The sequence below is a fragment of the Micromonospora sp. NPDC049107 genome (assembly GCF_040648595.1).
In the GTDB taxonomy this organism is placed as follows: domain Bacteria; phylum Actinomycetota; class Actinomycetes; order Mycobacteriales; family Micromonosporaceae; genus Micromonospora.
This window is the reverse complement of the sequence record NZ_JBEZEC010000018.1, coordinates 1-57,671: the sequence shown is the minus strand read 5'-3', so window position 1 is coordinate 57,671 and position 57,671 is coordinate 1. Positions and strand designations below refer to the sequence as shown.

Sequence of the window (57,671 nt, the reverse complement as noted above, 5' to 3'; positions counted from 1 at the left end):
CGGCGCGCGGGGCCTGGCGTACGTGGTGCTGGACGCCGAGACCGGCGAGGCGCGCGGACCGGTGGCCAAGAACCTCTCCGCCGAGCACCTGGGCGGGCTCGCCGACGCGGTCGGCGCGAAGCCGGGCGACGCGGTCTTCTTCGCCGCGAGCACCACCACCCGTGAGGCGCAGGAGCTGCTCGGCGCTGCCCGGGTCGAGATCGCCAAGCGCTCCGGCCTGATCGACGAGAGCGCCTGGGCGTTCTGCTGGGTGGTCGACGCCCCGATGTTCGAGAAGACGGACGAGGGCGCGTGGACGGCCGTGCACCACCCGTTCACCTCGCCGAACGCGGAGTGGGTGGACCGGTTCGAGGAGGCGCCGGACCGGGCCCTGGCCTACGCGTACGACATCGTCTGCAACGGCAACGAGATCGGCGGCGGGTCGATCCGTATCCACCGGGGTGACGTGCAGAAGCGGGTCTTCGACCTGCTGGGCATCACCCCGGAGGAGGCGCAGGACAAGTTCGGCTTCCTGCTGGAGGCGTTCAAGTACGGCGCCCCGCCGCACGGCGGCATCGCGTTCGGCTGGGACCGGGTCTGCATGCTGCTGGCCGGCGCGGACTCCATCCGCGAGGTCATCGCGTTCCCGAAGACCCGGGGCGGCTTCGACCCGCTGACCGGCGCGCCCACCCCGATCACCGCCCAGCAGCGCGCCGAGGCCGGCATCGACGCCAAGCCCAAGCCCGCGCCTGCGGCCCACACCGGCACCGCCGGCCCGGCCGCCCCGGTGGCCGACCCGGTCTGACCCGTCCCTGTTTGGTTGATCAAGAGGTTTGCGTCATCATCGCGGCGCGAGATGACGCGAACCTCTTGATCAACGGGGGAGTGGGCCGGGATGCGGGTGCTTGTCGTCGGGGGTAGTGGGTTTCTCGGGCGGGAGGTTTGTCGGCGGGGCGTACGCGTGGGGCTTTCGGTCGTCGGGACGTTTCACTCCGGTGAGATCGGGGTGCCGGGGGTCGCGGCGCGGCGGTTGGACGTGACCGACCGCGCCGCCGTGCGCGCGCTGGTCGCCGAGGTGCGGCCGGACGCCGTGGTCGCGACCCCCTACCGGTACGACGACTGGACGGTCACCGCCGACGGTGCCGCCCACGTGGCCCTCGCCGCCGCCCAGGTGGGTGCCCGGCTGGTGCACCTGTCCAGCGACGCGCTGCACGGCGGCCGACCCCAGCCGTACGCCGACGACGTGCCGCCCAGCCCGGTCAACGCGTACGGGGCCGCGAAGGCGGCGGCCGAGACCGCAGTGCGCGCGATCGATCCCGGTGCGGCGCTGGTGCGTACCTCGCTGATCCTGGGGGAGGGCAGCAAACAGATCCAGCTCTGCCGCGACGCGCTCGCCGGGCGGGCCGTCCTGTTCACCGACGAGGTCCGGTGCCCGGTCGACGTCACCGACCTGGCCGACGCCGTGCTGGAGCTGGCCCGATCGTCGTACGCCGGTCTGCTCAACGTGGCCGGTGTCGACGCGGTCAGCCGGGCCGAGCTGGGCCTGCTGGTCGCCGAGCGGTTCGGGCTGGACGCGACAGGACTGAAGACCACCATGGCCGCCGCCGTCGGTGTCGTGCGCCCCAGCGGCGTACGCCTCGACTCCGCCCGCGCCGCCGGCCTGCTGCGGACCCGCCTGCGCGGGGTACGGGAACTCCTCGCTTGACATCGTGCACACTTTCTATGCACAACTCTTGTGCATAGAAAGTGTGCAGAGATAGTGTGCAGTCATGGCGAATGACGAAGCGACCCCGCAGCCGACCCCCCGGGAGGTGCGGATCGACAAGCGGCAGGTCCGGGTGCTCGCGCACCCGCTGCGGATGCGACTGGTCGGTGCCCTGCGGGTGAACGGGCCCGCCACCGCCACCACCCTCGCCGAACTTCTCGGCACCAACACCGGCGCGACCAGCTACCACCTGCGCCAACTCGCCGAGGTCGGGCTGGTCACCGAGGATCCCGACCGGGGCAGCGGACGGCAGCGCTGGTGGCAGGCCGCGCACGACGTCACGAGCTGGGAGCCGAGCGACTTCGACGACGACCCCGACGCCCGTGCCGCTATCGAGTGGATCCAGGGCGACCAGGTGCGCCTCCTCGTCGAACACGCCGACCGCTGGTTCGCCAATCAGCACGAGTGGTCCCCCGCCTGGCGGGACGCCTTTGGCATGGGCGACATCTTCCTGACCGTCCCGCCTGAGCGGCTGGAGGCGCTCAAGGCGGAGGTGTGGCAGGTGCTGGAGCGGTACCACCGCGAGGCCGAGTCGGTCGACGCGGCCGAGCCCGCCGACCCGCAGGCCCGCCCGGTGCAGGTCTTCCTGGCCGCCTATCCGCTGCTGGACGGTCCCAAATGAGCGTGAGGAGTGAGTCGGGTTTGCGAGCCCCGCAGTCGCGAATGGAGGTGACGTCGTGAGCGCGCTCACCGTACGCCAGGTCCGGCGTCGCTACCTCACGCTGTACGGCCTGCGCTGGCTGCCCACGGGCCTGCTGATCCCGGTGCTGATCCTGCTGATGCAGGAGCGCGGCCTGTCGCTGCCGCAGATCGGCCTGGTCAGCACCGCGCAGGGGCTGCTGGTGCTCGCGCTGGAGCTGCCCACCGGTGGATTCGCCGACGCCCTCGGGCGCAAGCCGGTCCTGCTCGCCGCCGGGGTTCTCAACCTCGCCTCCCTCGCGGTGTTCGCGGTGGCCGACTCGTTCGCGCTGTTCTTCCTGGTCTGGGCCCTGCAGGGTGTCTACCGGGCGCTCGACAGCGGCCCCCTGGAGTCCTGGTACGTCGACGCCACGCTGGCCGCCGACCCGCAGGCCGAGTACGAGAAGGGCCTCGGCTACGCCGGCACCGTCGTCGGGATCGCCATCGGCGGCGGGGCCCTGATCAGTGGCGGACTGGTCGCGCTCGGGCCGCTCGGCCCGGTCAGCGCCCTCACCGTGCCGGTGCTGGCCGCGCTCCTCGCGCAGGCGGTGGCGCTCGGCGCGTTGCTGGTCCTGCTGGTCGAGGAGCGCCCGACCACCGGTCTGGCGGCGGTGCGCGCGTCGGTGACGCAGGCCCCCCGCATGATCGGCCAGGCGGTCGGCCTGCTGCGCCGATCCCGGGTACTGCTCGCATTGGTGGCGGTGGAGCTGTTCTGGGGCTTCGGCATGATCACCTTCGAATCGCTGCTGCCGGTCCGGCTCGCCGAGGTGGTCGGCGACCCGGAACGCGCCGCCGCGCTGCTCGGCCCGGCCAGCTCCGCCGCCTGGATCGCCAACGCGGCCGGCGCGGCGCTCACCCCGCTACTGCTGCGCTGGCCCGGGGCGGCGCCGGGCGCGGCCCTGCTGCGCATCCTGCAGGGGGCGACGGTCGTCGGGATGGGACTGCTCGCCGGCCCGGTCGGGGTGCTCGTCGCCTACCTGGCCTGCTACGCCGTGCACGGCGCGTCGAACCCGCTGCACAGTGGCCTGCTGCACCGCCAGGTCGACGGCCCGTACCGCACCAGCGTGCTCTCGCTGAACTCGATGATGGCGCAGCCGGCCGCCGCGCTCGGCGGAGTCGTGCTGACCGCGCTCGCGGCCAGCACCAGCGTGGGTACGGCGATGGTGGTCGGCGCGGTCGTGCTGGCCGTCGCGGCCCCGCTCTACCTGCCCGCCTGGCGGGCCGACCGGCGGGCAACCCCCGTCGCCGAACCGGTCACGATTCCCGTAGCCGCCGATCGATGAGGGGGAGGGGCCGCCGGTCCTGGACGGGTGGCCCCTTCCGGTGCTTTCAGGTGAGGCGGATCGAGGCGAGCGGGAGGGTGTCGGTGAAGCCGAGCCGACGGTAGAGCCGTATCGCGCCGACATTGCTCGGATAGACGCCGAGCCCCACGGTGTCGTAGCGGGCCAGCAGAGCCCGAGTCATCCCGGCGGTAAGCGCCGCGCCAAGGCCGCGACCCCGCTGGTCCGGGGCTACGGTCAGACCGGCGAGGAAACCGATCTCGCCCTGACTGCGATCCGCCCCGCATGCCACCAGCCGGTCGCCGGCGCGGATGCCGTACCAGGCCACCACGCGTGGATCGGTCGGGCGGGAGGTGGTGCTCGGAAACGCCTCGTCGATCAGCGCCTCCATGGCGGGGCGGTCGCTGTCGGTGAGCCTTACGACCCGCTCCTCGTCCGGCTGGAGCGGCGGCGGCGTCGAGGTCCAGTGGAAGACCCAGTCCCGGTGTTCGGTCACCGACAGTCGGTCGGACATTTGTTCGCGGTCGTGCTGGGGCAGGTGCAGCCGCTGGCCCGGGAGCAACGTCCCTCCGGCGACCAGCGCGACACACATCTCGATCGCCGGCTCGGGCGGGCCGATCGCGCAGCCGGCTGACCCGTGCTCGGGCGGCAGCAGCCACAGCACGGCCCCCTCGCGCCGGTAGCCGCGCGCCGACGGGCGGCCGCCGAGCGCGTGTCGGGCGAACGGGTGGTGGCCGGCGGCGGCCAGGATGGCGGCCCGGTCGTGGAGCACCTGGTCGTCGACGATCATGCAGTTCAGCCTAGGTGTCGGCGTACCGGCAACCAAGCCGGGCTGGCGATGCGCCCCGCTCGACGGCCGGTGTGTCGTACCGCGCCGCCAAGATCGTCACAACGTCGGGGATGTTGCTGCTTCAGCGGCGCCGGAGGCAGCGACTTCACCGAAGTTGCGCGACGGGGCCGGAGCGAGGTGAGCGGCGACCGGCCGGTGGGGTACGCAGCAGATCCACGGTGGAGATTGGCGGGTCGACCGATTGGGTACATCACGCGCCGACCTACTGGGAACCCCCACCGGAGGACCGATATGCTCGCCATTCTCGCGGCCATCGTCTTTGGCTTCGCCCTGCTGATCGACCTGTTCGACACCAACTTCGGCGCGCCCGACCTGTTCAACTGGAACACCCTCGTACTCATCGGCCTCTTCCTGCTCGCGCTCTACCTGGGCGGCGTCGGCAGCGGGCCGCGCGGCGGTGGTGGCGGTCGCTGGTACCGGGGTCGTCGCCCCGGCCGTGGCTGACCGAGACCGATCAGCGGTGGCCCGGCCCGTAGCGCGATTCCGGCGTCTCGGGTCGGGCCCGGTACTGTCTTCGTGATGGAGTCCGACGCTCTCTTCTCCCTCGGTGCCCCCACCGGGTCGCGTGGCGCGCCCGAGGGTCCCGCCGGTGTAGACGGCTTCACTCCGGTAGCGGACGATTCGCCCCTGCCTGTCCGCATGCGACCCGCGAGCCTGGACGAGCTGATCGGGCAGGACCACCTGCTGGCCCCCGGCGCGCCGCTGCGGCAACTGGTCTCCGGCGGTGCGCCGATGTCGGTCATCCTCTGGGGTCCGCCCGGTAGTGGCAAGACGACCATCGCGCACCTGGTGGCCGGCGCGACCGACCGCCGTTTCGTCGCCATGTCGGCGCTGTCCGCCGGCGTCAAGGACGTCCGCGCGGTGATCGAGACGGCCCGTCGTCAGCGCCGTTCGGGCGGCCCGCAGACGGTGCTGTTCATCGACGAGGTGCACCGGTTCAGCAAGACCCAGCAGGATTCGCTGCTCGCCGCCGTCGAGGACCGGACGGTCACGCTCCTCGCGGCGACCACCGAGAACCCGTACTTCTCGGTCATCTCGCCATTGCTCTCGCGGTGCGTGCTGCTCACCCTGCAACCGCTCGACGACGACGCCGTACGCGGCCTGCTGCGCCGCGCGGTCGCCGACGGGCGCGGCCTGGGCGGCGCGCTCACCCTGGCCACCGATGCCGAGGACCATCTCGTCCGGCTCGCCGCCGGTGACGTCCGCAAGGCGTTGACCGCGCTGGAGGCGGCGGCGGCCTCCGCCACGGCCCTCGGCGCCGGGCGCATCGACCTGGCCACCGCCGAGCAGGCGGTCGACGTGGCGGCGGTGCGGTACGACCGCGACGGCGACGCCCACTACGACGTGATCAGCGCCTTCATCAAGAGCATGCGCGGCTCGGACGTCGACGCCGCGGTGCACTGGCTGGCCCGGATGCTGGTCGCCGGGGAGGACGCCCGGTTCATCGCCCGACGACTCGTCATCTTCGCGAGCGAGGACGTGGGCATGGCCGACCCCACCGCGCTGAGCGTGGCCACCGCCGCCGCGCACGCGGTGGAGTACGTCGGCCTGCCCGAGGTGCAGCTCAACCTGGCCCAGGCCGTGATCCACCTGGCCACCGCGCCGAAGTCGAACTCGGCCACCACCGCGATCGGCGCTGCCATCGCCGACGTACGGGCCGGGCGGGGCGGTCCGGTGCCCCGGGGTCTGCGTGACGCGCACTACGCCGGCGCCCGCGGGTTGGGCCACGGCACCGGATACCGCTACCCGCACGACGACCAGCGCGGCGTGGTCACCCAGCAGTACGTCCCCGACGACCTGGTGGGCGTCGACTACTACCAGCCCGGCCCACACGGGGCGGAACGGTCCGTGGCGACGCGGCTGCCGCTGCTGCGCCGGATCGTGCGCGGGCTGCCGGTCCCGCCGGCCCGCCCGGAAAGTCCGCCCGCGACGGCCGGACCGGCCGCCACGGCCGCGCCGGCCGCCGGGGATTCGGTAACGCCGCAGCCGGGGACGGCGCTTGCTGGTCGGAACGGCCGGGCGGTCACGGGTGTGGATGGTGCCGCTACGACGCAGGACGGCGGCACGAACGCCGCAGGAGAGGGTCAACAGTGAGATCGCGTGGTGCCGACCGCCCCGACGAGGGCCCGGACGAGCGGCGTGATCCCCGCGCCAAGGGCCGCCGCTGGGGTCGAGGCCGAGCCGAGGCCGAGCCGGAGGAGCCGGTAGCCGGCGAGGAGTTCGGCTGGATCGACGACCTGCGTTCGGCCAAGCAGCAACGGGGCGAGCTGGGCCCGGACGGGGTTCCGGTTGAGCCGGTGCCGCCGCGTGCCGGCGTGCCGACGCCCCCGGACGCGCCCCCCGGCCCGCGCCGGCCGGACACCGAGGCCGCCGGGGCGCGCCGAGGTGTCGACGGACCCTGGCCCGGCGAGACGCCCCCGCCCGGTCGCCGCCCGGACGCCCGCCCGCCCGCCGACCGGGCGCCGGTTGAGCGCCCGCGTGAGCTTGGGCCGGCCGGCGTCTCCGGTCCGCCGTCGCCGCGCGGCAACCAGCCAGTTCCCGGCGTCGACCCGCGCGCCGCCGCGGGCCCGCGTACGCCGCCGTCCGTCCGTCCGGGCGGCGGTGACCCGGCCGACCCCGCCGGCCCCCGACCGAGGGGCGGCGCTCCGGCCGGCCCCGCGCGAGCGCGTCCGACCGTCGGGCCGTCCGGCCCGCCGCTGGGGGCACCGGCCGTGGGCGCTGCGACCGGCCCCCGTCCCGAGGTCCCCGCGCCCGCCGGCCGGGCGGAAGCCGCGCCGCCACTGCGCCGGCCCGACGCCGTACCGCCGGGCCGTCGACCCGCGCCCGAGCCGGGCGCGGGCGGCCGGCCGCTCAGCGGTGACGGCCCGCAGCCCGGACGTCGTACGCCCGAACCGGCGCGGCCCGCCGGTGGCGCTGCCCGCTTCGACGGACCCGTGACCGGTGTCGCCCCGCAGGTCGCCGACGGACTGCGACCCGACCCCGCGATCGCCGACGACCCGCGTACGGCCCGGCGTCGTCCCGGGCCGGTCGACCCGGGCGCGCCGGAGCCACCCCGCCCCGCCGGGGGTGGTCACCGTCGTGCCGCCGAACCGGACGAGCCGGCGGTTCCCCGCACGGGCAACGCCCCGCCGCTGCCCGACGCGTCGCCCAGCGGCGCTGTCCCCACCGGCGGCCCGGCCACCGACGGCACCGGTCGCCGTCGGGCGGTCCCCGACGAGCAGGACCGACGCGCGGCGACCGGCGGTGAGCCGCAGCCGGAACGCCGGGACCGTCCGGAGCGGCCGGCGGACTGGCTGCGTCAGGCCGGCCGGCTGCCGCACACCGACCCGGGCCTGCCGGTGGTCAACCGTCGAGGGGCCGGCGGGCAGCCTGCGGAGCGGCCCGCCGGCCGCCGTACCGGCCCACCGCCCGCCGGTGACCTGAACGACCGCTCCGGTGCTCCACTCGCCGTACCCGATCCGGCCGCGGAGCGGGCCACCGGCCGCCGGGCCGCCGGGCCGCCCGCCGACCCGGGCGCGGACGCTCCCACCGGCCGCCGGGCCGCCCGCGCCCCGGAAACCACCGGCGAGCACCCGAGCGGTCCCGTGCCGCAGCCGCCGGCCCCGGGGGAGCGCCCGGTCGGCCGTCGGAGTGCTCCGAGCACCGCCCCGGACCCGATCAACCGTCGTCGCCGCCCGTCGGCCGAGCCGGCTGCCGAGGGGCGGCCCGGCCCGGCGGGCGAGCGCGGTGACGACTCGTACGCCGGTCCGCCCGGCGGCGGACGACCCGGGCCCGGCGCGCCCGTGCGCGGCGTCCGCTCCGGCCCACCCGGTGGCCGGGCCCGGCTTGCGCCCGACGACGCGCCGGTCTCCGGCGCCGGCCGCCGTGGGACCGATGGTCCACCCCGGCCCGGCGTGGCCCGCCCCGACGGACCGGCGCGCGCGGCGGTGCCGCCGGGCGCCGGTCCCGACAGCCCGCCCGGTCCACGCGGGGACGGCCCGCCCCGGTCCCGCCCCGAGGGTCCGGGCCGCGCCGCGGTGCCGCGGAACGCCGATGGTTCCGCTCGCGCGGCGACGCCGCCGGGCGTCGGTCCGGACGCCGCGGCCCGCGCCGCTGTCCCACCCGGCGTCGATCCGCAGGGTGCGGCTCGTGCCGGGGTACGACCTGGCGTCGGTCCGGACGCGCCACCCCGACCTGGTACGGCCCGGCCCCGCCCGGATGGTCCGGCTCGCGCGGCGGTCCCGCCGGGCGTCGGTTCGGACGCCGCGCCCCGACCGGATGGCCCGGCGCGTGCCGCCGTCCGCCCCCCGGGCGTCGCCCAGCCACCCGGTGGCGACGTTCGGACGGGCGTCGAGCAAGCCGGCCCCGGATCACCCGCGACCGCGCGTGCCGCCGCCCCACGTCCGGCGGACCGCGCCGCGGGCCGGGCGCTGCCGCCGCCCCGCGAGGGCGGCCGTCCCGAGCCCAGCGGTGTCGCCCCGGTGCCGCCGTCCGGTCGTACCGGCGAACCGGTCGCCCGTGCCGCGGTCGTGCCGCCGGGTGCGGCTGGCCCGGTGGACCGGCCACCGTCCGAACCGGTCGACGGGCCGGCGCTGCGCGCGGCCGGCGACGTCGCCGACGACGAGGACGCGGCCCCGGGCGCCCGCTCCGAGCAGCACCGGCAGTCGCGCGAACGACGCCGGCTGCGGGTCGCCGTCCTGGCGCTGGTCAGCATCGTGCTGCTCGGCGCGGTGCCCCTCTTCTTCGGCCTCCGCACCCTCAGCAGGGACCCGGTGTTCGACAACCTCGACCAGCTCAATGTGCCCTCATGGGCCGCGACGAAGACGGTCGACGACGTCAGCGGCAGCCGTTGGTGCCTGCTCGACTGTCGGCTGCGCGAGCGCACCGTCACCTCCGAGAAGTCGCCGGAGGAGACGGCGAAGGTCTACGAGGAGGCGCTGCGCGGCGATGGTTGGCGGCCGTGGAAGGTGGGCCGCTGCCCCGAGCAGGAGACCAAGGGCAGTTACACGTGCTGGCGTCAGGACGAGTTGACCCTCGACCTGTGGGTGCGCGCGCCGGCCTGCGTACCGCCGCCGGTCGACGGGGAGCCGGCGATCGTGCCGTCCCCCGAGCCGTCGGCCGCTGCGGGGGAGTGCGCCGGCTCGTTGGTGTCGGTGAAGGTGCGCAACGCGATCGACGACGAGCGGACCAGGCCGCAGCCCAGCACCGATCCGTCACTGACCGGGGAGGATCCGTTCCCGACGGTCAGCGGGGATCCGCTGGGCGATGTGACACCCTCACCGTCCTGAGCCGCTCTCCATCACGGACGGTAGGGTCTGGGGCTGGCGGACGCGCCGGCCGGCGACGGTTCGGTGGGTTCGGTGGGCACCACGGTTGTGCGTTCCGGGGACGTCGGGTCCGGCGGAAATCTGCTTGAGGAGGAGACGCGTGGGCGACATTCTGGCGGTCGCGGCGCTGATCGCGGCGAGCGCGTTCGCGGTGCTGGTGCTCATCCTGACGCTGCCGATCCTTCGGCTGCGGCACACGGTGGACGCCACCACCCGGATGATCAACGACCTCAACGACCGGACGGGACCGCTGCTCGGCGACGTCAACACCACGGTGAAGAACGTCAACGTGGCGCTGGAGCAGGTGCAGACCTCGCTCGACGGTGTGAACCTGCAGTTGGCGAAGGTCGACACGATGACCAGCCACGCCCAGAACGTCACCGCCAACGTCGCCAACCTGGCGACGGTGGTCTCCGCCGCGGCCGCGAACCCGCTGGTCAAGGTGGCCGCCTTCGGCTACAGCGTGCGCCGGGCCGCCGCCAGCCGCCGGCACGCCGAGACCGAGCGCGAGGTGCGCGACACCATCAAGCAGCAGCGGCGGGCCGCCCGGCGCGGCAACCGTTGACCGACCCGGCCACAGGAGGTAGCGCGACATGAAGCGGTTGTTCTGGCTCGGCATCGGCGTGGCCGTCGGCGTGGTGGTGGTCCGCAGGGCGACCCGGACCGCGCAGGCGTACACCCCGGCCGGCATCGCCAGCTCGTTGTCGGAATCCGCTGGCAGCCTGGTGGAGTCGGTGCGTAGCTTCGTGGAGGACGTGCGGGTCGGGATGGCCGAGCGCGAGCAGGAGATTCACCAGGCGTTCGTCCAGGGCGAGGCGTTCGACGACCAGTTCGCCGAGCTGCGGGAGTCCCCGCGGATCGGCGATAGAGAGATTTTTCCGGAGGAACACCAGCGATGAAGACGGCGGAGATCAAGCGGCGGTACCTCGCGCACTTCGAGGCGAACGGCCATGCCGTGGTGCCGTCCGCTCCGCTGCCCGCCATCAGCGATCCGAACCTGCTGTTTGTCAACGCCGGCATGGTGCAGTTCGTGCCCTACTTCCTGGGCCAGCAGACCCCGCCGTACCAGCGGGCGGTCAGCGTGCAGAAGTGCATCCGCACCCCGGACATCGACGAGGTCGGCAAGACCAGCCGGCACGGCACGTTCTTCCAGATGAACGGCAACTTCTCCTTCGGCGACTACTTCAAGGCCGGGGCGATTCCCCTGGCGTGGGAGTTGTCCACGAAGCCGATCGCCGAGGGTGGCTACGGGCTTGATCCGGAGCGGATCTGGCCGACCATCTACCTCGATGACGATGAGGCGTACGAGATCTGGCGGTCGGTGGGTGTGCCGGCGGAGCGGATCGTGCGGCGCGGCAAGGCGGACAACTTCTGGTCCATGGGCATCCCCGGACCGTGCGGTCCGTCGTCGGAGCTGTTCTACGACCGCGGCCCGGAGTACGGCGCCGAGGGTGGTCCGGCGGTCGACGAGGACCGGTACATGGAGTACTGGAACCTCGTGTTCATGCAGTTCGAGCGGGGACCGGGTACCAACAAGGAGGACTACCCGATCCTGGGTGACCTGCCGGCGCAGAACATCGACACCGGCATGGGCCTGGAGCGGATGGCCTCGATCCTGCAGGGCGTCGACAACCTGTACGAGATCGACGAGGTACGACCCATCCTCGCCCGGGCGGCCGAGCTGACCGGCAAGCGGTACGGCGCGCACTCCGGGCACGTGGCGAGCGAGTCGCACCCGGACGACGTCCGGCTGCGGGTGGTCGCGGATCACGTGCGCACCGCGCTGATGCTGATCGGCGACGGCGTGACGCCGAGCAACGAGGGCCGCGGGTACGTGCTGCGGCGGATCATGCGTCGGGCGATCCGGTCGATCCGGCTGCTGGGCTGGCAGGACCGGGCGCTGCCCGAGCTGCTGCCCGTCGCGCGGGACTGCATGGCCCCCTCGTACCCGGAGCTGGCGACCGACTTCGACCGCATCGCGCAGTACGCGTACGCGGAGGAGGAGGCGTTCCTGTCGACCCTGCGCGCCGGCACGACGATCCTGGACACGGCGATCGCCGAGACCCGTACGGCGGGTGGCACGGCGCTGTCCGGGGCGAAGGCGTTCCAGCTGCACGACACGTACGGCTTCCCGATCGACCTGACCCTGGAGATTGCGGCCGAGCAGGGCCTGAAGGTCGACGACGAGGGTTTCCGCCGGCTGATGGCCGACCAGCGGACCCGGGCCAAGGCGGACGCGCAGGCGCGCAAGACCGGGCACACCGACGTGTCGGCGTACCGGTCGGTGCTCGACGAGGGCGGCCCGGTGACGTTCACCGGCTACAGCGAGGTGGCCCGCGAGTCGCGGGTGCGGGCGCTGCTGGGCTCGGACGGCCCGCGCGCGGCGGCGACCGAGGGTGAGCTGGTCGAGTTGGTGCTCGACACGACCCCGTTCTACGCCGAGGGCGGCGGCCAGCAGCCCGACCACGGCCTCATCACGGTCGGCGACGGCCAGGTCGAGGTGCTCGACGTGCAGCAGCCGGTGCCGGGCCTGATCGTGCACCGGGCCCGCGTCCTCCGGGGTGAGGTGCACCCCGGCGACACCGGCTACGCCGAGATCGACACCACCCGGCGGCGGGCGATCTCCCGGTCGCACACGGCCACCCACCTGGTGCACCAGACCATGCGCAACTTCCTCGGCGAGTCGGCCACCCAGGCGGGTTCGTTGAACGCGCCGGGCCGGCTGCGGTTCGACTTCAACACCCCGACGGGTGTGTCGCCGACCGTCCTGCGCGACGTGGAGCAGCAGGTCAACGAGGTGTTGCTGGCCGACCTGGAGGTGCACGCCTTCATCACGTCGCTGGACGAGGCGCGGCGGATCGGCGCGATGGCGCTCTTCGGCGAGAAGTACGGCGAGGAGGTGCGGGTCGTCGAGGTGGGCGACTACGCCCGGGAGCTGTGCGGCGGCACGCACGTGGCCCGCTCGGCGCAGCTCGGGCTCGTGAAGATCCTCTCCGAGTCGTCGATCGGCTCCGGCGTACGCCGGGTCGAGGCGCTGGTCGGCATGGACGCGTTCGGCTTCCTGGCCAAGGAGCACCTGCTGGTGTCCCGGCTGGCCGAGCTGTACCGGGTGCCCAACGACCAGGTCGCCGACCGGGTGGAGCAGACGGTCACCCAGCTCCGGGACGCGGAGAAGGAGCTGGAGAAGCTGCGCGCCCAGTTGGTGCTGGGTGGGGCGGGCGCGCTCGCCGCGCAGGCGAAGGACGTGCGCGGGGTGGCGTACGTGGGAACCGAGGCGCCCGAGGGCGCGGCCGGCAACGACGTACGGACCCTCGCCCAGGAGATTCGCGGCAAGATCGACCCGGCGCGGCCGGCGGTGGTCGCCGTGGCGGCCCGGTCGAACGGCAAGGCGTCGTTGGTGGTGGCGGTCAACGCGGCGGCCCGCAGCCGGGGCCTCACCGCGTCGGACCTGGTGAAGGCGGCGTTCTCCGGGCGCGGCGGGGGGAGCCCCGACCTGGCCCAGGGTGGCGGTCTGCCCGCGACCGAGGCACCGAACCTGCTGCTCACCGTCGAGAAGGCGATCACCGAGGCGTGATGGACGGTCAGTTTCGACCAGGGCGGACCGAATGGTCCGCCCTGGTTCGTCGACAGCACAGGGGTGACCCACGGTGAGCGACTTCACACGGGGAGTTCGCCTCGGTGTGGACGTCGGTCAGGTGCGCGTGGGGGTGTCCCGCTCGGATCCGCACGGGGTGCTGGCCACGCCGCTGGTGACCCTCGCCCGCGATCTCACCGCCGCGCCGGAGGCGGTGCCGAGCGACATTGCCCAGCTCGCGGCGTTGGTAGCCGAGCACGAGGCGGTCGAGGTGGTCGTCGGGCTTCCGATCAATCTGGCCGGCAAACATGGCCCGGCCGCGCTCAGCGTCACGGCGTACGCTGACCGGCTGGTCAATGTGATAGCGCCGGTCCCGGTAACGCTCACCGACGAGAGGATGTCGACCGTGGTCGCTTCTCGTAGGCTTGCCGAGCGTGGCGTTCGTGGCAAGCGTCAACGTGCGGTTGTCGACCAGGCGGCCGCGGTGGAGATCCTGCAGAGCTGGCTGGACGCGCAGCGGAGGCGGACGTAATGATCGACGATCTGGACCTTGGGTTCGACGAGCCGGAGCGGGGTGAGAAGGGACGGCACCGACGCGGCTTCCGCAACAAGCGCAAGGGAGGCTCCGGCGGCGGCCGGGGCAAGACCTTCCTGGCGCTGTTGATGGCCCTGGTCCTGTTGGGCACCATCGGTGGTGGCGCGTACTACGGGTTCGACCGGATCCAGAACTACTTCGTCACGCCCGACTACGACGGTGCCGGCTCGGGCGAGGTGCTGGTCGACGTCAAGGCCGGTGACAGCGCGACCGATGTCGGCGCCACGTTGTACGAGGCCGGTGTGGTCAAGAGCGTCAAGGCCTTCATCGAGGCGGCGGACGGAAACTCGCGTAGCAAGAACCTCCAGGTGGGTCGCTACAAGGTCAAGAAGGAGATGAAGGCGTCCGAGGCCCTGCTCCTGCTGCTCGATCCGAAGAGCCGGGTGGTGAACGGGGTGACCATCCCGGAGGGGATGATCACCTTGGCGATCTATGACGAGCTGGCCAAGGCGACGAAGATTCCGGTCGCCGAGTTCAAGGCCGCCGCGAAGGACCCGGTCAAGCTGGGGGTGCCGGCCTTCTGGTTCAACCGGGGAGACGGCAAGAAGGGGCCGAAGAGCCTGGAGGGCTTCTTGTTCCCGGCGACGTACGAGCTTCCGCCGAAGGCGACGGCCGCGGAGATCCTGTCGCTGATGGTGGACAAGTTCCTCGAGGTGACCGAGCAGATCAAGTTCGTCGACACCGTCCAGGAGAAGCGGGGCATCTCCCCGTACGAAGCCTTGATCGCCGCCTCCATCGCGCAGGCCGAGTCGGTCAACCACGTCGACTTCCCGAAGGTATCCCGGGTGATCTACAACCGGGTGTACACGGACAAGTACCACTGCAAGTGCCTGGAGATCGACAGTGCGATCAACTACTGGTTGCGGTTGCAGGGCAAGGACCCGAAGGACTCCGACGTCCTGAAGGCCAGCGAACTCAACGATCCGAAGAACCCGTACCGCACCCATGGCGCCAACGGCCTGACCATCACGCCGATCAGCAACCCGGGCGAGGACGCGCTCAAGGGCGCGATGGACCCGCCGGTGGGCGACTGGATCTACTTCATGACCGTCGACAAGAAGGGCACGATGGGCTACGGCTCCAACGACGCCGACTTCCGGAACCTGCAGCGACAGATGTGCCGCAACGGCGTGCTCAGCGGCGAGAACTGTTAGTGAGGGCCGCCGTGGTCGGTGCGCCGATCGCGCACTCCCTCTCTCCGGTGATCCACAACGCCGGGTACGCCGCCGCCGGGCTGACCGGGTGGTCGTACACCCGGATCGAGTGCGGGGCGGCGGAGCTGCCGGATCTGGTCGCCGGCCTGGGCCCGGAGTGGGCCGGACTGTCGGTGACCATGCCGGGTAAGGAGGCGGCGCTCGCCGTGGCCGACGCCGCGTCGCCGGTAGCCGTCGCCGTCGGCGCGGCGAACACGTTGGTACGCCGTGCGGACGGCACGTGGTACGCGGACAACACGGACGTCGGTGGCATGGTGGACGTGCTCACCGAGGCCGGGGTGGTGGCCGGCGCGGCGGTGACCGTGCTCGGCGCGGGGGGTACGGCCCGCGCCGCCCTCGCCGCCGCCGCGCGGTTGGCCTGTTCGTCGGTCATCGTGGTGGCCCGTCGGGCCGAGGCGGTGGACGAGTTGCGACCGGTGGCGGCGGCGTTGGGTGTCGCCCTGACCGCCGGCCGTTGGGCCGATGCGCAACGGCACGTCTCGGCCGCCGACGTGGTCGTGTCCACCGTGCCGAAGGGGGTCGCCGATCCGCTGGCCGGCGGTGCGACCTGGCGGCCCGGCGCGGTGTTCTTCGACGCGCTCTACGACCCGTGGCCGACGCCGATGGCGGCGTCCGCCCGCGCGGCCGGCCTGCGGGTGGTGTCCGGACTGGACCTGCTGCTGGCGCAGGCGGTGGGTCAGTTCGAGCAGTTCACTGGCGTGACCGCGCCATTTACGGCGATGCGGGAAGCTCTGGTGGCGGCCCGCCGCTGACAATTGTGGCGGATCAGTGGCGCAATCGCTGGAATTCCGTCGGCCGTGCCGCGATTCGAATTCAGACAGACTTCGGGCGCTGTTCAGGTAGGCGAATGATTGATGCCGGTGGCCCTCGAAAATCGACCTGAGTCCATCCTAGCGGCCGGTGCTCTGGCGCGCTGCCCCGTTGCGGCATCGTGGCGGATTCTCTTCGTCGGTGGTCGGCATTGATGGCGCGTCATCCCTGGTAGAGGTGCGTGTGCAACTCAATGGAGAACCCGCTGGGGATCACCTGCAATCGCGGTGACGGTGACCGATCTGCCCTAGCTGCGACGTATGGGCGTCACTTTATAGACGATTAATCGGGTAGCCGAACTGCTTATCAGGCAACGCAAAGTAATGATTGACGTGCGGCAAGTATCTCTCCTACGGTTCGATCACTGTCGTTTTCGGACTTGGAGGTCCGTAGGTGAGTCATGCCTTTTTCCGAGGTGGAACACGTGCCACTCGACGATTGGCGGTCGCCGCTTCGCTGGCCCTGGTGGCCGGTACGCTGCCGACCCTGACCGGGCCGGCGGTCGCGGCCCCGGTCGCCGCACCAGCGCCGGCGTCAGGTCCCGACACCAGTTGCGCCGACCAGCAGCCCGACGAGGCCGCCGCGGTGGACGCCGCTCGCCGGTGTGCCAAGCGGGTGGAGAACCTCGCCGCCCGCAGCGAGACGCAGGATGTCTTCGTCAACCCCGACGGCACGTCGACCGCCCAGGTCTATGCCGGCCCGATCCGGATGCGGGACGCGGGGGGTCAGCTCGTCCCGATCGACCTCACCATGCGTGCGGAGGCGGATGGTTCGGTCGCACCGGTCGCCCACCCCAACGGTCTCAAGCTTTCCGGCGCGGTGGGCGCGGGCGAGCACGACCTGCTGAGCGTCGGAGTCGGCGCGCACCGGGCCGCGATCGGTTGGACCGGCGCGCTGCCGAAGCCGGTGCTGGCCGCCAACCGCGCGACGTACCCGGAGGTCCGGCCGGGTGTCGACCTCGTGGTCGAGGCCAGCCGTACCGGCGTGCGGCAGTACCTGCTGGTCAAGAACCGGGCCGCCGCCGCCCAGGTGGCGTCGGTGCGGCTGCCGGTACGGGCGAAGGGCCTGGTGACCACCGGCGACGGCGCCGGCGGTCTGCGCTTCGCCGATGACAAGGGCCGCATCGTGGCCACCTCGGCCACCCCGGAGATGTGGGACTCGTCCGTCGACCCGGCCAGCGGCGGCCCGAAGCGGCTGGTCAAGATCGCCGCCAAGCAGACCGCGCGGGCCGGCGCGATGGACCTGGCGCTCACCCCCGACCAGGCGTTCCTCGCGGACCCCGCGACGGTCTACCCGGTGATCGTGGATCCGTCGATCAATCCGGTATCGCCCACCTTCGCGACCTACGTGAAGTCCGACGACACCGTGACCCGCTCGGGTGCGAACGACATCCAGATCGGCAAGGCCTCCGGGGCCAACCCCGGAGTCGCCCGAGGGTTCGTCCACTGGGGCACGAGCGCGCTGCGCGGCAAGCAGATCACCTCGGCCACCGTCTACTTCTGGAACTGGTACTCCACGACCTGCTCCGCGAAGTCCTGGCAGATCTGGTCCACCGGCGCGGCCAGCTCCGGCACGCTCTGGACGAACCAGCCGGCGTGGAACTACCAGGAGGCCTCCTCCACCGCCACCAAGGGTCTGAACAGCACCTGTGACGACGGCTGGGTGAGCATCACCGGCACCAGCTTCTTCCAGCGGGCCGCCACGGCCAACCAGGCCACCGCCTACATGGGGATCCGGGCCACCAGCGAGACCGATCCGGACAGCTGGAAGCAGTTCCGCTCCGACGACGCGGACATCCAGAGCGAGGTTCCGTACGCGGTCGTGAACTACAACAGCTACCCCAACGCGTTGGACCCGACGAAGCTGCAGCCGGGCGACGCGAGCGAGACCGAGACGCGGACGCCGACCATGAAGGGTGTCTTCAGCGACCCGGACGGCGGCAGCGGCCGGGTCGACTTCGAGATCTACGACCGCAGCGGGTCGACGCTGGAGGTCTCCGGTTCCGGCGGCAGCGTCACGAACGGCAGCGAGTCGAGCTGGACGGTGCCGTCCGGTGAACTCGTCGCCAACACCACGTACAAGTGGCGGGCTCGCGGCCACGACGGCAGCGTCGCCGGGCCGTGGTCGAGCTGGCGGTTCATGACCACCTCGGACGGCTCGCCCACCGGTGAGCAGGGCCGGTTCTCCTTCCAGGACCAGGACCTGACCGACCGGTTGCAGCTCAAGGTGAACGTCGCCAACGGCAACCTGCTGCTCAAGGGTACCGACTTCAACATCCGTGGCACCGGCACCGACCTGGTGCTGGACCGCTACTACAACTCCCGGTCGACGGCCACGTCGACGCTTGGTAAGGGCTGGGTGCTCGGCACCGGGCAGGACGTGAAGGTGACGTTCTCCAAGACCGACCACGCCACCGCCGACATCACGTACCAGGCGCCCACGGGCTTCACCGCACGGTTCGTCAACGACGGCACCAACTCCTGGCGGACCCCGCCGAGCCTGGACGCCAAATTGACCCGTAACACCAGCACCGGGGAACTGCGGCTGAAGTTCGACAAGAGCGAGGGCAGCTTCTACTTCGCCGACGCGACCGGCCGGCTGCTGCGCACCCAGGACAAGAACAACAACAAGATCACCTTTGGGTACGACGGCTCGGGGAACGTCACCACCGTCACCGACACCCAGAGCCGGGTGGTGACCCTGTCGTACACCTCGGGTCGGTTGACCTCGATGACCGACTCGACCGGACGCCGGGTGAGCTACACCTACAACTCGGACCAGAACCTGAACACGGTGACCGACACCGCCAACGGCGTCACGGTCTACGAGTACACCGGCGATCGACTTACAAAGATCATCACGCCCGAGGGTCGGGTCACCAACCTCGGCTACGAGCCCGACACCTCCCGGATGCTCGACTACTTCGAGTTGACCAACCCGGGCGGCACGCCGGCCGAGGCGCGGTGGCTGCTCACCTACTCCACCGGCAAGACGGAGGTGACCGACCCCAACGGGTACGCCACCGCCTCGACCACCGATGGCATCACCACCCACACCTACGAGACCCGCGACCGGGTCACCGAGGTGAAGGACGCCCTCGGCCACAAGCGGGCCAAGAAGTACAACGCCAACGACAACGTCGAGACCACCACCGACTCGCTGACCAACACCACCACCTTCGGGTACGACGCCAACACCAACAACATGACGTCGGTCGGCATCGCCACCGGGGCGAAGTCCACGATGTCCTACAACGACACCTCGCACCCGAACTCGGTGAGCGGGTCGACGGATCCCCAGGGCAACACCAACGCCTACTCCTACGACGCCGCGGGCAACAAGACCGGCACCGAGAGCTCGCAGTATCCGGGGCAGAAGATCGACGAGGCGGAGCACAACTCGAACGGCACGGTCAAGTGGCGCGAGGACGGCAAGGACGTCCGCACCAACTACACCTACGACGCCAAGGGCAATCTGACCCTGGTGGACAACCCGGGCCCGCTGGGGGACATCACCATCCTGCCGGACGCGCTGTCGCGCATGCTCGAACACACCGACGGCAAGGGTCAGAAGACCCAGTACGTCTACGACCAGCTGGACCGGGTCGACAAGATCACCTTTAAGGGCGCCGTCGTCGTCGACTACACCTACGACAAGGACGGCAACCTCACCCAGGTGGCCGATCCGACCGGTGCCACGACGTTCGGCTACGACAGGTTCGGCCGACCCAGCAGCAAGTCCGTGCCCGGGGCGACGCCGATCGGGTACGAGTACGACCGTAACGGGAACATGACGAAGTACACCGACGGCGGCGGCTCGGTCACCTATGGCTACAACGCCGTGAACCTGGTGACGTCGCTGCTGGAGCCGGGTGCGTCCACCGCGGTGACCTTCACCTACGACGAGAACAACCGGCGGCGGTTCATGTACCTGCCGACGTCACCGCGGATCACCGTGGAGATGAAGTACGACAAGTCCGGCCGGCAAACCTCGATCACGGCGACCAACGACAGCACGTCGGCGAAGCTGTCCTCCTTCACCTACGACTACAGCAAGACGGTCAACGGGGTCACGACCGACACCGCCCAGCGGCAGAAGGTCACCGACCTGTCGGGAACGACGACGTACACCTACGACAAGCTGAACCGTCTGACGGGTGCGTCGGGTGCGCTGTCGCGCAGCTACGACTACGACGAGAACTTCAACCGCACCTCCAAGACGGAGAGCGGCACCACCACGTCGTACAGCTACAACGACGCCCACCAGTTGACGTCTGCGGCCTCGACGACGTACTCGTACGACGCCAACGGCAACACCACCGGCTCGTCGTCGGGCTGGGCGTTCTCCTACAACACGGTGAACAACCAGACCACCTCGATCACCAAGCCGGGCGGGACGGCGTTGACTCCGCTCACCTACGGCGGCGCGGACCAGACCGAGCGGCGGGGCGCGGGCTCGACCACGTACGTCAGCTCGGCCCTGGGCGTCGCCTCGGCGAAGGCCCCGGCGGGCTCCGGTGGCACGGTGACCGCGAACTCGACGGACCCCGCGCCGGGGACCACCGACTACTACACCCGGGACAACACCGGTTCGCTGATCGGTTTGCGGGCCAACGGGGTGCGGTACTACTACCTCGTCGACGGCCTCGGCTCGGTGGTGGGTCTGGTGAACGGAAGCGCTGCGAAGGTCAACTCCTACAGCTACGACCCGTACGGCATCCAGCTGTCGGCGTCGCAGCAGGTGTCGAACCCCTGGCGGTACGCGTCCGGTCACCTCGACGGCGCGACCGGTCTGACCAAGTTCGGTGCCCGCTACTACGACCCGGGTCTGGGTCGGTTCACCCAGCGGGACCCGTCCGGTAAGGACCTGGCGTACAGCTACGCGTCCTGCAACCCGGCCAACAACACCGACCCCACCGGACTTGCGACCGACGCGGAGGCCAACGACGCCTTCGCATTGATCGGCGGGGCCATCGCGGGTGTAGCGATCGGTGGGTTTGCGTCAACCCTCGGCGCGCCGGTGCTAGCCGCGTGGGCCATCGGAGGGTGTGCTGCTGGCGCAGTCGGTACGCTCATCTCCCAAAAGGGCGAGTCAACATGGAGTGGCGTCGCGCTGAACTGCTTCGCGGGTGCCGTAGGCGGGCTGATCGGCGGGGTTTTCTCCAAAGGCGCGAGAGCTCTCTTCTGATGATCCCTTCCGCCGGAGGTCTTGATGTCGGTCCTGGTGCTCCTCGCCATAGGTGCCCTCAGCGTCCTGGTGCTGATTGCCGCGCTCGGGTACGGCTCGCTCGGTTGGCCCATCGTGGCGGTCATGGCCCTGTTGGCTGTGGTCGTGGTCGTCCAGGTGTGGCGGAGAGTCCGCTCCGGTGTGTTGCGGCCGCAGGGAAGTGGCGGGCAGTATCTGCTGCTGGGCGGCTTGGTTACGGCCGTGTGGCTGGTGGGAGCGGTCTTGTACCTCACCTCCGACCTCTCGGTGCCGCTCTACGCACTGGCGTTGCTCCTCGTCCCGTGCGTGACCTTCCTGATCGCGGGGCTACGGCAACGCCGTAGTTGACGATCGGGACCTCCAGCCGCCGTTGCCCGGCTGACACGATTTGGTGACGCCCAGGAGCGGGGTGGGTGGGGCTCGAGATCGGAGTCCCACCCACCTGCCCGGCGGACCGCCCCGGTGTCTTTCTTAGCTCACGGTTAAGACGCGCTTACGGAAAACTGTCCTACCGACGGTGTGCCCTGGTCATCGATACGCTGCTCACGGTTATCGCACCAGACACAGGGAGTTCTCCTTGACCAGGCACGGACTACACCGCATCACCCGGTTCCGCAACGGCCCCCGGCGCAAGGCGATCGCCATCGGCGTCGTCGGCGGCTCGGTGGTGGCCGGCATCGTGGCGACCATGATGCCCCTGTTGGCCAGCGACGACCTGTCGATCCGCGCGGTGGCGGACACCACCGCGACGATCGTCTCGCAGGACGGTGACAACTCCACCAAGGGGACCCTGGCGACCTGCCCGGCGCGCTGCGACGGAAACCCGCGCGGTGGCCGGGAGGCGGTCGTCGAGTTCGCGGTGACCACGCTTCCCGCCGCCGCCGTCAACGTCCGGGCGACCCTGCGCATGAACACCTGGCAGCAGTTCGCCGCCACGGTGACCGCGCACGCCTCGTCGGTGAGCGCCCGCGAGGCGCGACCGGCCCCGGCGAAGGCGGGAACCGTGTTGGACTCGGTGACCGGTGTGGCCAAGGGCGTCAACGAGTGGGACGTCTCCAAGCTGGTCACCGGAAACGGCACCTGGACGGTGTCGCTGGCCCAGACCGGCCTGGAGACCCGCGTCTACTGGGCGTCGGTCGAGAACCGCAACGCCGACCTGCGGCCCAGCCTGGTGATCAGCTACGACCTGGGTAGCGGGCCGACGTCGGCGCCGACCACCCGACCCGCGCCGACGCCCACGGTCGCGCCGACCACCGCCGCGCCCCGGCCCACGCCGACGGTCGCGCCGACCCGTACGCCGACCCCGACCCAGAGCCCCACCCTCCCGTCCGGCAAGTGCGGCCAGGTGTCCGACACGCTGGTGCCCTCCTGCGGCGCCTGGTGGGGGATGTACTCACCCGCCAACGCCGGCAGCGGCTGGGACCACGGCAAGGCGATCACCGACGTGGAGGCCCAGGTCGGGCGCAAGTTCGACATCGTGCACCGCTACCACGACTTCTCCAACGCCGGCAGCAACGGCGCGTTCCCGGACGACTACGAGCAGGACCAGATGCGCCAGGGCCGGCTGATGTTCTTCGCCTGGGAGTCGCGCGACTTCTCCGCCGGTACGACGCTGAAGTGGTCCGACATCTACAGCGGCCGACAGGACGCCACCATCGACGCGGTCGCCGGTCGCATCCGGGCCGCCAAGGTGCCGGTGTTCATGGGCTTCGACCACGAGCCGGAGGACGAGCCGGGCAAGGGTAGCGACGCCGACTTCGTCCGCGCCTGGAAGTACGTGTACGAGCGGTTCGCCAAGGCGGGCGCGGACAACGCCGTCTGGGTGTGGACGATGATGGGCTGGTCCGGGCACTACTCGCGGTACGCCGGTCTCTACCCCGGCGACCGGTACGTCGACTGGGTCGCCTACGACCCGTACAACTTCCACGTCTGCAACGGCAGCACCGTGTGGAAGAGCCCGAGCACGACGATCGGCGGCTTCTACGACTGGCTCGACGAGAACGGCATCGGCGCGGGCAAGCCCCGGATGCTCGCCGAGTTCGGCACGAACTTCGACGCCAAGGACCCGGGCGCGAAGCAGCGCTGGTTCCAGGAGTTCCCGGCGGCCCTGAAGGCGCACCCGAAGATCAAGGCCGCCATCTACTTCAATTCGCCGGGCATGACGACCCGCACGGCGACCTGTGACATGACGATGAACCACGACGCCTCCGCCGTGGCCGGGTTCAGCCAGGCCGGCAAGGACGCGTACCTGCGGCAGCCCACCGGAGGGAGCCGCTGAAACGTGTGACCACACTGTGAACACAGCCGCCGTTCATCGGAGATTCACCAGCTGATCTTCCGGCGTTCTGTCGGCTAGCAGATTCACGCACCGCCCAATCGGCGGATGCGCCTACCAGGCTGGGCGAGGCACGCTACCTCGGGTTCTCATCCATCTTGGAGGCGTAGCGTGCCCACACTCTCGCACTCATGGCGTTTGTCAGGACGACGTCGTACCCGGGCGGGGGTGGTCGCGCTGGCGGTCCTCGCCGCGGTGCTCAGCGCCCCCACGGCCTCCTCGGCGGCGGTGGTGCCGGTCCCCGGGACCGCGACCCTGGTGTCCGCGAATCCCACCGACCTCACCCCGCACGCCCGCGACGGTGAGACCCGCGCCTTCGCGCAGGTCGGCAACACCGTGTTCGTCGGCGGCAGCTTCACCCAGCTTCGGCAGACCGCCACGTCCGCGTGGATCACCCAGCGTTACCTCTTCGCGTACGACCGCACCACGGGCGCGATGTCCACCAGCTTCCTGCCGGTGCTCGACGGCGCGGTCAACACGCTGCTGGCGGGGCCCGGCGGCACGCTGATCGTCGGCGGCGCCTTCAAGAACGTCAACGGGGTCTCCCGCAAGAACCTGGTCGCGTTGAACCCGAGCACCGGCGAGATCATCGACAGTTGGGTGGGCCGCTCCGACGGCGGCACCGTCCGGGATCTGGCGCTGTCGGGCAACTGGCTCTACGTGGCCGGCGCGTTCAACTGGCTCAACGGCACCGCACACGCCGGTCTCGGCCGGCTGAACGCGACCACCGGGGCGATCGACCCGACCTTCTCCGTCGACGCCACCGTCGGACGGCACGGCACCACCTCGTACGTCTGGACCATCGACGTCACTCCGGACGGCAACACCCTGGCCGTCGGCGGCAACTTCACACTCCTCAACGATCTGCCGCGTAACCAGATCGCGCTCGTCGACGTGTCCGGCACTCCGGCGGTGCTGGACTGGAGCAGCGAGAAGTACGTCGCGCCGTGCGCCGCCCCGACGACCTTCGTGCACTACGTGCAGGACATCAAGTTCGGCGAGGACGGCACCTGGTTCGTGGTCGGCAGCAACGGCGGCACCGGCTGGCCGAGCGCGTACTGCGACGCGCTGGTCCGGTTCGAGACCGCAGCCCGGGGCACCGGCCAGCTGGGCACCTGGGTCGACTTCACCGGCAACGACACCATCACCTCGGTCGAGGTGGCCGACAACGTCATCTACCTGGGCGGGCACTTCCGCTGGTTGAACAACCCGAACGCCAGCGACAACGCCGGCCCCGGCGCGATCGACCGGCTCGGTATCGGCGCGGTCACCCCGGCCACGGGTCTGCCGGTGAACTGGAACCCGCGGCGCAGCGGCAGCGCCTCGATGCCGTCCGGCACCACCGCCTGGGGTTCGGCGGTGCCGGTGCTCTGGCGCGGCTCGGACGGTCTCTACTTCGGCCACAACTCGGACGGCATGGGCGAGGAGTACCACGGGCGGCTCGGCATGTTCCCGCTCGCCGGCGGTCGCACCTTCACGGCGAAGAACCCGCCGAGTGGCAGCAGTGGCAACCTCTACCTGGGCACCGGCGCGGGTGAGGTGTCGAAGGTGCCGTTCGACGGCGTGACGCTGGGTACCGCCACCACCGTCAGTCAGCCGGCCTACACCGCGTCCGGCGCCACCTGGCGGGTCGACGACCGGATCTACTGGTCGCACACGGTGGCGGGTACGCCCACCGGCAGCCGGATCGACGTCTCGCTGTTCAACGGCGGCGCGATCGGTTCGTCGTGGGAGGCGTCCGGCTACAACGACTGGTTCAACCCGGCGAACCTCACCGGCGCCTTCTACCTCGACGGCCGGCTCTACTACACCCGTACCGGCGCCAACAGCCTCTACTACCGCTACTTCGAGATCGACGGCAGCTACCTCGGCGCGACCGAGTTTGCGCTGCCGACGAGTGGTGTCACCTGGTCGGGCGTGCGTGGCATGGCCTGGGTGGACGGTCGGATCGTCTACGGTGCCACAGACGGCGGGTTGCGCAGCGTCCCGTTCGACCCGACGGCCGCGCCGACCGCGGTGGTCAACGGCACGGCGACGACGCTCATCGCCGCAGCGACGCCGGAGTTGTCGTGGTCTGTCCCCTCAATGTTCTTCTCCGTGCAGTGATGGTCGACCGTTCGTAACGGAGGATCGGTAGATTGTTCACGTCGGGTCGGCGGCGGTACCACCGCCGCCGGCCCCGCGATGTGGGGGAGGGGTCGTTGGTCGGCGGCGCTGGATTCCGCGCGAAACGCGCGGTCCACCTGGTCTTCGCGCTCAAACGTGCCTGGTACGGGTTGCGCTATCGGCGGCTGACCCTCGGCCGGGACGTGCAGATCCGCGGCCGGATCCGGCTGCGTCGGGGCGTACGGGTCACCATCGGCGACCGCACCCGCATCAACAAGCTGGTCCGCTTCGCCGGCCCCGGCGAGGTACGGGTGGGCGCCGACTGTCTGCTCAACGCCACCTGGATCGGCACCTGGACGTCGGTGACGGTCGGCGACAGGTGCCTGTTGTCCGACTGCGAGCTGCTCGACAACGACTTCCACAACCTGCCGCCCGACCAACGGCACGCGCCGCCCGGCCCGGCCACCCGCGCGCCGATCGTGCTGGAGGACAACGTCTGGGTCGGCGCGCACGCCCTGGTGCTCAAGGGGGTCCGGGTCGGCCGGGACAGCGTCGTGGGCGCGGCCTCGGTGGTGCGCACCGACGTGCCACCGGGCGTCGTCGTCGTGGGCAATCCTCAACAGACGGTGAAGAAGTTCCATGACTGATGCCACGCCCGCCCCCTGGCCACCCGACTCGTCGAGCTCCGGCGGCGCCCGCGTGGTGACGCTCTCCGACCTGGTGCGGGTGCCGATGCACCGGCTGCGGCTGGTGGTCGCGGTCGCCCTGGTCGGCCTGCTCGCCGCCCTCGGCTACGTGCTGCTGGTCCCGGCGGCGGTGACCGCCCGAGCGGTCGTGGCGGTCCGACCGGTGGTCACCGACGCCTTCACGCCCAGCGGCGCGGGCGCCGACCGCGCCGTCAACATGAACGTGGAGAGTGGCCTCGCCACCGGCACCGAGGTGGTTCAGCGGCTCGCCGACGCCGTCGGTGGCGAGCCGCGCGACGTCCGCAACGCCCTGGAGGTCGAGGTGCCGACCGGCGGGCAGATCCTGCGCTTCACCTACCAGACGCACGACGCGCAGCGGGCCGTGCAGGGCGCCAACCTCGCCGCGCGGTCCTACCTCGACGTGCGGCGGGCCATGTACGAGCAGCAGCGCGCCGAGATGCTGCGCTCCTACGACGCGAGCATCGCCAAGGTCGTCGCGCAGCAGACGGCGGTGCAGAAGCGCGCGAGCAGCGCCAAAGGCACCGCCGCCGGTGACGCGGCGCTGGCCGAGCTGTCCGGCCTCAACAACCAGCTCACCCAGCTCAACACGGCCCGCACCGAGATCGCCGCGGTCGACGTCAACCCCGGCTGGGTCACCCAGACCGCCGAGCGGGCGCTGGTGACCTCCGCCGGGCACCGGCCGCTCTACCTGGTCGCCGGCCTGCTCGGCGGCGCGCTGATCGGCGTCGTGCTGGCGTACGCGTGGGAGTCGGCGGACCGGCGGGTCCGCTCGGTCACCGACGGCCGGGACGCCACCGGCCTGCCGCTGCTCGGCACGGTACGTCGGCCGCCGTTTCGGGGTAGTCCCCGGGCGGTCGACGCGGACATCCGCTACGTGGCGATGGCGGTCGCCGAGCGGGTACGCCAGCCGGCCCGGGTCGCGCTGGTCACCTCCCGCGAGGACGTCACGGCGCTCACCGCCGGGCTGGCCGTGGCGCTTGCCGCCGACGGTCGGGAGGTCTTCGTCGCCGACGACAGCGGCCGCGTCGAGCGCCTGCGTGCCGCCGTCCTCGCCGACCGGGGGCGGCTGCCCCTCGACCCGTCCCGCCCGCTGGTGCCCAAGCCGCGTCCGGCCGGCACGCCGACGGCCAGCGGTGCTCCCGCCGATACGCCGGCGACTCGGCGGCCCTCCCCGCACCCGCCCGGCAGCCGCCCGTCCACCGACCCGGACGCGACGCTCACCCTGCCCCGGGTGGCGTCCGCCCGGACCGACAACGGCCGTCCGGCGTCGGCGGACGAGGTGACCGTGGGGGTGGGCAGCGTCCGCTTCGGCACCTGGCGGCAGGGCGCCGACCACGGGCTGGTGCTGTTCAACGCGCCACCGGCCGAGTCCGACGAGCGCGGCGTCGCGGTCGCCCGACAGGGCAGCGCGGTGGTGGTCATCGAGCGGGACCGTAGCCGCCAGAGCGACCTGCGGCGGCTCGTGGAGCGGCTGCGCGCCGCCGGGGTCACCCCGCTGGGCTTCGTCCTCACCCGCAACGGCCGGGCCTGATCGGTGTCGGTCACCCGCGCCCCGGCGACCGAGCCGCCACCCGGTGACACGCCGGCCGCCGCCGCAGTGACGCCGCCGACACCGCCACCCGCGCGGCTGCCGCTCTGGCCCCTGGCGTCGATGTTCGGCCTCGTGCCGCTCTGGTGGGCGCTCGGCGCGTTCTACCTGGGCTGGTCGCTGCTGGGCGGGCTGCTGCTGGCGGTGCTGCTCACCCGGGGCCGGGTGCCGCTGCCCCCGGTGGCCGGCATCTGGCTGCTGTTCCTGGCGATCGTGGTCGTCAGCGCCACCCAACTGTCCTCACCGGCGTCGCTGCTGACGTTCGCCCTGCGCCTCGCCTTCTACCTGACCGCGCTGGTGGTCGGCGTCTACGTCTACGCCGCCGCCCGGGAACGTGCCGACCTGGTGGCGGTGCTCACCCCGCTCTGCGCGTTCTGGTTCGCGCTGGTGGTGCTGGGCTGGCTCGGGGTGCTCGTGCCCCGGTTCGCGCTGGCCACCCCGATGGAGGTGCTGCTGCCCGCCGGCGTCGCCCGCACGCCGTTCATCCAGGACATGGTGCACCTGACCACCGCGGAATACAGCCCCCGCTCGCTCAACCCGATCTACCGGCCCGCCGCGCCGTTCGCGTACACCAACAACTACGGCAGCGCGTACGCGATGACGTTGCCCTGCGTGGTGGCGTACACCATGTTGCGCCGTCGCGGGCTGCTGCGGTGGGCGCTGCTGGCGTCGTTGCCGCTGTCGCTGGCCCCCGCGTTCCTCACCCTGAACCGGGCGATGTTCCTGAGCCTCGGCGCGGGGCTCGCCGTGCTCGGAGTGCGGGCCAGCCTGCGGGGCAACATCCGCGTCGCCGCGTCCATCGTCGGCGTGGTCGTGACCGGAGCTGTGGCCACGCTCTTCATCCCCATCACCGAGTTGATCAACAACCGGGTCGACTCCAGCGACACCAACACCGACCGGTTGTCGCTCTACACGGAGGTGATCCGCCGCGTGCAGGACTCGCCGTGGCTGGGCTACGGCGCTCCGGTGAACGTGGACACCGTCTCCGCCGACGCGCCGATCGGCACGCAGGGGCAACTGTGGATGGTGCTGTTCAGTCACGGCGTACCGGCGCTGCTCTGTTTCCTGGGCTGGTTCGTGGCCGCCGCGGTGGTCTGCGCGCGGGCGACGTCGGCGGCCGGTCAGTGGTTGGCCGTCGTGCCGGTGGTCTGCCTCGTGCAGATCCCGTTCTACGGCATGGCCAACCAGAACCTGACTGTCGCGTTCTTCGCGGTCGGCTTCGCCATGGCGCTCACCGAACGCGAACGCGCGCCCCGCCCGCACCGATGGCACCCGCCGCTCGTCTCCACCACGGCGGTGCCGGCATGACCGCCGCCACCCGACCGCCGGCCGACGCCGGCCGGGACGGCCCGCAGCGCGCCGCCGCGGACACCGGCGCGGTCGAGACGCGCCGCAGCGCCCGCAGCGGGGTGGCCGGGTTGCTCGGCGCGGCCGTGAGCGGCCTGTTCGGGTTCGTGCTGGCCGTGGTGATCACCCGGGGGTACGGAACAGCCGGCGCGGGTGCGTTCTTCGCCGCGATCGGCGTGGTCACCGTGGCCACCGCGGTCTGCACGCTCGGCGCGGAGACCGGCCTCATGTGGGCGGTGCCCCGGCGGCGGCTCGGCGTCCGGGGTGACGCGGCCCGGGTGCTGCCGGTGGCGCTGATCCCACCGCTGCTGGCCGGGTTGGTCGTCGCCGTCGCGGGAGCGCTGAGCGCCGACGCGCTCGCCCCCCGCCTGCTGCGCGGCTCGGGCGACGCGGCGCACGGGTTGCTGACGCTGACCTTCGCCGCCGTGCCGGTGGTGGTGGCGATGACCCTGCTGCTGGCCGCGTTGCGCTGCGTCCGGCCCATCCGCGCGTACGTCGGCGTCCAGTTCCTCCTGCTGCCGGTGGCCCGCCCCGCGCTGGTCGGCGCCGCCGCGCTGGCGAGCGGCGGGCTGCTCGCCGGCATGACCGGCTGGCTGGTGCCGGCGGCGCTGGCGTTGCTGGCCTGCCTGGTGCTGGTGGCCGGGCCGCTCGGGTTGGGACGGGGCGCGGCGCTACGGCCGACCAGGTCCGACTGGTCGACGTTCTGGCGCTTCGCCCTGCCCCGGGCCGCCTCGGCGGCCATCGACGCGGGCAGCATGTGGGTGGGGGTGCTGCTGACGTCGGTGCTGGCCGGACCGGCCGACGCGGGCGTGTTCGGCGCGGTGGGCCGCTACGTGCTGGCCGGTCAGCTCGCCATGCAGGGACTGCGGGTCGCGGTGTCGCCGCAGCTGTCCCGGCTGCTCGGGCGCGGCGAGCGGGCCGCCGCGGCGGCCGTGCACCGGCAGTTGACCATCTGGGGGCTGGTGCTGTCCTGGCCGGTGTACCTGCTGCTGGCGGTGTTCGCGCTCGCGTTCCTGCAGTTGTTCGGCCGGGAGTTCACCGCCGGCGTGCCGGCGATGACGGTGTTGGCGCTGGCGATGTTGGTGAACACCGGCGTCGGCAACGTGCAGAGCCTGCTGCTGATGGGCGGACGCAGCGGCCTGCACCTGGTCTCCACGCTGGCCGGGCTCACCGTGACCGTCTCGCTCGGACTCTGGCTGATCCCCGGTCACGGCGCGACGGGCGCGGCGCTGGCGTGGGCCGCCGGCATCGCCACCGAGAACCTCACCGCGGCCGGCTTCGCCCGGTCGGTGGTCGGCGAACCGCTTGTCAGCAGGGCGACGCTGTACGCCGCGGCGGCCACCGTCGGTGGGGTGGGCGTCGCGGCGGCGGTCGGCGTGCTCGCCGCGGGGCGTGGCCTGTCCGGCCTGGCGGTGGCGCTCGCCGTGCTGGTGGCCGGCTGCGTCGGCTTGTTGACGTTGCCCCGGGTGCGCGCCGGCATCCGGGTGACCATGAGGCAGATCCGTGGGTCCGACGAGGCGGCCACGGCCGCCGGGCCGGCCCCGGCATCGACGAGAGGTAGGTGAGGGCCGTCGTGGCGTCCATCCGTGACCGGGTCAAGCAGTTGGTGCCGACCCAGGTGACCACCCGGGTGAAGGATTCCCTGGTCGACTACGGGGTGCGCACCAGTGACCGGCGACCCCTGCCGGACTTCTTGATCATCGGCACCAAACGGGGTGGCACCACCTCGCTGTGGAACTACCTCATCCAGCATCCGCTGGTGCCCCGGCTCTTCCCCGCGTGGAACACCAAGTCGGCGCACTACTTCGAGGAGCACTGGGGTCGCGGCGAGGCGTGGTACCGCTCGCACTTTCCGACCGAACGGCATCGCGAGGCCCTCGCGAAGCGGCACGGCGGGCCGGTCCGCGTCGGCGAGGCCGCGCCGCTGTACATGTTCCACCCGCTCGCCGCGCAGCGGGTCGCCGCGCTCATGCCGACCGTGAAGCTGATCGTGCTGCTGCGTGATCCGGTCGAGCGGGCGTACTCGCACTGGAAGGAGCGTCGTACGCACGGCATCGAGCCGCTGGACTTCGCGGAGGCGCTGGCTGCCGAGCCGGAGCGTACGGCGGGGGAGCGGGAGCGGCTCATCGCCGAGCCGGAGGCGTTCAGCGAGGCGTACGACTGGTACACGTACCGGGCGCGCGGGCGTTACCTGGAGCACCTGGAGCCGTGGCTGGACCGCTTCGACCCGGCCCAGATCCTCTTCCTGCCCAGCGAGGACCTGTACCGCGACTCCCGGGCCACCTACCGACGCACCCTCGACTTCCTCGGGCTGCCCGCGTACGACCTGCCGAACTTCAAGGTCTACAACGACCGGCGCTCGGCCCCGCTGGAGCCGGCGGTCCGCGCCGAGCTGACCGACTACTACCGCCCGTACAACGACGCGCTGCGCGAGCGGCTCGGGTTGGACCTCGACTGGGCGGACCGGGCGGCGTGACGACCGGGGTCACCCCGGCCACGGACCCCCGTTCGCGGACGGACGGGCTGGGCTGGGTGAGCCGTGCGGTGTTCCCGGACGACCGGGTCCACCTGACGGTGGGCGGCGCGGTGCCGGCCGGGCAGCGGGCGGTCGCCCGGTACGCCGTGGTGCCGTCGGTGGCGCGGGCGCGGTTCTTGGTGCCGCTGGGCGCGCCCCGGGCCGGCGCGGCGTCGCTGCTGGCGTACAACGCCTTGCGGCCGCCGAAGGTGCGCGCGTTCCGGGCGGCGCTCGGTGGGCTGGCCCGACTGGGCGGGGCGGGCCTGGCGCTGTTTCCGACGCTGACCGTGTCGGTGCCGGTGGGGGCGCCCGTGGCCGACCTGGTGCTGAGCGAGCGGCTCGCGGCCGCGTTGGGCGGTGCGCCCCTGCTGGCCGCGTGCGGCGTTCGTCCGCCGGACCCGAACGCGAAGCCCACGCTGCAACTGTTCACCGTCGACGGTCGTCCCCGCGGCTACGCGAAGATCGGCTGGAACGACGCCACCCGTGCCCTGGTCACCGCCGAGGCCGCCGCGCTGCGGGCGCTGAGCGGCGTGGCCGGTGTGCCCGACCATCCGGCGCCGCCCGGGCTGCTCGCCGAGACGGCGTGGGCCGGTCAGGCCGTCGCGGTGATCGAGCCGCTGCCGCCGGACGTACGTGGAGTGCCGGCCGACGACCCGCCGCGGATCGCGGCGTTGCTCGCGGTCGCCCGGCGGGGCGGCGAGCCCGGTGTGCCGCGCCCGTTGGTCTCGTCGACGTTCCAGGCTCGACTGGCCGCCCAGGCGGAGCGGGCCGCCGGGGCCGGGTCCGCCGGGGCGCGGGCGGTGGCGGCGGTCGCCGCGCTGACCCGCCGGCACGGCGACACGACCGTCGAATTCGGTCACTGGCACGGCGACTGGGTGCCGTGGAACCTGGGCACGCACGACGGCCGCCTGGTCGCCTGGGACTGGGAGCACAGTGGTCCGGACGTGCCGGTCGGCTTCGACCTGGCGCACGACGCGTTCCAGCGGTCGCTGGTGCTGCGCGGCGAGCCGGCCCAGGTGGCCGCCGCAGCCGTGGACGCGTACCTGGGGCGACACGGCGGGCGGCTCGGCCTCGACGCGGCGCGGTGCGCTCTGGTGGCCGACGCGTACCTGCTGGAGATGTGGCTGCGTACGTGGCGACTCGCCGACGCCGGCGCCGGGTGGAACCCGGCGCTGCATCCCGCACTGTTGGACGTCATTGAGAAACGACATAGCGAGTGAACAGGAGAATTCCCGACGCCGGGGACGCGTCAGAGAGTGACCGCATAACGGCAGGTCGTGACGGTGGTCGATGGGGTGTGAGGTCGACAGTGGGCCTGAGCACGCCGAAGGGAGATCGTCGCCTCGTCCGGTCGCGCTATTCAACGACCAGAAAACCTGTGATCTGCTTCTGCCTTGCGTGAATCGGAATTCCAAGCGAACTTGTGGGGAGTCGCGTGGACACGAACATCGACGACGAGTCGCCGGTGCTGCTGCTGGTCGGATCCAGCGGCGGTCACCTGGCCCAACTTCTCGCTCTGCGGCCCTGGTACGAACGGTGGCGGCGCTGCTGGGTCACCTTCGACACCCCGGAGGCGGTGTCGCTGCTGACCGGTGAGGACCTGGTGCCCGCGTACCACCCGACCACCCGCAACGTACCCAACCTGCTGCGCAACGCGCGGCTGGCCTGGCGGGTGCTGCGGCGTCGGCGGGTCGCCGCGGTGGTCACCACCGGCGCGGGGGTGGCCGTGCCGTTCGTGGTGCTGGCCCGCCTGCGTCGCATCCCGACCGTCTACATCGAGGTGTACGACCGGATCGACACCCCGACGCTGACCGCTCGGCTCTGCCGCCCGTTCCTGTCCGCGATGCTCGTGCAGTGGGACGAGCAGCGGCGGCAGTACCCGGAGGCAACCGTCGTGGGGACGCTGCTGTGAGCGGGGAGGCGGACACCGCGCGCCGCGACGCCGTCACCGAGCCGTCCCGGCTGCCGCGTCAGCGCGACACCACACCCGTCGAGCAGCCCCGGCTGCTCGTCGCGGTCGGCACCGACAAGCACCCCTTCGACCGGCTCGTCGACTGGCTGGCGCAGTGGCACGCGCAGGCCGGTCCGGTCGGGCTGACCGTGCAGCACGGGCACACGGCCGCGCCGACCCTCCCCGGCGCGGTGCCGTTCCTCGGCCACGACGCCCTGCAACAGGCGATGGCCGACGCCGACCTGGTGGTGTGTCACGGCGGCCCGGCGACGATCCTGGAGGCTCGCCGGCACGGTCACCTGCCCATCGTGGTGCCCCGGGACCCGTCGCGCGGCGAGCACGTCGACGACCACCAGCAGCTCTTCGCGCGCCGCCTCGGCGCAGCGGGGCTGGTGGCGCTCTGCGAGACCCGCGAGGAGCTGCACGACGCGCTCACCGCCGGCCAGGCCGACCCGTCCCGGTACGCGGTGCAGGCCGACCCGGCCGCGCACGAGGCCCGTCTCGCGGCGGTGGCACGGGTCGGGCAGATCGTGGACGACCTGGTGGCCCGGTCGAGCCGGCGCCGACCCCGCTGGCGGACCTGGCCGCGCACCGGCCAGCCGACGAAGGAGACCCGATGACCGACCAGCCGAGCGTCAGCGTCGTGGTACCCACCCGGGACCGCCCCGAACTGCTGCGCGCCGCCCTGGCCGCGATCATCGCCCAGGAATATCCGGGCACGATCGAGGCCGTGGTCGTGTTCGACCAGTCCACCCCGGACGAGTCGCTGACCGGCCTGGCCGGTCCGGGCCGGGCGGTCCGGGTGATCGCGAACGGGCGCGCGCCCGGACTGGCCGGCGCGCGCAACAGCGGCACCCTCGCCGCCGTGGGCGAGCTGGTCGCGTTCTGCGACGACGACGACGAGTGGCTGCCCGGCAAACTGGCCGCCCAGGTGCAGGCGTTGACCGCCGACCCGAGCGCCGAGTTCGTCTGCTGTGGCATCCGGGTCAGCTACGACGGGCACACCGTCGACCGGGTGCTCGACAAGGACCGGATCACCCTGGACGACCTCCTGCGGGACCGGCTGACGGAGCTGCACCCGTCCACCTTCCTGATCCGGGCGACGGCGCTGCGCGACGGCTTCGGTCTGGTCGACGAGGAGATCCCGGGCAGCTACGCGGAGGATTACGAGTTCCTGCTGCGCGCCGCCCGCAGCGCTCCACTGATCAACCTGCGGACGCCGTCGGTGCTGGTGCGGTGGCACAAGCGGTCGTACTTCGCGCAGCGCTGGGACACCATCTCCGAGGCGTTGCAGTGGCTGCTGCGGCGTTACCCGGAGTTCGCCGGGCAACCGGCCGGCGAGGCCCGGGTCACCGGGCAGATCGCCTTCGCGCGGGCCGCCTCCGGCGACCGGCGCGGGGCCGTGCGCTGGGCCCGGCACACGCTGCGCCGCAATCCTCGCGAGCCCCGCGCCTACCTGGCGCTGGCGGTCGCCGGCCGGATGGTCCGGGCCGACTCGGTGCTGCGCACGCTGCACAAGCGCGGTCGGGGCATCTGATCCGTCGTGCGAAGCCGCCCTGCGGACGGTCCGGCCGTCCGCAGGGCGGGACGCGACGGGCAGCGCGACGTGCCCGTCGCGCGTCGTGACAGACTGACCGCTGTGTTGCGCTGGTTGACTGCAGGTGAATCGCACGGCCCCGCCCTCGTCGCGCTGCTGGAGGGGGTGCCGGCCGGCATCGAGGTGAGCACCGCCGAGATCGCGGGCGAGCTGGCCCGCCGCCGGCTGGGCTATGGCCGTGGCGCCCGGATGTCGTTCGAGCAGGACGAGGTCGAGGTGATCGGCGGACTGCGGCACGGCCTCACGCTGGGCAGCCCGGTGGCGATCCGGGTCGGCAACTCCGAGTGGCCCAAGTGGCAGACGGTGATGGCCGCCGATCCCGTCGATCCCGACGAGCTGGCCCGGCAGGCCCGCAACGCGCCACTGACCCGCCCCCGGCCCGGCCACGCCGACCTGGCCGGCATGCAGAAGTACGGCCACACCGACGCGCGGCCGATCCTGGAGCGCGCCAGCGCCCGGGAGACCGCCGCCCGGGTGGCCGTCGGCACGGTCGCCAAGGCGTTGATCCGGCAGGCGCTCGGCATCGAGATCGTCTCGCACGTGGTCGAGTTGGGTCCGGTGGCCGCGAAGCCCGGGCTGCGTCCGACCCCGCAGGACGCCGACCGCATCGACGCCGACCCGCTGCGCTGCCTCGACCCGGACGCCAGCGCCCTGATGGTCGCCGAGGTCGACGCCGCGAAGAAGGCCGCCGACACGCTCGGCGGCGTGGTGGAGGTGCTGGCGTACGGGGTGCCGCCGGGCCTGGGCAGTCACGTGCAGTGGGACCGCAAGCTCGACGCCCGACTGGCCACCGCGCTGATGTCCATCCAGGCGATCAAGGGCGTCGAGATCGGCGACGGGTGGCAGCAGGCACGCTCCCGTGGCTCCGAGGCGCACGACGAGATCATTCCGTCGGCCACCGGCGTCCGCCGCGTCACCGACCGGGCCGGCGGGCTGGAGGGTGGCATCACCACCGGCGAGCCGCTGCGGGTGCGCGCCGCCATGAAGCCGATCTCGTCGCTCAACCGGGCGCTGGCCACCGTGGATGTCGTCACCGGCGAGCCGGCGACCGCCATCAACCAGCGCTCCGACGTCTGCGCCGTGCCCGCCGCCGCGGTCGTCGCCGAGGCGATGGTGGCCCTGGTGCTGGCCGAGGCGGCCACCGAGAAGTTCGGTGGCGACTCGGTCGCCGAGATCCGCCGCAACGTGACCGGCTACCTCGACGCGCTGGTCATCCGCTGATGGCGCCGGTCGTCGTCCTGGTCGGGGTGCCCGGCTGCGGCAAGACCACCGTGGGGCAGGCGCTCGCCGCCTCCCTCGGCGTGGAGTTCCGGGACACCGACGCCGACATCGAACAGATGGCCGGCAAGAACATCCCGGAGATCTTCATCGACGAGGGCGAGGAGCACTTCCGGGCCCTGGAAAGGGCGGCCGTGGCGGCGGCGCTGGCGTCCGGCACGGGTGTGCTCGCCCTGGGTGGCGGCGCCGTCCTGGCCGAGGAGACCCGGGCCGCCCTGGTGGGGCATCGGGTCGTCCACCTGTCGGTGGAGCTGCCCGACGCGGTGAAGCGGGTGGGGCTCGGCGCGGGCCGGCCGCTGCTGGCGATCAACCCGCGAGCCACCCTCAAGCACCTCATGGACCAGCGCAAGCCGCTCTACGCCGAGGTGGCGACCGACACGGTGGTCACCGACGGCCGTACCCCGGCGGCCGTCGTCGCCGAGGTCGCCGCCCTGCTGCCACGCTGACCCCGCCCCGCCCCGCCCCGCCCCGCCCCGGCCCGCCCCCGCCCCGCCCCGCCGCGCGATCTTGCAGTTGCTGCGCCGACGTACCGGGGCATTTCCGGTATCTCGACAACCGCAACCGCAAGACCGGCGCGTGGTCAGGCTCGGGCGACCAGGTCGAGCACGTCGGCCAGCGCCTTCGGCTCGCTGAGCATCGGCCAGTGCCCGGTGGGCAGCTCGTGCAGCTGGCCGTCGGCCAGACCGGTGAAGAACGGGTGCTCCTCGTCGATCATCTGGCGTACCACGGCCAGCGGGAAGGTGCTCGCGACCAGCGCGGTCGGCACCGGGCGGCCACCCGTGCGGCGTACCGGATCGGTGGCCGTCCGCAGGGGCTGTGCGGTGGCGCGCTCACGCAGGAGGGACAGCATCGACTCGTCCAGGCCGGCCAGGTTTGTCGGGTCTGCCGCCGGGTCCCAGGCCGGCGGTGGCAGCAGGTGGCCGTCGCCGATCGCCGCGCGCAGCCGCTGCTGTTCCTGCGGCGGCACGGTGTCGAACTGTGCGGTGCCGTCCGGCAGCGGTCCACTCTCCACGTAGACCACCCGGGCGATCCGGTCCGGGATCCGTTCCGCCGCCTGGGCGACCGGCATGCCGCCGCCCGAGTGCCCGACCAGCAGCACGTCGTGCAGATCCTCGACCTCGATCAACCGGACGATGTCGGTGGTGTGCGTCTCCAGGCTCACCTGCGGCCCGGCGAGGTGGTGGCGCTCGGCCACCCCGGTCAACGTCATCGGGTGCACGTCGTGCCCCCGCGCACGCAGCAGGCCGGTCACCTCGCGCCACGCCCAGGCACCCAACCAGAACCCCGGCACCAGTACGAACGTCGCCATCCGTCACTCCTTCTCTCGGCTACCGACCGACCGTACGATTGAATTCGGACAGGATCCGCCCGGTTTGGAGGAGTGGCCCGTGTCTCATCCCGCCGGCCGGGTGCTGGCCCTGCTTGAGCTGCTCCAGGCCCGGCACAAGGCGACGGCCGGCGACCTCGCGAGCCGGCTCGGTGTGGACGAACGGACCGTGCGCCGCTATGCGGCCACCCTGGTCGAGCTGGGCATCCCGGTGCTCGCCGACCGGGGCCGCCACGGCGGCTACCGGCTGCATCCCGGGTACAAGCTGCCGCCGCTGATGCTCACCGACGACGAGGCGGTGGCCGTGCTGCTCGGCCTGGTCGTCGCCGAGCGGGTCGGGCTGGCCACCGAACTGCCGGCCACGGCGACCGCGGCGGCGAAGATCGGCCGGGTGCTGCCGGCGGCGCTCGCCGACCGGCTGACCGCACTGCGGGAGCACCTCGGCTTCACACTGCGGCGGCCCGAGCCCCAGGCGCGACCGGCGTCGGGCACCCTGCTGGCGCTGGCCACGGCCGCCCGGCGGCGGCAGCGGGTGAGCCTGGACTACCGCTCGTGGCGCGGTGAGCGGTCGCATCGTGACCTCGACCCGTACGGGCTGGTCTTCCACGCCGGCCGCTGGTACGTCACCGGTCACGACCACCGGCGCGGGGAGGTGCGCACGTTTCGACTGGACCGGATCGGCGCCGTCACGCCCGGCGCGGAGACGTTCACGGTGCCGGACGGCTTCGACGCGGTGGCGTGGCTGACCCGGTCGCTGGCCGGTGTGCCCTATCGGCACGAGGTCGAGGTGCTGCTGGAGACCGATCTGGTCGCCGCCCGGCGGCGGATACCGGGCAGTGTGGCCGAGCTGACCGCCAGCGGCGACGGTGTGCTGCTGCGGGCCCGTGCGGAGAGCCTGCCCGGCATGGCCGCGCTGCTCGCCGGCCTGGGCTGCCCGTTCACCGTGCGCCACCCGGACGCGTTGCGCGCCGCCGTGGCCGAGCACGCCCGTCTGCTGGCCGACTGGGCCGCCCGGCCAGCAGGTGGACAGACGCCCTCGCCACGCCGTCCGCTGGACTAGGCTGCCGGCGATGGACGAGGTGACCCGGATTCCGGTCGGCGGCGAACGACCGTACGACGTGCTGGTCGGACGCGACCTGCTGGGCGCGCTGCCGGGGCTGCTGCCCGGCGCGACCCGGGCGGCGGTGCTGCACACGCCCCCACTCAAGGCCCTGGCCGACGCGCTCGGTGAACGGCTGCGCGCGGCGGGCGTCGACCCGCTGCCGATCGAGGTGCCCGACGCCGAGTCGGGCAAGCAGATCGACGTGGCGGCCGCCTGCTGGGACCGGCTCGGCGCGGCCGGTTTCACCCGTACCGACGCGGTGGTCGGGGTTGGCGGCGGCGCGGTGACCGACCTGGCCGGCTTCGTCGCGGCCTGCTGGCTGCGCGGGGTGCGCTGGGTGCCGGTCGCGACCTCCCTGCTGGGCATGGTGGACGCGGCCGTGGGCGGCAAGACGGGGATCAACACCGCCGCCGGCAAGAACCTGGTGGGCGCGTTCCACCCGCCGGTGGGTGTGCTCGCCGACCTGGCCACCCTCGACAGCCTGCCCGCCGTCGACCTCGCGGCCGGGTTGGCCGAGGTGGTCAAGTGCGGGTTCATCGCCGACCCGGTGATCCTGGATCTCGTCGAGCGTGACCCCGCGGCGGCCACCGATCCGCGCGGGCCGGTCAACCGGGAGCTGATCGAGCGGGCCATCCGGGTCAAGGCCGACGTCGTCGCCGGCGACCTGCGTGAGTTGGGTCTGCGGGAGGTGCTCAACTACGGCCACACCCTGGCGCACGCGATCGAGCAGAACGAGGGCTACCGCTGGCGGCACGGTCACGCGGTCGCGGTCGGCCTGGTCTACGCGGCCACGCTGGCCCGGCTCGCCGGCCGACTGGACGCCCCGACCGCCGACCGGCACCGGAGCAGCCTGACCGCGCTCGGCCTGCCGGTGAGCTATCCGGCCGAGGCCTGGCCGCGGCTGCTGGCCACGATGCGGGTGGACAAGAAGGCCCGGGGCGCCCGGCTGCGGTTCGTGGTGCTGGACGGGCTGGCCCGCCCGGCGATGCTGGAGGGCCCGGACGACGCCCTGCTCGAAGCCGCCTACCGCGAGCTGGCCACCCCGTGAGCGTGCGGAGTGAGCCGGTTTTGCGAGCCCCGCAGTCGCGAACGGAAGAAAGCGCCGCATGAGGGTGTACGTGCTGAACGGGCCGAACCTGGGTCGGCTGGGCACCCGGGAGCCCGCCGTGTACGGCTCGACCAGCTACGCCGACCTGGTGGCGCTCTGCGAGGCCACCGGTCGGGAGCTGGGACTCGACGTCACGGTCCGGCAGACCGACGCGGAGCACGAGCTGCTCGGCTGGCTGCACGACGCCGCCGATGAGGGTGCCGCCGTGGTGCTCAACCCGGCCGCCTGGTCGCACTACTCGTACGCGGTGCGCGACGCCTGCGCCATGCTGCGTGGGCCGCTGGTGGAGGTGCACATCTCGAACATCCACACCCGCGAGGAGTTCCGGCACCATTCGGTGATCTCCGCGGTGGCGACCGGGGTGATCTGCGGTCTCGGCATTGACGGTTATCGTCTCGCGCTGCACCATCTGGCCACCCGCTGAACGGTCGCCCCGAGCGGGGGCGGCCCGATTCGACGCAGCTAGTAGACTTCTGGGGTCTGTCCGCCAATTGATGATCAAGGCAGGAAATGGCCTCCACCAACGACCTCAAAAACGGCCTGGTACTCAACCTTGACGGCGAGCTCTGGTCCGTCGTCGAGTTCCAGCACGTCAAGCCCGGTAAGGGTGGTGCGTTCGTGCGCACCACGCTGAAGAACGTGCTGTCCGGGAAGGTGGTCGACAAGACCTTCAACGCGGGCACCAAGGTCGAGACCGCGACCGTGGACAAGCGCACGATGCAGTACCTGTACGCCGACGGCGAGGACTTCGTCTTCATGGATCTGGAGACCTTCGACCAGATCACCGTGCCCGGCGGCACCGTCGGGGAGGCAGCCAACTACCTGCTGCCCGAGGCGGAGGCGACCGTCGCCACCCACGAGGATGTGCCGCTCTACATCGAGCTGCCCACCAGCGTCGTGCTCGAGGTCACCTACACCGAGCCGGGTCTGCAGGGGGACCGCTCGACCGGTGGCACCAAGCCGGCGACCGTCGAGACCGGCGCCACCGTGCCGGTTCCGCTGTTCATCACCACCGGTGAGAAGATCAAGGTCGACACCCGCGACGGCCGTTACCTCGGCCGCGCCTGATGGCTGAGGGTCCCAAGCAGCAGATGCCGGCGCGCCGCAAGGCGCGCAAGCGGGCGCTGGACGTCCTGTACGAGGCCGATCTGCGGGATCGCCCGCCCGTTGAGGTCCTGGCCGGTTACCTTCAGCGCATCGAACAGCCCCGGCCGGAGCACCTTGGCTACGCCGTGGGGTTGGTCGAGGGAGTCGCCGAGCACCTCGACCGGATCGACGAGCTGATCGCCAGCTACGCCGAGGGCTGGACTCTCGACCGGATGCCGGTGGTCGACCGCAACCTGGCCCGGATCGCCGTCTACGAGCTGCTCTACGTCGACGAGATCGACGACGCGGTGGCGATCAGCGAGGCGGTCGAGCTGGCCCGGCAGATGTCGACCGATGATTCGCCGCGCTTCCTCAACGGTGTGCTCGGCCGCATCGCCGAGTACGCCACCCGCTGAGCCGACGCGAGCACCGCGAACGAGAAGGGCCCGTGCCACCGGCACGGGCCCTTCTCGTCGAACGGCAGATCAGGTGAAGCGACAGCTCAGGAGGCGAAGAACGCCCGGGGGTCGGCCACCAGCACGCCGTGCTCGGTGAGCCGCTCGATCAGACCCGACGGTGAGGCGTCGTAGACGATGGCGAGCGCCCGGAGGTCGTCGGCGCGGATGGAGAGCACCCGGCCGTTGTAGTCACCGCGCTGCTGCTGGATCGCGCGGGCGTAGCGGGCGACGTAGGCCAGGTCCTCGGAGGCCTCGTCGTAGAGCCGCTCCAGGTCCAGGACGATCTTGCTGGTGGGCTCGTGCCGGACACCGCTGCCGTCGGGCAGCAGCTCCGAAACGGGGACCCGGTAGAACTCGGCCAGCTCGGCCAGACGGGACACCGTCACGGCCCGGTCGCCACGCTCGTACGAGCCGACCACCACGGCCTTCCACCGCCCGTTCGACTTCTCCTCCACACCCTGCAGGGAGAGGCCCTGCTGCTGGCGGATGGAGCGCAGGCGGGCGCCCAGAGATTTGGCGTATTCAGAGGGCATTCGGACACTCCCAGTGCTGCTCGGGGTTCTCCCGTCGATCGCTACGGAGCGTGACGGTACGGGGAATGGGACACCTGGTCAAGTGGTCGTGACCTTACCGTTGGGGAGTGCCGAGGGGGTCATCGGTGTTTCGTGGATCTGATCCGGTGGTCAGCGGCCGCTGTCGGTCGGCGCGGTGACCACTGGTAACGTGGCGTGAAGCCCCGGCCAGGGCAGCTCGCGCTCCCCGGTCGGAGGTGCCCGACATCCTTTAACGACCCGTCCCGTGAGGCGGGGAAGGAGGTCCGCCGTGGCGTCCCCACCGGCTGCCCGCCCGTCACCACCGCGACAACCCTCGGTGAAGGTGATCCTCGCCAGCGCCGACGTGCAGCGGGTGGTCGACCGCATCGCCCACCAGATCCTGGAGAAGACCCAGGGCGCGGCCGACACCGTGCTGCTCGGGATTCCCACCCGCGGCGTCCCCCTCGCGCGGCGGCTCGCCGCCCGGATCAGCACCTTCGAGGACGTCGTCGTCCCGGTCGGTGTGCTCGACATCACGCTCTACCGCGACGACCTGCGCCGGCACGCCACCCGCGCGATCGGCCCGACCCAGGTGCCCAGCGGCGGCATCGACGGTAAGCGGGTGATCCTCGTCGACGACGTGCTCTTCTCCGGCCGCACCGTGCGGGCCGCGCTCGACGCGCTCAACGACGTCGGCCGCCCGGCGTCCGTGCAACTGGCCGTGCTTGTCGACCGCGGCCACCGCGAGCTGCCGATCCGGGCCGACTACGTCGGCAAGAACATCCCCACCGCGCTCGCCGAGAGCGTCAAGGTGACGCTGGCCGAGACCGACGGAACGGACGAGGTCAAGCTCTACGGGGGAGCCCACTCATGATCAAGCACCTGCTCTCCGGCGCGGACCTGGACGCCGCCACCGCCACCGAGATCCTGGACACCGCTGCCGAGATGGCCACCGTCGCCGGCCGGGAGATCAAGAAGCTGCCCGCGCTGCGCGGCCGGACGGTGGTGAACCTCTTCTACGAGGACTCCACCCGGACCCGGATCTCGTTCGAGGCGGCGGCGAAGCGACTGAGCGCCGATGTGATCAACTTTTCCGCCAAGGGGTCCAGCGTCGCCAAGGGCGAGAGCCTGAAGGACACCGCGCTGACCCTGCAGGCGATGGGCGCGGACGCGGTCGTCGTACGACACCCCGCCTCGGGCGCCCCGCACCGGCTGGCCAACTGGGTGGACGGGTCGGTCGTGAACGCCGGCGACGGCACCCACGAGCACCCGACCCAGGCGCTGCTCGACGCGTACACGATGCGGGCCCGGCTGGGCCGGCTCGCCGGCCTGTCGGTCGCGGTGGTCGGGGACGTGCTGCACTCCCGGGTGGCCCGCTCCAACGTGCTGCTTTTGTCGACCCTCGGCGCGAAGGTCACCCTGGTCGGCCCGCCCACCCTCATCCCCGTCGACATCGCCGGAGCGCTCGCCCCGGGCATCGACGTGTCGTACGACCTCGACGCGGTGCTGCCGAACGTGGACGCGGTGATGATGCTGCGGGTGCAGCGGGAGCGGATGCGGGACTCCTACTTCCCCTCCGCCCGCGAGTACGCCCGCCGCTACGGGCTGGACGGTCCCCGGATGCGTCGCCTGCCCGAGCACGCGATCGTCATGCACCCCGGTCCGATGAACCGCGGGATGGAGATCACCCCCGAGGTCGCCGACTCACCCCGCTCCACCATCGTCGAACAGGTCACCAACGGGGTCTCCGTCCGGATGGCTGTTCTGTACCTGCTGCTCGGAGGGAACAACCGGTGACCGCGTACCTCATCACCAGCGTGAGCATCGTCGGCGCCGCGCCGACCGACCTGCTGATCCGCGACGGCGTCGTCGCCGAGGTCGGTCCGGGGCTGTCCGCGCCGGACGCCACCGTCATCGACGGAACCGGCCTGGTGGCCCTGCCCGGCCTGGTCGACCTGCACACCCACCTGCGCGAGCCCGGCCGGGAGGACGCCGAGACCGTCGAGTCCGGGTCCCGCGCGGCGGCGCTGGGCGGTTACACGGCGGTCTGCGCGATGGCCAACACGTCGCCGGTCGCGGACACCGCCGGCGTGGTCGAGCAGGTCTGGCGGCTCGGCCGGGAGGCCGGGATGGTCGACGTGCAGCCGATCGGGGCGGTCACCGTCGGGTTGGCCGGCGAGCGCCTCGCCGAGTTGGGGGCGATGGCCGACTCCGCCGCCCGGGTACGGATCTTCTCCGACGACGGGCACTGCGTCGCCGATCCGTTGCTGATGCGCCGGGCCCTGGAGTACGTCAAGGCGTTCGACGGGATCATCGCCCAGCACGCCGAGGAGCCCCGCCTCACCGAGGGCGCCCAGATGCACGAGGGTGAGGTCTCCACCCGGCTCGGGCTGATCGGCTGGCCGGCGGTCGCCGAGGAGGCGATCATCGCCCGGGACGTGCTGCTCGCCGAGCACGTGGGCAGCCGACTGCACGTCTGCCACGTCTCCACCGCCGGCAGCGTCGAGGTGCTACGCCAGGCCAAGGCCCGCGGGGTGCGCGTCACCGCCGAGGTCACCCCGCACCACCTGCTGCTCACCGACGAGCGTGCGGAGAGCTACGACCCGGTCTTCAAGGTCAACCCGCCGTTGCGTACGGCCGCCGACGTCGCCGCGCTGCGCGCCGCGCTCGCCGACGGCGTGATCGACATCATCGCCACCGACCACGCCCCGCACGCCGTGGAGGACAAGGAGTGCGAGTGGGCGTACGCCCGGCCGGGGATGCTCGGCCTGGAGACGGCGCTGTCCATCGCGCTGGACGTGCTCGGTCCCGAGTGGGACCTGATCGCCGAGCGGATGTCCCGCGTTCCCGCCCGGATCGCGGGACTGACCGGGCACGGCGTCGACCCGGCGCCCGGCGCCCCGGCCACCCTGACCCTGGTCGACCCGGCCGCCCGCCGCACCATCGAGCCGGCGGAGCTGGCCAGCCGCAGTCGCAACACCCCGTACGCCCGCATGACGCTGCCGGGTCGCATCGTGGCGACCTTCCTGCGCGGCGAGCCGACGGTCCTGGACGGAAAGGCAATCAAGTGACGCGTAGACGTTCCGCGATTCTCGTGCTCGAGGACGGGCGCACGTTCCCCGGTGAGGCGTACGGCAGTGTCGGGGAGACCTTCGGCGAGGCGGTCTTCACCACCGGCATGACCGGCTACCAGGAGACGCTGACCGACCCGTCCTACCACCGTCAGGTGGTCGTGCAGACCGCCCCGCACATCGGCAACACCGGCGTCAACGGCGAGGACGACGAGTCCGGCCGGATCTGGGTGGCCGGGTACGTGGTCCGCGACCCGGCCCGGATCGGCTCGAACTGGCGGGCCACCGGCGGTCTCGAGGACCGCCTCGCCACCGAGGGCGTGGTGGGCATCAGCGGGGTGGACACCCGGGCGCTGACCCGGCACCTGCGCGATCGGGGCGCCATGCGGGTGGGCATCTCCAGCGTCGAGAAGGACCCGCAGAGCCTGCTGGCCCGGGTCCGGCAGTCACCGCAGATGGTCGGCGCGGACCTGTCCACCGAGGTGACCACTCCCGAGCCGTACGTCGTCGACGCGATCGGCGAGCACCGGTTCACGGTGGCCGCGCTCGACCTGGGCATCAAGCGCAACGTGCCGCGCCGGCTCGCCGCGCGCGGGGTGAGGACCCACGTGCTGCCGGCCTCGTCGAGCATCGAGGACCTGCTCGCCACCGGCGCCGACGCGATCTTCCTGTCGCCCGGACCCGGCGACCCGGCCACGGCCTACGGTCCGGTGGCGGTGGCCCGGGAGGCGCTGCGGCGGCAGGTGCCACTGTTCGGCATCTGCTTCGGCAGCCAGATCCTCGGTCGGGCGCTCGGTTTCGGCACCTACAAGCTGGGCTACGGCCACCGGGGAATCAACCAGCCGGTGCTCGACCGGGCCACCGGCAAGGTCGAGGTGACCAGCCACAACCACGGCTTCGCGGTCGAGGTGCCGGGCGCGGGGGTGGGTGCCGGCGCGGTCGTCCCCGACCAGGTGATCGACACCGACTTCGGTGGCGTGCGGGTGTCGCACGTCTGCCTCAACGACAACGTGGTCGAAGGGCTGCGGGCCGTGGACGTGCCCGCCTTCACCGTCCAGTACCACCCGGAGGCGGCGGCCGGTCCACACGACGCGGACTACCTCTTCGACCGTTTCGCCGAGCTGATCGAAGGCGGGAAGAATGCCTAAGCGGACCGACCTCAAGCACATCCTCGTCATCGGCTCCGGGCCGATCGTCATCGGGCAGGCCTGCGAGTTCGACTACTCCGGAACCCAGGCGTGCCGGGTGCTGCGCAGCGAGGGGATCCGGGTCAGCCTGGTCAACTCCAACCCGGCCACGATCATGACCGACCCGGAGTTCGCCGACGCGACCTACGTCGAGCCGATCACCCCGGAGTTCGTCGAGCTGGTCATCGCCAAGGAGCGCCCGGACGCGATCCTGGCCACTCTCGGCGGGCAGACCGCGCTGAACACGGCAGTCGCCCTGCACGAGGCCGGCGTCCTGGAGAAGTACGGCGTCGAGTTGATCGGCGCGAACATCGACGCCATCAACCGGGGTGAGGACCGCCAGCTCTTCAAGGAGATCGTCGCGAAGGCCGGCGTACGCCTCGGCGTCGAGGACCCGGCCGCGCTGGTGCCGCGCTCGCGGGTGTGCCACTCGATGGACGAGGTCGAGGCGACCGTCGCCGAGCTGGGCCTGCCGGTGGTGATCCGGCCGTCGTTCACCATGGGCGGCCTGGGCTCCGGCATGGCGCACACCCCCCAGGACCTGGCCCGCATCGCCGGCGACGGCCTGGCGGCCAGCCCGGTGCACGAGGTCCTGATCGAGGAGAGCGTGCTCGGCTGGAAGGAATACGAGCTTGAGCTGATGCGCGACCGGCACGACAACGTGGTGGTGGTCTGCTCCATCGAGAACATCGACCCGATGGGCGTGCACACCGGCGACAGCGTGACCGTGGCCCCGGCCATGACGCTCACCGACCGGGAGTACCAGCACCTTCGTGACCTGGGCATCGCCGTGCTGCGCGAGGTCGGGGTGGACACCGGCGGCTGCAACATCCAGTTCGCGGTCAACCCGGTCGACGGCCGGATCGTCGTGATCGAGATGAACCCCCGGGTGTCGCGCTCCTCGGCGCTGGCCTCCAAGGCGACCGGCTTCCCGATCGCGAAGATCGCCGCGAAGCTGGCCATCGGCTACACGCTCGACGAGATCCCCAACGACATCACGTTGAAGACCCCGGCGGCGTTCGAGCCGACCCTGGACTACGTGGTGGTGAAGATCCCCCGCTTCGCGTTCGAGAAGTTCCCCGGCGCGGACCCGGAGCTGACCACCACCATGAAGTCGGTGGGCGAGGCCATGAGTCTCGGGCGCAACTTCAGCGAGGCGCTGAACAAGGCCATGCGGTCGATGGAAACCAAGGCGGTCGGCTTCTGGACCACTCCGGACCCGGCGGGCGTCACCCTGGCGGACACCCTCGCCGCGCTGCGCGTGCCGCACGACGGCCGGCTCTACACCGTCGAGCGGGCGCTGCGTCTCGGCGCGTCGATCAGCGAGGTGAGCGAGGCGTCCGGCGGGATCGACCCCTGGTTCCTGGACCAGATCGCGGCGCTGATCGAGCTGCGGACCGAGATCGTCGACGCGCCGGTGCTCGACGCCGAGCTGCTGCGCCGTGCCAAGCGGGCCGGGCTCTCCGACCGGCAGCTCGCCGCGCTGCGTCCGGAGCTGGCGGCCGAGGACGGCGTACGCGCCCTGCGGCACCGCCTCGACGTCCGCCCGGTCTACAAGACCGTCGACACCTGCGCGGCCGAGTTCGAGGCCAGCACGCCCTACCACTACTCGTCGTACGACTCCGAGACCGAGGTCGTGCCGTCGGACCGGCCGAAGGTGCTGATCCTGGGCTCCGGCCCGAACCGGATCGGGCAGGGCATCGAGTTCGACTACTCGTGCGTGCACGCCGTGCAGGCGCTGCGGGCGGCCGGCTACGAGACCGTGATGGTCAACTGCAACCCGGAGACGGTGTCGACCGACTACGACACCGCCGACCGGCTCTACTTCGAGCCGCTGACCTTCGAGGACGTCCTGGAGGCCTGGCACGCGGAAGACTCCTCCGGCCGCGCGGCCGGCGGCCCGGGCGTGGTCGGTGTGGTCGTGCAGCTCGGCGGGCAGACCCCGCTGGGGTTGGCGCAGCGGCTCAAGGACGCGGGCGTGCCGGTGGTCGGCACCTCGCCGGAGTCGATCCACCTGGCCGAGGAGCGGGGCGCGTTCGGCGCCGTCCTGGCCCGCGCCGGGCTGCGCGCGCCGGCACACGGCATGGCCACCTCGTACGACGAGGCCAAGACGATCGCCGACGAGATCGGCTACCCGGTGCTGGTCCGTCCGTCCTACGTGCTCGGTGGGCGTGGCATGGAGATCGTGTACGACGACCCGACGCTGCGTGACTACATCGGCCGGGCCACCGACATCTCCGGCGACCACCCGGTGCTGGTGGACCGGTTCCTCGACGACGCCATCGAGATCGACGTGGACGCCCTGTGCGACGCCGACGGCGAGGTCTACGTCGGCGGCGTGATGGAGCACATCGAAGAGGCCGGGATCCACTCCGGAGACTCGTCCTGCGCGTTGCCGCCGATCACCCTGGCGGGCTCGCACCTGGCCGAGGTCCGCCGGTACACCGAGGCCATCGCCCGGGGTGTCGGCGTGCGTGGTCTGCTCAACGTGCAGTACGCGCTCAAGGACGACGTGCTCTACGTGCTGGAGGCGAACCCGCGCGCGTCGCGGACGGTTCCGTTCGTCTCGAAGGCGACGGCGGTGCCGCTGGCCAAGGCGGCGGCCCGGATCGCGCTGGGCGCGACCATCGCCGAGCTGCGTGCCGAGGGTCTGCTCCCGGCGACGGGGGATGGTGGGACGATGCCCGCCGACGCGCCGATCGCGGTCAAGGAGGCGGTCCTGCCGTTCAAGCGCTTCCGTACCCGCGCCGGCAAGGGAATCGACTCGCTGCTCGGCCCGGAGATGAAGTCGACGGGTGAGGTGATGGGCATCGACACCAACTTCGGGCACGCCTTCGCCAAGAGCCAGTCGGCTGCGTACGGGTCGTTGCCGACCGCCGGGAAGATCTTCGTGTCGGTGGCCAACCGGGACAAGCGCGGCATGATCTTCCCGATCAAGCGGTTGGCCGACCTGGGCTTCGAGATCGTGGCGACGGCCGGTACCGCCGAGGTGCTGCGCCGGCACGGCATCGCCTGCGAGCAGATCCGCAAGCACTACCAGGCCGGCGAGGGCGACGACGCCGTGTCGCTGATCCTCGGCGGCCACGTGGCGCTGGTGATCAACACGCCGCAGGGCTCGGGCGCGAGTGCCCGCTCCGACGGTTACGAGATCCGCAGCGCCGCCGTCACCACCGACATCCCCTGCATCACCACGGTCCCCGGCGCCGCCGCGGCGGTGATGGGGATCGAGGCACGTATCCGGGGCGACATGCGGGTGCGACCGTTGCAGGATCTGCACGCCACCCTGCGGGCGGCGCAGTGACGCTGTTCGAGCGGGTCGTCCGGCCCGGGTTGTTCCGGCTCGGCGGCGGGGACGCCGAGACGGCGCACGAGTGGACGCTGCGGCGGTTGGCCGCACTGTCGCGGCGTCCCGCCGTCCTGGCCGCGCTGCGGGCCCGGTACGCCGTCGAGGCGCCGCGCACGGTCTTCGGCGTGCGGTTCCCCAACCCGGTCGGGCTGGCTGCCGGCATGGACAAGGACGGCGTCGCGCTGCCGGCCTGGCCGGCGCTGGGGTTCGGCTTCGTGGAGGTCGGCACGGTCACCGCGCACGCCCAGCCGGGCAATCCGCGGCCCCGGCTGTTCCGGCTGCCGGCCAGCGAGGCGGTGGTCAACCGGATGGGCTTCAACAACGCCGGCGCCGCGGCGTTGGCCGCCCGGCTGGCGGCGTTGCCCCGTCCACTCGGGGTGCCGTTGGGCATCTCGTTGGGCAAGTCCAAGGTGACTCCGCTCGACGAGGCGGTCGAGGACTACCTGGCCTCGTACCGGGCGCTGCGTGGGCACGGCGACTACTTCGCGGTGAACGTGTCGTCGCCGAACACGCCGGGTCTGCGGTCGTTGCAGGACCGTGCCCACCTGGACGCGCTGCTCGGCGCGCTGGTGGGGGAGAAGCCGGTGCTGGTGAAGATCGCGCCGGACCTGACCGAGGCGGCGATCGCCGAGTTGTTGGAGGTCTGCCTGGCCCGGGGCGCCGCCGGGGTGATCGCCACGAACACCACCCTGGCCCGCGACGGGCTCGCCGCCGTGGACACCGACCGTGGCGCACAGGCCGGCGGCCTGTCCGGTCGGCCGCTGACCGGCCGTGCCCGGGACGTGGTGGCCTTCGTGCACCGCGAGACCGGCGGCCGGCTGCCCATCGTCGGGGTCGGCGGCGTGCTCGACCCGGACGACGCCACCCGGATGTTCGATGCCGGCGCCGCCCTGGTGCAGCTCTACACGGGCTTCATCTACCGGGGCCCGGCCCTGGTCCGGGCGGCGGCCCGCGCGAGCGCCACGGCGGCGACGCCGGATCCGGTCGCCGGCCGGTGAGTGTCCCCGGCCCGGTGCCCGCCCTGCGGTACGGGGACGGGGCGGGGTCGGCGCAGCGGTTCCACCCGGCCGCGCGACGTCCGTCGTCCGGCCGGCTTCAGGCACCCGAGGAGTACGCGTGACACCTGAGGAGATTCTGGCCGTCGACCGGGCGCACGTCTGGCATCCGTACGCCACGCTGCCGCCGGCGAACGCGCCGTTCGTGGTCCGCAGCGCCGAGGGGGTGCGGCTGAGGTTGGCCGACGGCCGGGAGTTGGTGGACGGGATGTCGTCCTGGTGGGCGGCGGTCCACGGCTACCGGCACCCGGTGCTGGACGCGGCCGTTACCGACCAGCTCGGGCGGATGAGCCACGTGATGTTCGGCGGACTCACCCACGAGCCCGCCGTGCGGCTCGCGCGGACGCTGGTCGAGCTGGCCCCGGACGGGTTGGAGCACGTGTTCCTGGCCGACTCCGGATCGGTCAGCGTCGAGGTGGCCGTGAAGATGTGCCTGCAGTACCAGCGGGCGGTCGGTCGGCCGGAGCGGCGTCGGCTGGCCACCTGGCGGGGCGGGTACCACGGCGACACGTTCCATCCGATGAGCGTCTGCGACCCCGAGGGCGGGATGCACCACCTCTGGGGTGACGTGCTGCCCCGCCAGGTCTTCGCCCCGGTGCCGCCGGGCGGGTTCGCCGATCCGCCGGACGAGGCGTACGTGGCGGCGTTGGTGGACGCCGTCGAGCGGCACGCCCACGAACTGGCCGCGGTCATCGTGGAACCGGTGGTGCAGGGCGCGGGTGGGATGCGCTTTCACCATCCGGGTTACCTGCGGGTGCTGCGCGAGGTGACCCGCGCGCACGGGGTGCTGCTGGTCTTCGACGAGATCGCGACCGGGTTCGGCCGTACCGGCACGATGTTCGCCGCCGAGCACGCCGGGGTGTCCCCGGACGTGATGTGCGTGGGCAAGGCGCTCACCGGCGGCTACCTGACCCTGGCCGCGGCGCTGTGCACCCCGGAGATCGCCCGTGGGATCTCCGCTGACGGCGTCCTGGCGCACGGTCCGACGTTCATGGGCAACCCGCTGGCCTGCGCGGTCGCCAACGCCTCCATCGGGCTGCTCCGGGCGGGCGACTGGGCGGCACAGGTGTCCCGGATCGGCGCGGGCCTGCGCGCCGGCCTGGAGCCGCTGCGCGCCGTGGCGGGCGTGGCCGACGTGCGGGTGCTCGGGGCGATCGGCGTGGTCCAGCTCGACCACGACGTCGACCTCGGCGCGGCCACCACGGCCGCCGCCGACCGTGGCGTCTGGCTGCGGCCCTTCCGCGACCTGATCTACACGATGCCGCCGTACGTGACGGACGACGCCGACCTGGCCCAGATCGCGGCCGGGGTGGCGGCGGCCGTGGCGGCCGGCTGAGCGGGAACCGACAAGCATTCCGGGAGGCGGCCAGCCGCCCGGGCGACAAGAGGGGAAGTACGCCGATGGAGAGCTTCGGCACCCGGCTGCACCGGGCCGTCACCGAGCGTGGACCGCTCTGCGTGGGCATCGACCCGCATCCCGGCCTGCTGGCCCGCTGGGGCCTCGCCGACGACGTCGACGGTCTGGACCGGTTCACCCGAACCGTGGTGGATGCGCTCGGTGACCGGGTTGCGGTTGTCAAGCCTCAGTCGGCCTTTTTCGAGCGATTCGGATCCCGCGGTGTGGCGATTCTTGAGTCAACTATCCGACAGTTACGGGAAGCCGGATCGCTCGTTCTGCTCGACGTCAAGCGTGGCGACATCGGCTCAACGGTCAGCGCGTACGCCTCCGCGTACCTGGATCCATCCAGCCCGCTGTATGTCGACGCGGTCACGGCCAGTCCCTACCTGGGAGTAGGTTCGTTGGCGCCGATGTTCGAGTTGGCCGCCAAACACGGCGGCGGGGTCTTCGTGCTGGCCCTCACCTCGAACCCCGAGGGCGCGGCCGTGCAGCGGGCCCGCACGGCCGACGGGCGCACTGTGGCGCAGACCGTGATTGACGAGATTTCCCAGCTCAACAGCGGTGCGGACCCCCTCGGCAGCTTCGGTCTGGTGGTCGGGGCCACCATCGGTGACACCGGTCATGACCTGTCCACCGTCGGGGGGCCGCTGCTCGCTCCGGGGCTCGGCGCGCAGGGTGCGGGCGCCGCCGATCTGCGTACCGTCTTCGGCTCCAGCCTCGCCGCGGTGCTCCCGTCGTACTCCCGTGAGGTCCTGTCGGCGGGACCGGACAGCGACGCCCTGCGGGCCGCCGCGGACCGCGTGCTGGTCGAGTGTCGGGCAGTTCTGGCTGCCCGGTGACTGACTGACGGCTCGGTCACTTTGCGATGATCATCGCGCGCCCACGTTGCCGAAAGCTCCGTCGACCGCTAGTTTTCCCCGCGCTGGGAACCATGGACCCCTTGGTTCACAGCGACACCACGTTTCACAGATGCGGCGGTGCGCCCCGCCCGCCGCGATAGGGACCTGAGGAGAACTGGTGCCGCTCCCGTCACTGACCCCCGAACAGCGCGCTGCCGCGCTCGAGAAGGCCGCGGAGATCCGCAAGGCCCGTGCCGAGCTGAAGGAGCAGCTCAAGCAGGGCAAGACCACCCTTGGCGCCGTCCTCGAGCGCGCCGAGAGCGACGATGTCGTCGGCAAGCTCAAGGTTTCGGCTGTCCTGCAGGCGATGCCGGGCATCGGCAAGATCCGGGCTACCCAGATCATGGAGAAGCTCAAGATCGCCGACAGCCGTCGTCTGCGCGGCCTCGGCGAGCAGCAGCGCAAGGCACTGCTTGGAGAGTTCGCCGCCAACTGAACCTGGCAGCGTGTAGAAACAAGCAGTGAGCACGGATGACGAGGCGCGCCCGGCGGCTCGGCTCACTGTCCTGGCTGGACCTTCGGGTTCCGGCAGGGAGAGTGTCGTCGAGCTCGTCCGGGCGCGTTTCCCGTCCGTGTGGATCCCGGTGCCGGCAACGACCAGGCCGCGCCGGGAGCCGGAGGTGGACGGGGAACAACGGGTCTTTCTCGCCCCGGCCGAGTTCGAGCGCCGGGTGGCCGGCGGCGAGCTGCTGGAGTGGTCCCGGATCGGCGCGTACCGCCGGGGGACCCTGCACCCGCCGCTGCGCGCCCGGCTCGACGCCGGGCAGCCGGTCCTGCTTCCACTCGACGTGACCGGGGCCCGGCTGGTGCGGCAACGACTGCCCGACGCGCGTCTGGTGCTGCTGATCCCGCCCGGACGCCGGCCGGACGCCGCCGCCGCGGCCGCCTTCGCGGACACCCTCACGCACGACCTCACCGATCGGGTGGCGGACGAGCTGGTAGGCTTACTCGGTTCAACTCATCCGGATCCGGCCTGGTCGCGCCTGCGTGGCTGACGGCCGGCCGCCGTCGGGACTCAGCACCGCGTCCGCGCGGCTCGAAAGACGCAGAGGTTAATTCGTGGGATCCATCGCCAACCCCGAAGGCATCACCAACCCGCCGATCGACGAGCTCCTCGAGAAGACGACGTCGAAGTACGCGCTGGTCATCTTCGCCGCCAAGCGCGCGCGCCAGGTCAACGCCTACTACAGCCAGCTCGGTGAGGGCCTCCTGGAGTACGTCGGCCCGCTCGTCGAGACCACCCCGCAGGAAAAGCCGCTCTCCATCGCCATGCGCGAGATCAACGGCGGTCTGCTCACCGCCGAGCCGACCGACCAGCCGTAGGCGCGTCCCCGTCGATGTCCGCCTCGATCGTCCTCGGGGTCGGCGGCGGCATCGCCGCCTACAAGGCGTGTGAGCTGCTGCGACTCTTCACCGAGTCGGGCCACCGGGTCCGTGTCGTGCCGACCGCGTCGGCGCTGAGATTCGTCGGCGCGCCGACCTGGGCGGCGCTCTCCGGCCAGCCGGTCGCCGACGACGTCTGGTCCGACGTGCACGAGGTGCCGCACGTCCGCCTCGGCAAGCAGGCCGACCTGGTGGTGGTCGCGCCGACCACCACCGACCTGCTCGCCAAGGCCGCCCACGGGCTCGCCGACGACCTGCTGACCAACACGTTGCTGACCGCCCGCTGCCCGGTGGTGCTGGCCCCGGCCATGCACACCGAGATGTGGGAGCACCCGGCCACCGTCGCCAACGTCGCCACGCTGCGCTCCCGGGGCGTCCGGGTGATCGAGCCGGCCGTCGGGCGGCTCACCGGCGCCGACACCGGCAAGGGCCGCCTGCCCGACCCGGCGGAGATCTTCGCGATCGCCCGCCAGGTCCTCGCTCGGGGCGCCTCCGCCCCGGCGGACCTGACGGGTCGCCGGCTGGTCGTCACCGCCGGGGGTACCCGCGAGCCGTTGGATCCGGTCCGCTTTCTCGGCAACCGCTCCTCGGGCAAACAGGGCTACGCCTTCGCGCGTTCGGCGGTCGCCCGCGGTGCCCGGGTCACGCTGATCGCGGCCAACGTCTCGCTCGCCGACCCCGCCGGGGTCGACCTGGTCCGGGTCGGCACGACCGCCGAGCTGCGCGAAGCGACCCTGAAGGCCGCCACCGAGGCCGACGCGGTCGTGATGGCGGCGGCTCCGGCCGATTTCCGACCGGCGACGTACGCGCCTGGCAAAATCAAGAAGTCGGACGACGGTGTCGCTCCCACCATCGAGCTCGTCACCAATCCGGACATCGCTGCGGAGCTCGGCCAGCGCAAGGGACCGGGGCAGGTGCTGGTGGTGTTCGCCGCCGAGACCGGCGACGCGGAGGCCAACGGCCGGGCGAAGCTGGCCCGGAAGCGGGCTGACCTCATCGTGGTCAACGAGGTCGGTCCGGACCGGGTCTTCGGCGCCGACACCAACACGGTGACGGTCATCGGCGCGGACGGCTCGGTGAGTCGTCTGCCGGAGCAGGCCAAGGAGGCGGTGGCCGACACCGTGTGGGACCTCGTCGTGGCGCGGCTGGCCAACCGCTCCTGACGGGTGGAACAGGGCGCGACCGACCCCGACACCGGCCGCAGCGGTGACTAGACTGCCGCGGAACGACCTCACACGCTTAGGAGTGCCGTGACACGCCGCCTCTTCACGTCCGAATCGGTCACGGAAGGCCACCCGGACAAGATCGCCGACCAGATCAGCGACGGCATCCTCGACGCGCTGCTCGCCGAGGACCCGCACAGCCGGGTTGCCGTCGAGACCATGATCACCACCGGCCAGGTGCACATCGCCGGCGAGGTCACCACCAAGGCGTACGCCGACATCCCCACCATCGTCCGCCGGACCATCCTCGACATCGGGTACGACTCGTCGAAGAAGGGTTTCGACGGCGCGTCCTGCGGGGTCAGCGTCTCGATCGGCGCGCAGTCCGAGGACATCGCGCAGGGCGTCGACAACGCCTTCGAGCTGCGGACCGGGGCGTCGGAGAGCGCGCTGGACGCGCAGGGCGCCGGCGACCAGGGCATGATGTTCGGTTTCGCCTGCTCGGAGACGCCGGAGTTGATGCCGCTGCCGATCGCGCTGGCGCACCGGCTGGCGCGTCGGCTCGCCGCGGTGCGCAAGGACGGCACGATCCCGTACCTGCGGCCGGACGGCAAGACCCAGGTCACCATCGAGTACGAGGGGCTGCGCCCGGTCCGGCTGAACACCGTGGTGGTGTCCAGCCAGCACGCCGCGGACATCTCGCTGGAGTCGCTGCTCACCCCCGACGTGCGTGACTCCGTCATCGCTCCCGAGTTGGAGAGCCTCGGTCTGGACACCGACGGCTACCGGCTGCTGGTCAACCCGACCGGCCGGTTCGAGATCGGTGGCCCGATGGGTGACGCTGGCCTGACCGGCCGCAAGATCATCGTTGACACCTACGGCGGGTACGCCCGGCACGGCGGCGGCGCGTTCTCCGGCAAGGACCCGTCCAAGGTGGACCGGTCGGCCGCGTACGCGATGCGCTGGGTGGCCAAGAACGTGGTCGCCGCCGGCCTCGCCGAGCGGTGCGAGGCGCAGGTCGCCTACGCCATCGGCAAGGCGCACCCGGTGAGCCTGTTCATCGAGACGTTCGGCACCGAGACCGTGCCGGTCGCCTCGATCGAGAGCGCCGTCTCCGAGGTGTTCGACCTGCGCCCGGCCGCGATCATCCGGGACCTCAACCTGCTCCGCCCGATCTACCAGCAGACCGCCGCGTACGGCCACTTCGGCCGGGAGCTGCCGGACCTGACCTGGGAGAGCACCGACCGGGCCGCCGACCTCAAGTCGGCCGCAGGAGCCTGACCGCCACCAGGCGTAGCGACCGGCGACCCGCACCAGGGTCGCCGGTCGCGCGCGTCTGCGTGGACGTGCCGCTGGCGCACCTGGACCGCCCGTTCGACTACCTCGTGCCGGCCGAGCTGGACGACGTGGCGGTGCCCGGCACCCGGGTCAAGGTGCGTTTCGCGGGGCAGTTGGTCGACGGTTGGCTGCTGTCCCGGGCGGACGACTCCGGGCACACAGGCCGCCTCGCCTACCTGGAGAAGGTCGTCTCGCCCGAGCCGGTGCTGACCCCCGAGGTCGCCCGTCTGGCACGCGCGGTCGCCGACCGGTACGCGGGCAACCTCGCCGACGTCCTCCGGCTCGCCGTGCCACCCCGACACGCCCGTGTCGAGAAGGAGCCCTCTGCGGACCTGCCAGCCCCGGCCCCCGAACCCGCCGAGACCGCCGAGACCGCCGAGACCGCCGCGACAGCCGCGCCCGGCGGTGCGGCTGCGCCCGGCGGTGCGGCTGCGCCCGGCGGTGCGGCCGGATCCGGCGGTGCGGCCGGATCCGGCGGTGCGGCCGGGCCCGGCGGTGCGGCTGCGCCCGGCGGTGCGGCCGAGCCCGGCGGTGCG

48 protein-coding genes and 2 pseudogenes (1 of these 50 running past the window's edge) are annotated in these 57,671 nt (G+C 72.1%); 47 read left to right on the top strand and 3 right to left on the bottom strand.

The window, feature by feature from the left end:
* The 4 genes and pseudogenes from aspS to AB0B55_RS31605 form a co-directional block, all read left to right on the top strand.
* Nucleotides 1-784, top strand: the final stretch of a protein-coding gene (gene aspS / locus AB0B55_RS31620; protein ID WP_357133499.1) for an aspartate--tRNA ligase. The gene continues 1,022 nt to the left of window position 1, outside the view; the window shows 784 of its 1,806 coding nt (coding positions 1,023-1,806); the start codon falls outside the window, past its left edge; the stop codon is at nt 782-784.
* 90 nt (nt 785-874) lie between these two features.
* A complete protein-coding gene (locus tag AB0B55_RS31615) occupies nt 875-1,684 on the top strand; it encodes a sugar nucleotide-binding protein (protein WP_357133497.1) in 810 nt (269 codons plus the stop codon).
* Nucleotides 1,685-1,748: 64 nt separating this feature from the next.
* Nucleotides 1,749-2,366 carry a helix-turn-helix domain-containing protein gene (locus AB0B55_RS31610; protein WP_357133495.1) on the top strand — a complete coding sequence of 206 codons (618 nt, stop codon included), beginning with the start codon at nt 1,749-1,751 and terminating at the stop codon, nt 2,364-2,366.
* A gap of 55 nt (nt 2,367-2,421) precedes the next feature.
* Nucleotides 2,422-3,642, top strand: a pseudogene (locus tag AB0B55_RS31605) (MFS transporter); the annotation flags it as partial.
* Nucleotides 3,643-3,751: 109 nt separating this feature from the next.
* On the opposite strand, the gene AB0B55_RS31600 reads toward AB0B55_RS31605, so the two are convergent.
* The gene (locus tag AB0B55_RS31600; protein WP_357133493.1) at nt 3,752-4,492 is read right to left on the bottom strand and encodes an N-acetyltransferase; all 741 of its coding nucleotides are present in this window, start codon (nt 4,490-4,492) and stop codon (nt 3,752-3,754) included.
* Nucleotides 4,493-4,783: 291 nt separating this feature from the next.
* Between AB0B55_RS31600 and AB0B55_RS31595 the strand changes: the two genes are divergently transcribed.
* The 24 genes from AB0B55_RS31595 to AB0B55_RS31480 all read left to right on the top strand — a co-directional run bounded on the left by AB0B55_RS31595 (nt 4,784) and on the right by AB0B55_RS31480 (nt 37,126).
* Nucleotides 4,784-4,996: a hypothetical protein gene (locus AB0B55_RS31595; protein WP_357133491.1), complete on the top strand. Its 213-nt coding sequence runs from the start codon at nt 4,784-4,786 to the stop codon at nt 4,994-4,996.
* Between the two features lie 75 nt (nt 4,997-5,071).
* Complete coding sequence (locus AB0B55_RS31590; RefSeq protein ID WP_357133489.1) at nt 5,072-6,646, top strand: replication-associated recombination protein A; 1,575 nt, start codon at nt 5,072-5,074, stop codon at nt 6,644-6,646.
* Between the two features lie 2,477 nt (nt 6,647-9,123).
* Nucleotides 9,124-9,819 (top strand): hypothetical protein, encoded by a 696-nt coding sequence (locus AB0B55_RS31585; RefSeq protein ID WP_357133527.1) that lies wholly within the window; start codon nt 9,124-9,126, stop codon nt 9,817-9,819.
* Nucleotides 9,820-9,958: 139 nt separating this feature from the next.
* Nucleotides 9,959-10,423: a DUF948 domain-containing protein gene (locus AB0B55_RS31580; RefSeq protein ID WP_355053620.1), complete on the top strand. Its 465-nt coding sequence runs from the start codon at nt 9,959-9,961 to the stop codon at nt 10,421-10,423.
* 28 nt (nt 10,424-10,451) lie between these two features.
* Nucleotides 10,452-10,757 carry a hypothetical protein gene (locus AB0B55_RS31575; RefSeq protein ID WP_355053621.1) on the top strand — a complete coding sequence of 102 codons (306 nt, stop codon included), beginning with the start codon at nt 10,452-10,454 and terminating at the stop codon, nt 10,755-10,757.
* Nucleotides 10,754-13,432 carry an alanine--tRNA ligase gene (alaS, locus tag AB0B55_RS31570; RefSeq protein WP_357175754.1) on the top strand — a complete coding sequence of 893 codons (2,679 nt, stop codon included), beginning with the start codon at nt 10,754-10,756 and terminating at the stop codon, nt 13,430-13,432. The genes AB0B55_RS31575 and alaS overlap by 4 nt, the downstream gene beginning before the upstream one ends.
* A 73-nt stretch (nt 13,433-13,505) precedes the next feature.
* Nucleotides 13,506-13,964, top strand: coding sequence for a Holliday junction resolvase RuvX (gene ruvX, locus AB0B55_RS31565; RefSeq protein WP_357175751.1), 459 nt, complete (start codon nt 13,506-13,508; stop codon nt 13,962-13,964).
* The gene (mltG, locus tag AB0B55_RS31560; protein WP_357133482.1) at nt 13,964-15,181 is read left to right on the top strand and encodes an endolytic transglycosylase MltG; all 1,218 of its coding nucleotides are present in this window, start codon (nt 13,964-13,966) and stop codon (nt 15,179-15,181) included. The genes ruvX and mltG overlap by 1 nt, the downstream gene beginning before the upstream one ends.
* On the top strand, nt 15,181-15,993 hold the full coding sequence (locus tag AB0B55_RS31555; protein ID WP_357133480.1) for a shikimate dehydrogenase: 813 nt from the start codon (nt 15,181-15,183) through the stop codon (nt 15,991-15,993). Before mltG ends, AB0B55_RS31555 begins: the two co-directional genes overlap by 1 nt.
* A gap of 496 nt (nt 15,994-16,489) precedes the next feature.
* Nucleotides 16,490-21,238, top strand: a complete 4,749-nt coding sequence (locus AB0B55_RS31550) for an RHS repeat-associated core domain-containing protein (RefSeq protein ID WP_357175748.1) — start codon at nt 16,490-16,492, stop codon at nt 21,236-21,238.
* A 24-nt stretch (nt 21,239-21,262) separates the two neighbouring features.
* Entirely contained in the window at nt 21,263-21,604 is a 342-nt protein-coding gene (locus AB0B55_RS31545) for a hypothetical protein (protein ID WP_357133476.1), read from the top strand.
* A 229-nt stretch (nt 21,605-21,833) separates the two neighbouring features.
* Nucleotides 21,834-23,534 carry a glycosyl hydrolase gene (locus AB0B55_RS31540; protein WP_357133474.1) on the top strand — a complete coding sequence of 567 codons (1,701 nt, stop codon included), beginning with the start codon at nt 21,834-21,836 and terminating at the stop codon, nt 23,532-23,534.
* 195 nt (nt 23,535-23,729) lie between these two features.
* Entirely contained in the window at nt 23,730-25,697 is a 1,968-nt protein-coding gene (locus AB0B55_RS31535) for a hypothetical protein (RefSeq protein WP_357133472.1), read from the top strand.
* Nucleotides 25,698-25,792: 95 nt separating this feature from the next.
* Nucleotides 25,793-26,344 carry an acyltransferase gene (locus tag AB0B55_RS31530; protein WP_355053064.1) on the top strand — a complete coding sequence of 184 codons (552 nt, stop codon included), beginning with the start codon at nt 25,793-25,795 and terminating at the stop codon, nt 26,342-26,344.
* A complete protein-coding gene (locus AB0B55_RS31525) occupies nt 26,337-27,935 on the top strand; it encodes a lipopolysaccharide biosynthesis protein (RefSeq protein WP_357133469.1) in 1,599 nt (532 codons plus the stop codon). The genes AB0B55_RS31530 and AB0B55_RS31525 overlap by 8 nt, the downstream gene beginning before the upstream one ends.
* A 120-nt stretch (nt 27,936-28,055) precedes the next feature.
* Nucleotides 28,056-29,300, top strand: coding sequence for an O-antigen ligase family protein (locus AB0B55_RS31520; protein ID WP_357133525.1), 1,245 nt, complete (start codon nt 28,056-28,058; stop codon nt 29,298-29,300).
* On the top strand, nt 29,297-30,904 hold the full coding sequence (locus tag AB0B55_RS31515) for a lipopolysaccharide biosynthesis protein (protein ID WP_357175746.1): 1,608 nt from the start codon (nt 29,297-29,299) through the stop codon (nt 30,902-30,904). Before AB0B55_RS31520 ends, AB0B55_RS31515 begins: the two co-directional genes overlap by 4 nt.
* Nucleotides 30,905-30,912: 8 nt before the next feature.
* Nucleotides 30,913-31,815 carry a sulfotransferase domain-containing protein gene (locus tag AB0B55_RS31510; RefSeq protein WP_357133523.1) on the top strand — a complete coding sequence of 301 codons (903 nt, stop codon included), beginning with the start codon at nt 30,913-30,915 and terminating at the stop codon, nt 31,813-31,815.
* Nucleotides 31,812-33,074, top strand: a complete 1,263-nt coding sequence (locus AB0B55_RS31505) for a hypothetical protein (RefSeq protein ID WP_357133465.1) — start codon at nt 31,812-31,814, stop codon at nt 33,072-33,074. The genes AB0B55_RS31510 and AB0B55_RS31505 overlap by 4 nt, the downstream gene beginning before the upstream one ends.
* A 215-nt stretch (nt 33,075-33,289) precedes the next feature.
* The gene (locus tag AB0B55_RS31500; protein WP_357133463.1) at nt 33,290-33,766 is read left to right on the top strand and encodes a UDP-N-acetylglucosamine--LPS N-acetylglucosamine transferase; all 477 of its coding nucleotides are present in this window, start codon (nt 33,290-33,292) and stop codon (nt 33,764-33,766) included.
* A 92-nt stretch (nt 33,767-33,858) separates the two neighbouring features.
* Nucleotides 33,859-34,425 carry a glycosyltransferase gene (locus AB0B55_RS31495; protein ID WP_357133521.1) on the top strand — a complete coding sequence of 189 codons (567 nt, stop codon included), beginning with the start codon at nt 33,859-33,861 and terminating at the stop codon, nt 34,423-34,425.
* Nucleotides 34,422-35,342 carry a glycosyltransferase family 2 protein gene (locus AB0B55_RS31490; protein ID WP_357175743.1) on the top strand — a complete coding sequence of 307 codons (921 nt, stop codon included), beginning with the start codon at nt 34,422-34,424 and terminating at the stop codon, nt 35,340-35,342. Before AB0B55_RS31495 ends, AB0B55_RS31490 begins: the two co-directional genes overlap by 4 nt.
* A 102-nt stretch (nt 35,343-35,444) precedes the next feature.
* Nucleotides 35,445-36,623, top strand: coding sequence for a chorismate synthase (gene aroC, locus AB0B55_RS31485; protein WP_357133458.1), 1,179 nt, complete (start codon nt 35,445-35,447; stop codon nt 36,621-36,623).
* Complete coding sequence (locus AB0B55_RS31480) at nt 36,623-37,126, top strand: shikimate kinase (protein ID WP_357133456.1); 504 nt, start codon at nt 36,623-36,625, stop codon at nt 37,124-37,126. Before aroC ends, AB0B55_RS31480 begins: the two co-directional genes overlap by 1 nt.
* Before the next feature lie 134 nt (nt 37,127-37,260).
* Here the strand turns inward: AB0B55_RS31480 and AB0B55_RS31475 are convergent, their stop codons facing one another.
* Complete coding sequence (locus AB0B55_RS31475; RefSeq protein WP_357175740.1) at nt 37,261-37,989, bottom strand: alpha/beta hydrolase; 729 nt, start codon at nt 37,987-37,989, stop codon at nt 37,261-37,263.
* 79 nt (nt 37,990-38,068) lie between these two features.
* Here AB0B55_RS31475 and AB0B55_RS31470 point away from each other — a divergent pair, with 79 nt between their 5' ends.
* The 5 genes from AB0B55_RS31470 to nusB all read left to right on the top strand — a co-directional run bounded on the left by AB0B55_RS31470 (nt 38,069) and on the right by nusB (nt 41,719).
* The gene (locus AB0B55_RS31470; RefSeq protein WP_357175737.1) at nt 38,069-39,067 is read left to right on the top strand and encodes a YafY family protein; all 999 of its coding nucleotides are present in this window, start codon (nt 38,069-38,071) and stop codon (nt 39,065-39,067) included.
* 10 nt (nt 39,068-39,077) lie between these two features.
* The gene (aroB, locus tag AB0B55_RS31465; protein ID WP_357175734.1) at nt 39,078-40,157 is read left to right on the top strand and encodes a 3-dehydroquinate synthase; all 1,080 of its coding nucleotides are present in this window, start codon (nt 39,078-39,080) and stop codon (nt 40,155-40,157) included.
* A gap of 58 nt (nt 40,158-40,215) precedes the next feature.
* Nucleotides 40,216-40,641, top strand: a complete 426-nt coding sequence (aroQ, locus tag AB0B55_RS31460) for a type II 3-dehydroquinate dehydratase (protein WP_357175731.1) — start codon at nt 40,216-40,218, stop codon at nt 40,639-40,641.
* An 86-nt stretch (nt 40,642-40,727) separates the two neighbouring features.
* Nucleotides 40,728-41,285 carry an elongation factor P gene (gene efp, locus AB0B55_RS31455; RefSeq protein ID WP_355053076.1) on the top strand — a complete coding sequence of 186 codons (558 nt, stop codon included), beginning with the start codon at nt 40,728-40,730 and terminating at the stop codon, nt 41,283-41,285.
* A 23-nt stretch (nt 41,286-41,308) separates the two neighbouring features.
* Nucleotides 41,309-41,719, top strand: coding sequence for a transcription antitermination factor NusB (gene nusB / locus AB0B55_RS31450; RefSeq protein ID WP_355243328.1), 411 nt, complete (start codon nt 41,309-41,311; stop codon nt 41,717-41,719).
* An 86-nt stretch (nt 41,720-41,805) separates the two neighbouring features.
* On the opposite strand, the gene AB0B55_RS31445 is transcribed toward nusB, so the two are convergent.
* A complete protein-coding gene (locus AB0B55_RS31445; RefSeq protein WP_007458348.1) occupies nt 41,806-42,294 on the bottom strand; it encodes a transcriptional regulator in 489 nt (162 codons plus the stop codon).
* Nucleotides 42,295-42,583: 289 nt separating this feature from the next.
* Here AB0B55_RS31445 and pyrR point away from each other — a divergent pair, with 289 nt between their 5' ends.
* From pyrR to AB0B55_RS31375, 14 genes and pseudogenes are all read left to right on the top strand, one after another.
* On the top strand, nt 42,584-43,168 hold the full coding sequence (gene pyrR / locus AB0B55_RS31440; protein ID WP_357133446.1) for a bifunctional pyr operon transcriptional regulator/uracil phosphoribosyltransferase PyrR: 585 nt from the start codon (nt 42,584-42,586) through the stop codon (nt 43,166-43,168).
* Nucleotides 43,165-44,091 carry an aspartate carbamoyltransferase catalytic subunit gene (locus AB0B55_RS31435; RefSeq protein WP_357133444.1) on the top strand — a complete coding sequence of 309 codons (927 nt, stop codon included), beginning with the start codon at nt 43,165-43,167 and terminating at the stop codon, nt 44,089-44,091. The genes pyrR and AB0B55_RS31435 overlap by 4 nt, the downstream gene beginning before the upstream one ends.
* Complete coding sequence (locus tag AB0B55_RS31430; RefSeq protein ID WP_355053079.1) at nt 44,088-45,365, top strand: dihydroorotase; 1,278 nt, start codon at nt 44,088-44,090, stop codon at nt 45,363-45,365. Before AB0B55_RS31435 ends, AB0B55_RS31430 begins: the two co-directional genes overlap by 4 nt.
* Entirely contained in the window at nt 45,362-46,513 is a 1,152-nt protein-coding gene (gene carA, locus AB0B55_RS31425) for a glutamine-hydrolyzing carbamoyl-phosphate synthase small subunit (RefSeq protein WP_357133440.1), read from the top strand. The genes AB0B55_RS31430 and carA overlap by 4 nt, the downstream gene beginning before the upstream one ends.
* A complete protein-coding gene (gene carB / locus AB0B55_RS31420) occupies nt 46,506-49,853 on the top strand; it encodes a carbamoyl-phosphate synthase large subunit (RefSeq protein ID WP_357175727.1) in 3,348 nt (1,115 codons plus the stop codon). Before carA ends, carB begins: the two co-directional genes overlap by 8 nt.
* Entirely contained in the window at nt 49,850-50,896 is a 1,047-nt protein-coding gene (locus AB0B55_RS31415; RefSeq protein ID WP_357133436.1) for a quinone-dependent dihydroorotate dehydrogenase, read from the top strand. Before carB ends, AB0B55_RS31415 begins: the two co-directional genes overlap by 4 nt.
* Nucleotides 50,897-51,014: 118 nt before the next feature.
* Nucleotides 51,015-52,289 (top strand): adenosylmethionine--8-amino-7-oxononanoate transaminase, encoded by a 1,275-nt coding sequence (locus AB0B55_RS31410; protein WP_357175724.1) that lies wholly within the window; start codon nt 51,015-51,017, stop codon nt 52,287-52,289.
* A gap of 65 nt (nt 52,290-52,354) precedes the next feature.
* Complete coding sequence (pyrF, locus tag AB0B55_RS31405; protein WP_357133432.1) at nt 52,355-53,191, top strand: orotidine-5'-phosphate decarboxylase; 837 nt, start codon at nt 52,355-52,357, stop codon at nt 53,189-53,191.
* Between the two features lie 178 nt (nt 53,192-53,369).
* Complete coding sequence (gene mihF / locus AB0B55_RS31400) at nt 53,370-53,687, top strand: integration host factor, actinobacterial type (RefSeq protein ID WP_007458370.1); 318 nt, start codon at nt 53,370-53,372, stop codon at nt 53,685-53,687.
* Nucleotides 53,688-53,712: 25 nt separating this feature from the next.
* A complete protein-coding gene (locus AB0B55_RS31395) occupies nt 53,713-54,246 on the top strand; it encodes a guanylate kinase (RefSeq protein ID WP_357133430.1) in 534 nt (177 codons plus the stop codon).
* A 64-nt stretch (nt 54,247-54,310) separates the two neighbouring features.
* Nucleotides 54,311-54,574: a DNA-directed RNA polymerase subunit omega gene (gene rpoZ, locus AB0B55_RS31390; RefSeq protein WP_074318577.1), complete on the top strand. Its 264-nt coding sequence runs from the start codon at nt 54,311-54,313 to the stop codon at nt 54,572-54,574.
* A 14-nt stretch (nt 54,575-54,588) separates the two neighbouring features.
* Nucleotides 54,589-55,797, top strand: coding sequence for a bifunctional phosphopantothenoylcysteine decarboxylase/phosphopantothenate--cysteine ligase CoaBC (gene coaBC / locus AB0B55_RS31385; RefSeq protein ID WP_357133428.1), 1,209 nt, complete (start codon nt 54,589-54,591; stop codon nt 55,795-55,797).
* An 87-nt stretch (nt 55,798-55,884) separates the two neighbouring features.
* Nucleotides 55,885-57,078, top strand: coding sequence for a methionine adenosyltransferase (metK, locus tag AB0B55_RS31380; RefSeq protein WP_355624166.1), 1,194 nt, complete (start codon nt 55,885-55,887; stop codon nt 57,076-57,078).
* 59 nt (nt 57,079-57,137) lie between these two features.
* Nucleotides 57,138-57,671: pseudogene (locus tag AB0B55_RS31375) on the top strand (primosomal protein N'); the annotation flags it as partial.

Excerpts from the sequence above, each read along its gene's own strand:
- coaBC (WP_357133428.1), top strand. The coding sequence starts at position 54,589 with ATGTCCGCCTCGATCGTCCTCGGGGTCGGCGGCGGCATCGCCGCCTAC.
- aroB (WP_357175734.1), top strand. The coding sequence starts at position 39,078 with ATGGACGAGGTGACCCGGATTCCGGTCGGCGGCGAACGACCGTACGAC.
- AB0B55_RS31545 (WP_357133476.1), top strand. The coding sequence starts at position 21,263 with ATGTCGGTCCTGGTGCTCCTCGCCATAGGTGCCCTCAGCGTCCTGGTG.
- AB0B55_RS31490 (WP_357175743.1), top strand. The coding sequence starts at position 34,422 with ATGACCGACCAGCCGAGCGTCAGCGTCGTGGTACCCACCCGGGACCGC.
- carB (WP_357175727.1), top strand. The coding sequence starts at position 46,506 with ATGCCTAAGCGGACCGACCTCAAGCACATCCTCGTCATCGGCTCCGGG.
- AB0B55_RS31525 (WP_357133469.1), top strand. The coding sequence starts at position 26,337 with ATGACTGATGCCACGCCCGCCCCCTGGCCACCCGACTCGTCGAGCTCC.
- nusB (WP_355243328.1), top strand. The coding sequence starts at position 41,309 with ATGCCGGCGCGCCGCAAGGCGCGCAAGCGGGCGCTGGACGTCCTGTAC.
- mltG (WP_357133482.1), top strand. The coding sequence starts at position 13,964 with ATGATCGACGATCTGGACCTTGGGTTCGACGAGCCGGAGCGGGGTGAG.
- aroQ (WP_357175731.1), top strand. The coding sequence starts at position 40,216 with ATGAGGGTGTACGTGCTGAACGGGCCGAACCTGGGTCGGCTGGGCACC.
- AB0B55_RS31435 (WP_357133444.1), top strand. The coding sequence starts at position 43,165 with ATGATCAAGCACCTGCTCTCCGGCGCGGACCTGGACGCCGCCACCGCC.
- efp (WP_355053076.1), top strand. The coding sequence starts at position 40,728 with ATGGCCTCCACCAACGACCTCAAAAACGGCCTGGTACTCAACCTTGAC.
- AB0B55_RS31475 (WP_357175740.1), bottom strand. The coding sequence starts at position 37,989 with ATGGCGACGTTCGTACTGGTGCCGGGGTTCTGGTTGGGTGCCTGGGCG.
- AB0B55_RS31445 (WP_007458348.1), bottom strand. The coding sequence starts at position 42,294 with ATGCCCTCTGAATACGCCAAATCTCTGGGCGCCCGCCTGCGCTCCATC.
- AB0B55_RS31615 (WP_357133497.1), top strand. The coding sequence starts at position 875 with ATGCGGGTGCTTGTCGTCGGGGGTAGTGGGTTTCTCGGGCGGGAGGTT.
- AB0B55_RS31480 (WP_357133456.1), top strand. The coding sequence starts at position 36,623 with ATGGCGCCGGTCGTCGTCCTGGTCGGGGTGCCCGGCTGCGGCAAGACC.
- pyrF (WP_357133432.1), top strand. The coding sequence starts at position 52,355 with ATGGAGAGCTTCGGCACCCGGCTGCACCGGGCCGTCACCGAGCGTGGA.
- AB0B55_RS31595 (WP_357133491.1), top strand. The coding sequence starts at position 4,784 with ATGCTCGCCATTCTCGCGGCCATCGTCTTTGGCTTCGCCCTGCTGATC.
- AB0B55_RS31610 (WP_357133495.1), top strand. The coding sequence starts at position 1,749 with ATGGCGAATGACGAAGCGACCCCGCAGCCGACCCCCCGGGAGGTGCGG.
- AB0B55_RS31590 (WP_357133489.1), top strand. The coding sequence starts at position 5,072 with ATGGAGTCCGACGCTCTCTTCTCCCTCGGTGCCCCCACCGGGTCGCGT.
- AB0B55_RS31515 (WP_357175746.1), top strand. The coding sequence starts at position 29,297 with ATGACCGCCGCCACCCGACCGCCGGCCGACGCCGGCCGGGACGGCCCG.
- AB0B55_RS31575 (WP_355053621.1), top strand. The coding sequence starts at position 10,452 with ATGAAGCGGTTGTTCTGGCTCGGCATCGGCGTGGCCGTCGGCGTGGTG.
- AB0B55_RS31600 (WP_357133493.1), bottom strand. The coding sequence starts at position 4,492 with ATGATCGTCGACGACCAGGTGCTCCACGACCGGGCCGCCATCCTGGCC.
- AB0B55_RS31520 (WP_357133525.1), top strand. The coding sequence starts at position 28,056 with ATGTTCGGCCTCGTGCCGCTCTGGTGGGCGCTCGGCGCGTTCTACCTG.
- alaS (WP_357175754.1), top strand. The coding sequence starts at position 10,754 with ATGAAGACGGCGGAGATCAAGCGGCGGTACCTCGCGCACTTCGAGGCG.